The 57,671-nt window shown below is 53.8% G+C and carries 50 protein-coding genes, 2 tRNA genes, 1 other RNA gene, 2 pseudogenes and 1 riboswitch (2 of these 56 cut by a window edge); of the genes and pseudogenes, 25 read left to right on the forward strand and 30 right to left on the reverse strand.

Annotation, left to right across the window (positions count from 1 at the left end; translation table 11 throughout):
* Positions 1-249: the 5' portion of a two-component system response regulator RssB gene (gene rssB / locus LH23_RS18100; RefSeq protein ID WP_039294161.1), read on the reverse strand. It extends 765 nt beyond the left edge of the window; the window shows 249 of its 1,014 coding nt (coding positions 1-249); the start codon lies at positions 247-249; the stop codon falls past the left edge of the window.
* Positions 250-330: 81 nt separating this feature from the next.
* Positions 331-1,239 (reverse strand): patatin-like phospholipase RssA, encoded by a 909-nt coding sequence (rssA, locus tag LH23_RS18105; RefSeq protein WP_039294162.1) that lies wholly within the window; start codon positions 1,237-1,239, stop codon positions 331-333.
* 114 nt (positions 1,240-1,353) lie between these two features.
* Here rssA and LH23_RS18110 point away from each other — a divergent pair, with 114 nt between their 5' ends.
* From LH23_RS18110 to arsA, 8 genes are all read left to right on the forward strand, one after another.
* Positions 1,354-1,809 (forward strand): YchJ family protein, encoded by a 456-nt coding sequence (locus tag LH23_RS18110; RefSeq protein ID WP_052050335.1) that lies wholly within the window; start codon positions 1,354-1,356, stop codon positions 1,807-1,809.
* Positions 1,810-1,872: 63 nt separating this feature from the next.
* Positions 1,873-2,715: a formyltetrahydrofolate deformylase gene (gene purU / locus LH23_RS18115; protein WP_039294166.1), complete on the forward strand. Its 843-nt coding sequence runs from the start codon at positions 1,873-1,875 to the stop codon at positions 2,713-2,715.
* Between the two features lie 157 nt (positions 2,716-2,872).
* Positions 2,873-2,957 (forward strand) — tRNA-Tyr (locus LH23_RS18120).
* A 43-nt stretch (positions 2,958-3,000) separates the two neighbouring features.
* Positions 3,001-3,131: non-coding RNA, RtT sRNA (locus LH23_RS23615), on the forward strand.
* A 25-nt stretch (positions 3,132-3,156) separates the two neighbouring features.
* Positions 3,157-3,241: transfer RNA gene (locus LH23_RS18125), tRNA-Tyr, on the forward strand.
* A 477-nt stretch (positions 3,242-3,718) separates the two neighbouring features.
* On the forward strand, positions 3,719-4,264 hold the full coding sequence (locus LH23_RS18130; RefSeq protein ID WP_039294167.1) for a sigma-70 family RNA polymerase sigma factor: 546 nt from the start codon (positions 3,719-3,721) through the stop codon (positions 4,262-4,264).
* Between the two features lie 74 nt (positions 4,265-4,338).
* Positions 4,339-4,701: an arsenic metallochaperone ArsD family protein gene (locus LH23_RS18135; RefSeq protein ID WP_039294171.1), complete on the forward strand. Its 363-nt coding sequence runs from the start codon at positions 4,339-4,341 to the stop codon at positions 4,699-4,701.
* Between the two features lie 19 nt (positions 4,702-4,720).
* Positions 4,721-6,490, forward strand: a complete 1,770-nt coding sequence (arsA, locus tag LH23_RS18140) for an arsenical pump-driving ATPase (RefSeq protein WP_039294174.1) — start codon at positions 4,721-4,723, stop codon at positions 6,488-6,490.
* A 41-nt stretch (positions 6,491-6,531) separates the two neighbouring features.
* Here the strand turns inward: arsA and crcB are convergent, their stop codons facing one another.
* From crcB to LH23_RS18200, 12 genes are all read right to left on the reverse strand, one after another.
* Entirely contained in the window at positions 6,532-6,909 is a 378-nt protein-coding gene (crcB, locus tag LH23_RS18145; protein ID WP_039294176.1) for a fluoride efflux transporter CrcB, read from the reverse strand.
* Positions 6,910-6,963: 54 nt separating this feature from the next.
* On the reverse strand, positions 6,964-8,253 hold the full coding sequence (eno, locus tag LH23_RS18150; RefSeq protein WP_039294179.1) for a phosphopyruvate hydratase: 1,290 nt from the start codon (positions 8,251-8,253) through the stop codon (positions 6,964-6,966).
* A 10-nt stretch (positions 8,254-8,263) separates the two neighbouring features.
* Positions 8,264-8,695, reverse strand: a complete 432-nt coding sequence (locus LH23_RS18155; RefSeq protein ID WP_039294180.1) for a universal stress protein — start codon at positions 8,693-8,695, stop codon at positions 8,264-8,266.
* The gene (locus tag LH23_RS18160) at positions 8,692-9,603 is read right to left on the reverse strand and encodes a DHHA2 domain-containing protein (RefSeq protein WP_039294182.1); all 912 of its coding nucleotides are present in this window, start codon (positions 9,601-9,603) and stop codon (positions 8,692-8,694) included. Before LH23_RS18160 ends, LH23_RS18155 begins: the two co-directional genes overlap by 4 nt.
* An 81-nt stretch (positions 9,604-9,684) precedes the next feature.
* Positions 9,685-9,754: riboswitch (Fluoride riboswitch) on the reverse strand.
* 36 nt (positions 9,755-9,790) lie between these two features.
* Entirely contained in the window at positions 9,791-10,219 is a 429-nt protein-coding gene (gene arsC, locus LH23_RS18165) for a glutaredoxin-dependent arsenate reductase (protein ID WP_039294185.1), read from the reverse strand.
* 10 nt (positions 10,220-10,229) lie between these two features.
* Positions 10,230-11,519 carry an arsenic transporter gene (locus tag LH23_RS18170; protein ID WP_039294187.1) on the reverse strand — a complete coding sequence of 430 codons (1,290 nt, stop codon included), beginning with the start codon at positions 11,517-11,519 and terminating at the stop codon, positions 10,230-10,232.
* Positions 11,520-11,585: 66 nt separating this feature from the next.
* Complete coding sequence (locus tag LH23_RS18175) at positions 11,586-11,927, reverse strand: metalloregulator ArsR/SmtB family transcription factor (protein WP_039294190.1); 342 nt, start codon at positions 11,925-11,927, stop codon at positions 11,586-11,588.
* A 133-nt stretch (positions 11,928-12,060) separates the two neighbouring features.
* Positions 12,061-12,738 carry a respiratory nitrate reductase subunit gamma gene (gene narI, locus LH23_RS18180; RefSeq protein ID WP_039294193.1) on the reverse strand — a complete coding sequence of 226 codons (678 nt, stop codon included), beginning with the start codon at positions 12,736-12,738 and terminating at the stop codon, positions 12,061-12,063.
* Positions 12,738-13,442, reverse strand: coding sequence for a nitrate reductase molybdenum cofactor assembly chaperone (gene narJ, locus LH23_RS18185; protein WP_039294195.1), 705 nt, complete (start codon positions 13,440-13,442; stop codon positions 12,738-12,740). The genes narI and narJ overlap by 1 nt, the downstream gene beginning before the upstream one ends.
* Entirely contained in the window at positions 13,439-14,977 is a 1,539-nt protein-coding gene (narH, locus tag LH23_RS18190; RefSeq protein ID WP_039294198.1) for a nitrate reductase subunit beta, read from the reverse strand. Before narH ends, narJ begins: the two co-directional genes overlap by 4 nt.
* Positions 14,974-18,720, reverse strand: a complete 3,747-nt coding sequence (locus tag LH23_RS18195; protein WP_039294201.1) for a nitrate reductase subunit alpha — start codon at positions 18,718-18,720, stop codon at positions 14,974-14,976. Before LH23_RS18195 ends, narH begins: the two co-directional genes overlap by 4 nt.
* A gap of 347 nt (positions 18,721-19,067) precedes the next feature.
* Positions 19,068-20,459 (reverse strand): NarK family nitrate/nitrite MFS transporter, encoded by a 1,392-nt coding sequence (locus tag LH23_RS18200; RefSeq protein WP_039294204.1) that lies wholly within the window; start codon positions 20,457-20,459, stop codon positions 19,068-19,070.
* A 308-nt stretch (positions 20,460-20,767) separates the two neighbouring features.
* Between LH23_RS18200 and narX the strand changes: the two genes are divergently transcribed.
* On the forward strand, positions 20,768-22,561 hold the full coding sequence (gene narX, locus LH23_RS18205; RefSeq protein WP_039294207.1) for a nitrate/nitrite two-component system sensor histidine kinase NarX: 1,794 nt from the start codon (positions 20,768-20,770) through the stop codon (positions 22,559-22,561).
* Positions 22,558-23,208, forward strand: a complete 651-nt coding sequence (gene narL / locus LH23_RS18210) for a two-component system response regulator NarL (RefSeq protein ID WP_008454210.1) — start codon at positions 22,558-22,560, stop codon at positions 23,206-23,208. Before narX ends, narL begins: the two co-directional genes overlap by 4 nt.
* 6 nt (positions 23,209-23,214) lie before the next feature.
* Here narL and LH23_RS18215 read toward each other — a convergent pair whose 3' ends face one another.
* On the reverse strand, positions 23,215-24,615 hold the full coding sequence (locus tag LH23_RS18215; protein WP_039294211.1) for a YchO/YchP family invasin: 1,401 nt from the start codon (positions 24,613-24,615) through the stop codon (positions 23,215-23,217).
* Between the two features lie 160 nt (positions 24,616-24,775).
* Between LH23_RS18215 and LH23_RS18220 the strand changes: the two genes are divergently transcribed.
* From LH23_RS18220 to LH23_RS18230, 3 genes are all read left to right on the forward strand, one after another.
* Positions 24,776-25,129, forward strand: coding sequence for a DsrE/DsrF/TusD sulfur relay family protein (locus tag LH23_RS18220; protein WP_039294214.1), 354 nt, complete (start codon positions 24,776-24,778; stop codon positions 25,127-25,129).
* Between the two features lie 110 nt (positions 25,130-25,239).
* Positions 25,240-27,027 carry a methyl-accepting chemotaxis protein gene (locus tag LH23_RS18225; RefSeq protein ID WP_039294217.1) on the forward strand — a complete coding sequence of 596 codons (1,788 nt, stop codon included), beginning with the start codon at positions 25,240-25,242 and terminating at the stop codon, positions 27,025-27,027.
* Between the two features lie 222 nt (positions 27,028-27,249).
* Complete coding sequence (locus LH23_RS18230; RefSeq protein ID WP_039294220.1) at positions 27,250-27,495, forward strand: DUF1883 domain-containing protein; 246 nt, start codon at positions 27,250-27,252, stop codon at positions 27,493-27,495.
* A gap of 34 nt (positions 27,496-27,529) precedes the next feature.
* Here the strand turns inward: LH23_RS18230 and LH23_RS18235 are convergent, their stop codons facing one another.
* Positions 27,530-28,225 (reverse strand): gamma-glutamylcyclotransferase, encoded by a 696-nt coding sequence (locus LH23_RS18235; RefSeq protein ID WP_039294223.1) that lies wholly within the window; start codon positions 28,223-28,225, stop codon positions 27,530-27,532.
* A 572-nt stretch (positions 28,226-28,797) separates the two neighbouring features.
* Here LH23_RS18235 and chaA point away from each other — a divergent pair.
* Positions 28,798-29,901 carry a sodium-potassium/proton antiporter ChaA gene (gene chaA / locus LH23_RS18240; RefSeq protein ID WP_039294226.1) on the forward strand — a complete coding sequence of 368 codons (1,104 nt, stop codon included), beginning with the start codon at positions 28,798-28,800 and terminating at the stop codon, positions 29,899-29,901.
* Positions 29,902-30,073: 172 nt separating this feature from the next.
* Here the strand turns inward: chaA and kdsA are convergent, their stop codons facing one another.
* The 6 genes from kdsA to hemA are packed head-to-tail and all read right to left on the reverse strand — an operon-like array spanning position 30,074 to position 35,380.
* Positions 30,074-30,928 carry a 3-deoxy-8-phosphooctulonate synthase gene (gene kdsA, locus LH23_RS18245; RefSeq protein ID WP_039294229.1) on the reverse strand — a complete coding sequence of 285 codons (855 nt, stop codon included), beginning with the start codon at positions 30,926-30,928 and terminating at the stop codon, positions 30,074-30,076.
* A 24-nt stretch (positions 30,929-30,952) separates the two neighbouring features.
* Entirely contained in the window at positions 30,953-31,762 is an 810-nt protein-coding gene (gene sirB1, locus LH23_RS18250; protein WP_039294232.1) for an invasion regulator SirB1, read from the reverse strand.
* A 2-nt stretch (positions 31,763-31,764) separates the two neighbouring features.
* Entirely contained in the window at positions 31,765-32,154 is a 390-nt protein-coding gene (locus LH23_RS18255) for a SirB2 family protein (RefSeq protein ID WP_008454190.1), read from the reverse strand.
* 20 nt (positions 32,155-32,174) lie between these two features.
* Positions 32,175-33,005 carry a peptide chain release factor N(5)-glutamine methyltransferase gene (gene prmC, locus LH23_RS18260; RefSeq protein ID WP_039294235.1) on the reverse strand — a complete coding sequence of 277 codons (831 nt, stop codon included), beginning with the start codon at positions 33,003-33,005 and terminating at the stop codon, positions 32,175-32,177.
* On the reverse strand, positions 33,005-34,087 hold the full coding sequence (gene prfA, locus LH23_RS18265) for a peptide chain release factor 1 (RefSeq protein ID WP_039294237.1): 1,083 nt from the start codon (positions 34,085-34,087) through the stop codon (positions 33,005-33,007). Before prfA ends, prmC begins: the two co-directional genes overlap by 1 nt.
* Before the next feature lie 36 nt (positions 34,088-34,123).
* Positions 34,124-35,380 carry a glutamyl-tRNA reductase gene (hemA, locus tag LH23_RS18270; RefSeq protein WP_008454185.1) on the reverse strand — a complete coding sequence of 419 codons (1,257 nt, stop codon included), beginning with the start codon at positions 35,378-35,380 and terminating at the stop codon, positions 34,124-34,126.
* Positions 35,381-35,582: 202 nt separating this feature from the next.
* On the opposite strand from hemA, the gene lolB reads away from it, so the two are divergent.
* The 4 genes from lolB to dauA all read left to right on the forward strand — a co-directional run bounded on the left by lolB (position 35,583) and on the right by dauA (position 39,948).
* A complete protein-coding gene (gene lolB / locus LH23_RS18275) occupies positions 35,583-36,206 on the forward strand; it encodes a lipoprotein insertase outer membrane protein LolB (protein ID WP_039294240.1) in 624 nt (207 codons plus the stop codon).
* Entirely contained in the window at positions 36,206-37,075 is an 870-nt protein-coding gene (gene ispE / locus LH23_RS18280; protein WP_039294243.1) for a 4-(cytidine 5'-diphospho)-2-C-methyl-D-erythritol kinase, read from the forward strand. Before lolB ends, ispE begins: the two co-directional genes overlap by 1 nt.
* Before the next feature lie 125 nt (positions 37,076-37,200).
* On the forward strand, positions 37,201-38,148 hold the full coding sequence (gene prs, locus LH23_RS18285) for a ribose-phosphate diphosphokinase (RefSeq protein WP_008454180.1): 948 nt from the start codon (positions 37,201-37,203) through the stop codon (positions 38,146-38,148).
* Between the two features lie 105 nt (positions 38,149-38,253).
* Positions 38,254-39,948 carry a C4-dicarboxylic acid transporter DauA gene (dauA, locus tag LH23_RS18290; protein WP_071842747.1) on the forward strand — a complete coding sequence of 565 codons (1,695 nt, stop codon included), beginning with the start codon at positions 38,254-38,256 and terminating at the stop codon, positions 39,946-39,948.
* A 15-nt stretch (positions 39,949-39,963) separates the two neighbouring features.
* Here the strand turns inward: dauA and LH23_RS18295 are convergent, their stop codons facing one another.
* Both LH23_RS18295 and LH23_RS18300 read right to left on the reverse strand, forming a co-directional pair.
* Entirely contained in the window at positions 39,964-40,173 is a 210-nt protein-coding gene (locus LH23_RS18295) for a tautomerase family protein (protein WP_039294250.1), read from the reverse strand.
* Between the two features lie 13 nt (positions 40,174-40,186).
* Complete coding sequence (locus LH23_RS18300; protein WP_039294254.1) at positions 40,187-40,927, reverse strand: SDR family NAD(P)-dependent oxidoreductase; 741 nt, start codon at positions 40,925-40,927, stop codon at positions 40,187-40,189.
* Positions 40,928-41,044: 117 nt separating this feature from the next.
* Between LH23_RS18300 and LH23_RS18305 the strand changes: the two genes are divergently transcribed.
* A complete protein-coding gene (locus tag LH23_RS18305) occupies positions 41,045-41,956 on the forward strand; it encodes a LysR family transcriptional regulator (protein WP_039294257.1) in 912 nt (303 codons plus the stop codon).
* On the opposite strand, the gene LH23_RS18310 is transcribed toward LH23_RS18305, so the two are convergent.
* The gene (locus tag LH23_RS18310; RefSeq protein WP_039294260.1) at positions 41,913-42,965 is read right to left on the reverse strand and encodes a MerR family transcriptional regulator; all 1,053 of its coding nucleotides are present in this window, start codon (positions 42,963-42,965) and stop codon (positions 41,913-41,915) included. The genes LH23_RS18305 and LH23_RS18310 overlap by 44 nt on opposite strands.
* A gap of 123 nt (positions 42,966-43,088) precedes the next feature.
* The gene (gene ychH, locus LH23_RS18315; protein WP_008454166.1) at positions 43,089-43,367 is read right to left on the reverse strand and encodes a stress-induced protein YchH; all 279 of its coding nucleotides are present in this window, start codon (positions 43,365-43,367) and stop codon (positions 43,089-43,091) included.
* A gap of 274 nt (positions 43,368-43,641) precedes the next feature.
* On the opposite strand from ychH, the gene pth reads away from it, so the two are divergent.
* From pth to LH23_RS18340, 4 genes are all read left to right on the forward strand, one after another.
* On the forward strand, positions 43,642-44,226 hold the full coding sequence (gene pth, locus LH23_RS18320; protein ID WP_008454164.1) for an aminoacyl-tRNA hydrolase: 585 nt from the start codon (positions 43,642-43,644) through the stop codon (positions 44,224-44,226).
* Between the two features lie 138 nt (positions 44,227-44,364).
* Complete coding sequence (ychF, locus tag LH23_RS18325; RefSeq protein WP_039294265.1) at positions 44,365-45,459, forward strand: redox-regulated ATPase YchF; 1,095 nt, start codon at positions 44,365-44,367, stop codon at positions 45,457-45,459.
* A 214-nt stretch (positions 45,460-45,673) separates the two neighbouring features.
* A complete protein-coding gene (locus LH23_RS18330; protein ID WP_039294268.1) occupies positions 45,674-46,849 on the forward strand; it encodes a tyrosine-type recombinase/integrase in 1,176 nt (391 codons plus the stop codon).
* A gap of 146 nt (positions 46,850-46,995) precedes the next feature.
* A protein-coding gene (locus LH23_RS18340) for an IS3 family transposase (RefSeq protein ID WP_374733224.1) occupies positions 46,996-48,104 on the forward strand; the annotation gives its coding sequence in 2 pieces (ribosomal slippage) (positions 46,996-47,257 and positions 47,257-48,104; 1,110 coding nt in all).
* 396 nt (positions 48,105-48,500) lie between these two features.
* Here LH23_RS18340 and LH23_RS24330 read toward each other — a convergent pair.
* Positions 48,501-48,611 (reverse strand): annotated as a pseudogene (locus LH23_RS24330) (HNH endonuclease); the annotation flags it as partial.
* Positions 48,612-49,530: 919 nt separating this feature from the next.
* On the opposite strand from LH23_RS24330, the gene LH23_RS18350 reads away from it, so the two are divergent.
* Together LH23_RS18350 and LH23_RS18355 are read left to right on the forward strand one after the other, a co-directional pair.
* Positions 49,531-52,368 (forward strand): hypothetical protein, encoded by a 2,838-nt coding sequence (locus LH23_RS18350; protein WP_052050337.1) that lies wholly within the window; start codon positions 49,531-49,533, stop codon positions 52,366-52,368.
* Positions 52,369-52,391: 23 nt separating this feature from the next.
* Positions 52,392-54,791, forward strand: coding sequence for an adenosine/AMP deaminase (locus LH23_RS18355; protein WP_039294275.1), 2,400 nt, complete (start codon positions 52,392-52,394; stop codon positions 54,789-54,791).
* A 234-nt stretch (positions 54,792-55,025) separates the two neighbouring features.
* On the opposite strand, the pseudogene LH23_RS24455 reads toward LH23_RS18355, so the two are convergent.
* The 3 genes and pseudogenes from LH23_RS24455 to LH23_RS18365 form a co-directional block, all read right to left on the reverse strand.
* Positions 55,026-55,103, reverse strand: a pseudogene (locus LH23_RS24455) (hypothetical protein); the annotation flags it as partial.
* A 387-nt stretch (positions 55,104-55,490) separates the two neighbouring features.
* Complete coding sequence (locus LH23_RS18360) at positions 55,491-56,468, reverse strand: hypothetical protein (protein WP_039294290.1); 978 nt, start codon at positions 56,466-56,468, stop codon at positions 55,491-55,493.
* 273 nt (positions 56,469-56,741) lie between these two features.
* Positions 56,742-57,671 (reverse strand): IS3 family transposase gene (locus tag LH23_RS18365; RefSeq protein WP_374733224.1). Its coding sequence is split into 2 segments (ribosomal slippage): positions 56,742-57,589 and positions 57,589-57,671, totalling 1,110 coding nucleotides (it continues 179 nt past the right edge of the window); the frame shifts between segments, so codons are not numbered across the junction.

The following is a 57,671-nucleotide window of genomic DNA, read 5'->3' on the forward strand; positions in this document are numbered from 1 at the left end:
CAAAATAGGTGTTTGATTACCTTCATTGCGGATATGCTCTACCAGCTCGAGTCCGTTCATTCTTGGCATCGCCAGATCGCAAATCAGCAGGTCCGGCGTAAATTGCCCCAGCTTCTCAAGCGCATCCATTCCGTCCCACGCAAGCAGCGTGCCTGCGCCAAGCGACGTCAAATAGCTGTCCAGCAGAGAGCGGAAAACGGGCTCGTCTTCAACAATGAGGATCTGTTTTCCTTCCAGCGGGTAACTCATGCGCATTCCTCTGCCTGGCAATATTTCAATAGTGGCACGGTATCGCAACGAGCGCCTGTCAGTAACGGGTTAAGTATTAACTTAATCATGAGTACGAACCAGCGGCAGTAGCTCATCCATTTTTTTCTCAACCGCCAGACTCCCTGCCACAATCGCCTCGGACGCACGATGGAAGTCGAGCGTGGAAATCTGTGGGCAAAAGGGCTGCAGAAGAATATCAGGGGGATCGCCCGCCATACGGTTACGCTTGAGCCGGTTTTCCAGTACCTGAATCGAGGTGGTCATGATCTCCATCGCCGTCGGCGTGACGTTCGCCCTACGATGGGTCATTTTCCCCAAACGCTCCCGTAAACGACTGCGCCAGGACGCAGGCTGCGCCAGATTTTCTTCCCCGGCTGGCGTCATATTCACCGACAGCAGATCTTGCTGCATCAGATGTGCATCGTGCTGTAAATCCACCGCGATAACGATATCCGCACCCAGCGCGCGGGTGAGCGAAATCGGCACCGGATTAACGATAGCGCCATCCACCAGCCAATAACCGTTGTGCGCAACGGGAGACAGCAGCCCCGGCATGCTGCAGGAAGCGCGAATAGCCTGATGCAGGTCACCGTCGGTAAACCACAGCTCTCGCCCGGTACTCAGGTTGGTGGCCACGGCACCAAATCTCATGCCGCAGCCCTCAATAGCGGTTTCTGGAATGATTTTACGGACATTGTTAAACACACGCTCGCCGCGAAGCAGCCCACCGCGACGCCAGGAAAGATCCATCAAGCGCAGAACATCCCAGTAGCTGAAAGAGCGCACCCACCGCTCCATCACCGGCAACCGCTGGCTGGCATAGGCGGCACCGACCAGCGCGCCGACGGAACACCCTGCCACGATATCAATCTGAATCCCTGCTTTTTTTAACGCATTGATAACGCCAATGTGCGCCCATCCTTTGGCCGCACCCGACCCTAGTGCCAGGCCGATCTTTACCTGTCTCATCACGCCTCGGTCAATCTTCCCCGGTAATCACTCCGTGACGCCAACGCCACCGCTCAGTTAACATAAGTGCTGCCGTCGTATTATTGGCGTCGTTTATTTTTTCCTGGAGATATTATGTTGCAACTTTGTCCCTGTGGCAGCGGTTTGGAGTATAGCTTATGTTGCCAGCCTTACCTAAGCGCAGCCCAGCATCCGCAACGCCCGTCACAGCTTATGCGCTCTCGTTACACCGCTTTTGTGAAGCAGGATGCGGATTATCTTGTTGCAAGCTGGCATGAGCGCTGCCGCCGCCCGTCTTTAAAATCAGAAATATCCAGCGGCTTCGGTGACACGGAATGGCTCGGCCTGACTATATATGAAGAGGCCGAGGGCAAAGATGCCAACGAAGGATTTGTGAGCTTTGTTGCCCGTTTTCAGGAAAACGGCAAGCAAAGCGCAATAATCGAACGTTCCCGTTTCGTCAGGGAAAGCGGTCAATGGTACTATATCGACGGCCTCCGTCCGCAGTTCGGTCGTAACGACCCCTGCCCTTGCGGTTCAGGAAAAAAATATAAAAAATGCTGCGGATGATAGCCTTCACCGCATAACGGCATTATTGTTTCGCAAACACCGTTCAACAGGATTTATCTCTTCATGCAGGCACTACAACGTAAAATTCTCCGCACAATCTGCCCCGATCAGAAGGGTCTCATCGCGCGAATCACTAACATTTGCTATAAACACGAACTCAATATTGTTCAGAACAACGAATTTGTCGATCATCGTACCGGCCGCTTCTTTATGCGTACCGAGCTTGAAGGCATTTTTAACGACACCACGCTGATGGCCGACCTGGACAGCGCGCTGCCGGAAGGCTCAATTCGCGAACTGACACCAGCGGGCCGTCGTCGCATTGTTATTCTGGTCACCAAAGAAGCCCACTGCCTGGGCGATTTGCTGATGAAATCTACCTATGGCGGCCTGGACGTAGAAATCGCAGCCGTCATCGGCAATCACGAAACCCTGCGTACCTTAGTGGAGCGTTTTGATATTCCGTTCCAGTTAGTCAGCCACGAAGGGATGACGCGCGAAGAGCACGACATGCAAATGGCTGATGCCATCGAAGCGCATAAACCAGACTACGTCGTGCTGGCAAAATACATGCGCGTATTGACGCCTGAGTTTGTCGCCCGCTTCCCGAACCAGATAATTAACATCCACCACTCGTTCCTGCCGGCGTTTATCGGCGCACGTCCGTATCATCAGGCGTACGAACGCGGCGTGAAGATTATCGGCGCTACCGCGCATTACGTTAATGATAATCTGGACGAAGGCCCAATCATCATGCAAGACGTGATTCACGTCGACCACACCTACACCGCCGACGACATGATGCGTGCCGGGCGTGACGTAGAGAAGAATGTGCTAAGCCGGGCCCTCTACGAAGTGCTGGCACAGCGCGTCTTCGTTTACGGTAACCGCACGATTATTCTCTAATCACCCGGAAAATGAATTGGTTAGCTTTGCGGCGCTCAGCGTAAAAAAGCGGCAAACGATTCATTTTCCTAAAGTGAATGCTTTACAGCGGCGCTTCATTTGATATGATGCGCCCCGCTTCCACAGCGAAGCAGGCCAATAATAAGCATTACCCCGTGGTGGGGTTCCCGAGCGGCCAAAGGGAGCAGACTGTAAATCTGCCGTCATCGACTTCGAAGGTTCGAATCCTTCCCCCACCACCATTATTCACCACAGCGATGTGGTAATACCGATGAGATGAGACAAAGTTTTCGCTTATCGGGAAGGGTGAGAATCTTCGACCAAGGTTCGAATCGAGCGAAAGCGAGATAACGCTGCTAAAGCAGCGGCCCGAAGGGTGAGGAGTGAAGCGACAAATAATCCTTCCCCCACCACCATCTCAAAATTCAAAGCATTACCCCTGGCGGGGTTCCCGAGCGGCCAAAGGGAGCAGACTGTAAATCTGCCGTCATCGACTTCGAAGGTTCGAATCCTTCCCCCGCCACCATCTTCCAGAACAAATCTCAACGTCAAAACTTGCACAATCTTCCAGATCCCCGTTGGGGAAGGACGAGAAGCTTCGACGAAGGTTCGACTCACGCCAGTGAGAACGCACTTGTGCGGTCATCCTTCCCCCGCCACCATCTTCCAAAAAAAATCCCAACTTTAAAACTCGCACAATCTTCCAGATCCCCGTTGGGGAAGGACGAGAAACTTCGACTAAGGTTCGACTCACGCCTGTGAGAACGCGCTTGCGCGGTCATCCTTCCCCCGCCACCATCTTCCAGAACAAATCTCAACGTCAAAACTTGCACAATCTTCCAGATCCCCGTTGGGGAAGGACGAGAAGCTTCGACTCATGCCTGTGAGAACGCGCTTGCGCGGTCATCCTCCTCCTACTTCAGATTCCCCCTTCATTCGTAGCGCTTTCGGCCCCACCCGGAACTGCGTTATGCTATTTCCGTATTCATTCAGAGGAAATAAAATGCCTGATATAAACACCTTCAATCACTGCATGGCCTCTTTCTGGCCTCAGCATCAGGCCGGGTTGTATCACTTTCTGTTAGCCAAAACTGCCGATCCGGACAAAGCGGCAGACCTGCTGCAGGAACTTTTTTTAAAGGCCCGGGCTAACGCCGGAACATTCTGCGAGATGGATTATCCCTTAGCCTGGCTCTATCGTGCCGCGAGAAACCTGCTGATTGACGAACATCGTCAGGCAAAAACATTCGTTGAAGTCCCTGAGTCACTGACTCCTGAACCCTCTCTGGCTGAGCCGGTTTCTTCCCTGGCACAATGCCTGCCGGAAACGCTCCAGTCCCTTCCCGCCGGTGAAGCCTGGCTTATTGAGCAATGCGATATTTATCGCCGCCCGCAGCAGGACGTTGCCGACGAACTCAAACTGACGCTGACCGCCCTGAAATCCAGACTGCTGCGCGCCAGATCAAGCCTGAAGCAAAAGCTGATTGATCTGTGTGAAATCGAAGCGGATGAGCACTCCCCCGTCTGCTGCCATAAAAAAATGCATTAATTTTTGCATCTTTTTCTTTCCTCGTTCGTTTACCTCAATACCACACTTTGTGGCTTACTTTTGAGGCAAACAACATGTCCAGAATTGAAATTTATGAAGCAGCCGGCTGCTGCGCGACCAGCAGCGTAAACGTCCAGCAAGCCGACCTGCAGTGGAGCGCCGATCTCGACTGGGCGAAGCAAAACGGTATCGCTATTCAGCGGTACAATCTGGCTAAAAATCCCGCCAGCTTTATCAATAACCCCACCGTGAAGAATCTCCTGAATGAGTCTGGCTCCAGCGTGCTGCCGGTTGTGCTGGTCGATGGGGTATTAGCCCTGGCAGGTAAACGTCCGAACCGCGTGGATCTGGCCCGCTGGGCAAACATCCCCTTCACCCAGGACTGGGAACAACACAGCACTGAACCCGGCTGCTGCACCATCCCCCGTCTGCCTTAACTCATCTCAGGAGCACATCATGGCAATGTCTTTCTTAACCGACATCCCTCAGTTTATTTTCTTCACCGGCAAAGGCGGCGTGGGCAAAACCTCTCTGGCCTGCGCTACGGCAGTCCGCCTGGCTGACAGCGGGAAACGTACGCTGCTGGTGAGCACCGACCCGGCGTCTAACGTAGGGCAGGTATTCAATCAGCAGATCGGACATCGAATCGTGGCCGTGGAGCAAGTATCGGGCCTGGATGCGATGGAAGTCGATCCGCTTGCTGCCGCACAGGCTTACCGTGACAGGGTTCTTAATCCGGTGCGGGATCAAATGCCGGCGGACGTCGTAAGCAGCATAGAGGAGCAGCTTTCCGGCTCCTGCACGACCGAAATAGCCGCCTTTGACGAGTTCACTGCGCTATTGACCAGCGAAGCATTACGCGAGAAATATCAGCATATTGTGTTCGACACTGCCCCCACCGGCCACACTATCCGCATGCTTGAACTACCGGGCGCATGGAGCGGTTATCTGGACGCTAACCCGGACGCCGCCGCTAATCTTGGCCCGCTGGTTGGGCTTGAAAAACAGCAGCATCAATATGCAAATGCTGTCACCGCCCTGGCAGATGAAAACCTGACGCGTCTGGTGTTGGTGGCCCGCGCGCAAACCTCCACGCTGAAAGAGGTTTCACACACCCACGACGAACTTTCTCAACTGGGTTTGAAGCATCAGCACCTCGCCATTAACGGCGTGCTGACGCCACAGCCGGATGAGCACGATCCGCTGGCGCAAAGTATTCTGACACGGGAAGAAAAAGCGCTAGCGGCCATGCCTGAAAATCTGCTGCAGCTCCCGCAAACCCGGCTACCGCTAAAATCATTCAACCTGGTGGGAGTTAATGCCCTGAGAGCGCTGCTTAACCCCAGTGATGAACAGCCCTCATACACCGATATCCCGGCACAGACAACTGCGCCAGCGCTGCCCCCGCTTTCCACTCTGGTAGAAGAATTAAGTCTCTCGGGGAAAGGCCTGGTGATGACGATGGGCAAAGGCGGCGTAGGAAAAACCACGCTTGCTGCTTCGCTGGCCGTCGCATTGGCCAGTCGTGGACATAACGTTCATCTGACAACGTCCGACCCGGCGGCGCATCTCTCTTATACGCTTGCCGATGCCATGCCCGGCCTGACGGTGAGCCGAATTGATCCCAAAGCAGAAACCGAGCGCTACCGCCGTTTTGTGATGGACAATCAGGGCAAAGATCTTGATGACGCCGGGCGAGCCGTGCTGGAAGAGGATCTGCGTTCCCCTTGCACCGAGGAAATTGCGGTGTTCCAGGCGTTCTCCCGTATCATCAAAGAGGCGGATGACCATTTTGTGATTATGGACACCGCGCCCACCGGGCACACACTTTTGCTGCTGGATGCCTCAGGTAACTACCACAAAGAGATGGTGCGTCAGATGGGCAATACTGAAGAGCGTTATCTCACACCGATGATGCAGCTGCAGGACCCGGAGCAAACCAAAGTGATTATCGTCACGCTGGCGGAAACAACCCCGATGCTGGAGGCGGTTAATCTGCAAAACGATCTGCGACGGGCCGCAATTGAGCCCTGGGCGTGGATTATCAACAACAGCCTCGCCGCCGCGCAGCCCTCGTCTCCACTGCTGAAGGCCAGAGCCAGCAGAGAAATACCAATTATTCAGGAAATTCAGAACGAACATGCCAGACGCATAGCCCTCACGCCGCTTCAGCCTGAAGAACCGGTGGGCATCGAACGACTGAAGAAACTGAGTGGGATAAACTAAACCTAAAAAAAGCGGACTCAGGTAGCCTGAGTCCGTAGGATTTACATCACGGCATTTATGACAAAGAAGCCGACCGCGGTCATTAGCAGTGAACCCAGCACATGAGCGAAAACAGACGCCATCGCCCAGGCATAATTTCCCCCCTGCAGCAGCGAAAATAACTCAACAGAAAAGGTTGAGAAGGTACTCATACCGCCGCACAGGCCAGTAGTGATCAGCAGTTTCCACATAGGGTCCAGATGCGGCTGGCGCAGAAAGAAAGCCAACGCGCCACCGATAATCAGCCCGGCCAACAGGTTGACCGCCAGCGTGCCGAGGGGCAAATGAGGGAAAAGGCCATTCAGACGTAACGCAAGGAGCCAGCGAATCACACACCCAGCTGAGCCGCCAACAATAACTGCAAACAGTGGTTTAACCATATTTCCCTCAAAAAGATCTAAACGATACGGTGTTGTTAAATAAGAACTTTGCTTTTAGCTTTTATGAATAAAAGCGCCACGCCCGGCAAAATGTGCATCGGCGCCTGGCGCCTGTTCAATTCGCATCAGCTGATTATATTTTTCTACCCTTTCGCCCCGACAAGGCGCGCCGGTTTTCAGGTGCCCCGCACGCAGGGCAACCGTCATGTCGGCAATAAAGCTGTCCGTCGTTTCACCGCTGCGGTGCGAAATAAACGTTCCCCAGCCGTGCTGCTGGCAAAGTGCCACCGCGTCAAAGGTTTCGCTCAGGGTACCTATCTGGTTCAGCTTGATCAGCGCCGCGTTAGCCAGATTTTCTTCTATGCCACGCCGGATGTATTTCACGTTAGTCACGAAGAGATCGTCGCCCACCAGCTCGACCCTGTTGCCCAATTTTTGGTTCAGGTGTTTCCAGCCTGCCCAGTCATTCTCGGCCAACCCATCTTCAAGCAGCACAATCGGAAACTGATTCAGCAGCTCGGCATAATAGCCCGTCATCTCTTCGGCGCTAAGCGTGCTTTTTTCCGTTCTTAAGTGGTATTTACCCTCTGTATAGAATTCGCTGGAGGCGGGATCGATACAGATGCTGATATCTTCCCCAGGCCGGTAGCCGGCTTTCTCAATCGCCTGCACGATAAACTGCAAAGGTTGTTTATTAGAGGACACCGCCGGGGCAAATCCGCCTTCGTCGCCCACGGCTGCAGAAAGATTGTTATCCAGCAGGATCTGGCGAAGGGCCTGGTAGACTTCGCTCCCCTGGCGCACGGCTTCGGTCAGACTGCCCGCCCCATGCGGCGCAATCATAAACTCCTGAAAATCCGCCCCCTGCCCACGGGCATGCACCCCGCCGTTAACAATATTCATGCAGGGAACCGGCAAGAGATTTGCCCTCAGCCCGCCGAGATAACGAAACAGCGGCTGGCCGGTCACCTGAGCGGCAAGTCGCGCCACGGCCAGAGACACGCCGAGAATGGCATTGGCCCCCAACCGCGCCTTATTTTCCGTGCCGTCCAGCGCCAGCAGAATGTCATCTACCTCCCGCTGTTCACGGGCATCAACGCCCACAAGTGCCTGATGAATCTCAGTGTTGATTGAATGCACGGCATTCTGCACACCTTTACCGTTATAGCGTTGTTTATCGCCATCTCGTCGCTCAATGGCTTCCCTTGAACCAGTGCTGGCACCGGACGGAACCGATGCCCGGGCCATCACGCCTCCAGCGGTATAAGCATCAACTTCAACCGTGGGGTTACCACGGGAATCCAAAATTTCACGAGCAACAATTCTATCCAGCGTAAAATTCATGGTGATTACCTCATTTTTTGCCATCGATATGTTTAATCAGCACGTCAACATTCAGATGATTGACGTATTCCATCGAATCAGAAGAGATCTGCCCCAGCCAGCGATTGCGGTGCCCGGCCAGCACCAGGTCCACTCCCAGTGACGAGATGCACTTTTCAACGTCTTCAAAGCGGTTCAACGTCACCAGCTCCCGCGTTTTTACCGGCACGTTGACGGAACGCACCAGCTCGCTAAACAACGCTTTCGCCTGAATCAGGTCGGCAGATACGTTGTCATCCATTCGCGCATCGGAGACATAATTCATCTCCCGGTAGTCTTCGCTAATGTGTACCAGCGTGATTTGGACAGGCAGCACCCCGGCAAGGCGAGCGGCATGCTGGATCAGCCCCAGTCCGTCAGTCTTGCCCTGAATAAGTACGAGAACGTGGGAATAGAGACTCATAGCGGACTCCAGGCAGGGTTGAGTTGGCTTTGCAGCCAGGGGAGAAGCTGTTTTTTGCGGCTCATCATGCCGGGCATCACGCAGGGCTGCGCCCCAGGAATCAATGAAGAGGTAGAAAAATAGAGTTCGGAAAACCCGGCATTAATGTCGGTCACCATCAACACGACAAGATCGACATCGGCGTCGGCTGCATGCCGGTTCATTTCTTCCAGTAGAGCATCCAGCAGAGGAGCAAGTTGCGTGAGAGAGCATAGCTCCAGCTGCGCAATTTTTAGCCGAACACTGTTGATGTCAAAACGCTTGAGATCTTTGTGCAACAGCTCCCTCGCGCTCAGCCCGGCAATAGATGTCTTGGCCGTCAGCAAGTCGGCGATAAACTCTTCATAATCGATGCCGATGCGCCCGGCCAGTTCATCCGCTACCAGCCGATCCTCAGGCGTGGTCGTGGGCGAACGTAGTGTGACAGTGTCACTGAGCAGCGCACCGAGGAGCAAAATAGCCTCGCTGGCGGAGATCCCGGCCCGAAGTCGGGAGTCCATAAGCTGCCAGAGTACCGTGGCCGTGCTGCCCACGGGTTTAATGCACACCTCTGGCGGCAGCCGGGTTATCAGCCCGCCCAATCGGTGATGATCGATAATTCCGACAATATTGCCGGTGATAAGCGAGTCTGGCCCTTGCCCTGGCTCGTTAAAATCCACCAGCCAGATGTCTTTATTGCTCAGAGGAGACGAGAGAACCTCGGGCAGAGGAAGCCCGGCGCGGGAGAAAATCAGTTCAGTTTCACGGTTAACCTCACCGCAGCGCCACGCCTGTGCCGTCCGGCCCCGCAGCGTTAACCAGCGAGCAACCATCACGGCGCTGCAAACGGCATCGCTGTCAGGATGAAGGTGACCAATAACATGTATCATGGCTCGAGCCCTGTTAAGGGAAGCATGCAGAGCCGGGGGGGTAAACGTTGACCAGCCTGACATGCCTCTTGGATTAAAAGAGTCATACCAGGCGTCATCAGCCTCTGAACGAGGCGGTTGGGGAAGGTGGAACGCCATCACCTTGCGAAGCATTGTGAACCCTTCCCCCCAGGGTTTCAAGCGGGTTTTACGGTTTCAGGCGCTGGCCCCGTTCATCCACAACCTGCTCGCCATCTTCTTTGCTGAATGCGCCCTGCTGTGCTTCCGGCAGAATATCCAGCACGCGTTCAGAAGGACGGCAAAGTCTCGTCCCTCGCTCAGTCACCACAATCGGGCGGTTAATTAACAGCGGATACTGCACCATAAAGTCGATGAGTTGCTCATCGCTGAACTCCCCTTTCTCCAGTCCTAATGCCTCATAAGGCTCAACGTTTTTGCGCAGCAGTTCACGGGCGCCGATCGCCATGTCGGCCAGTAACCCGGCAAGCTCTTCACGGGACGGTGGCGTCTCGAGGTAATAGATAATCGTGGGCTCAGTGCCAGTGTTGCGAATCATTGCCAGCGTATTGCGGGACGTGCCGCATTCCGGGTTGTGGTAAATCGTAATGTTGCTCATAGAAGGTCACTCAGTGAGAGAAAGAAAGTCGCAGGGCAAGCGCTGCCAGCGTGACGAGCAGCACCGGCAGCGTCATCACAATGCCGGTCCGGAAGTAATAACCCCAGCTGATAGTCAGCTTCTTCTGGGCAAGCACATGCAGCCACAGCAGCGTGGCAAGGCTGCCAATTGGCGTGATCTTAGGTCCGAGATCGCAGCCGATCACATTGGCGTAAATCATCGCTTCTTTAATAACGCCGCCCGCGCTGCTGCCTTCAATCGACAAGGCACCGACCAGCACCGTGGGCATGTTGTTCATCACGGATGACAGGAAAGCGGTAATAAATCCTGTACCAAGCGTCGCCGTCCAAAGTCCATGCTGTGCCAGCATGTTAAGCAAACTGGAAAGCTGGTCAGTCAAGCCGGCGTTGCGCAGGCCATAAACCACCAGATACATCCCGAGAGAGAAAATCACAATCTGCCAGGGCGCGCCGCGCAATACTTTGCCGGTATTGATCGTCTGCCCTTTTTTTGCCACCGCCAGCAGAATCAATGCCCCTACGGCGGCTATTGCGCTGACGGGGATCCCCAGCGGTTCCAGGGCAAAAAATCCCACCAGCAGCAGGACAAGGACAACCCAGCCAGCCTTGAACGTAGCCGGATCCCTGATGGCGCTGGCCGGGGTTTTCAACCGGTCGAGGTCGTAAACCGGGGGGATCTCTTTGCGGAAAAACAGATGCAGCATGACAAGCGTGGCAGCAATTGCAGCGAGGTTCACCGGCACCATCACCGAGGCGTATTCACTGAACCCAAGCTGGAAGAAATCAGCGGAAACGATGTTCACCAGGTTAGAGACAATCAGCGGCAGGCTTGCCGTGTCGGCGATAAAGCCTGCGGCCATCACAAAGGCCAGCGTCGCGCCGGGGCTAAAGCCCAGGGCTAACAGCATGGCGATAACAATCGGCGTCAGAATCAGCGCCGCGCCATCATTGGCAAACAGCGCCGCCACGGCCGCCCCAAGCAGCACAATCCAGGTGAAAAGCAGCCGCCCACTCCCCTTTCCCCAGCGGGCAACGTGCAGCGCCGCCCATTCAAAAAATCCCGACTCATCCAACAGCAAACTGATGATAATCACTGCAATAAAGGTCGCCGTAGCGTTCCAGACAATCGCCCACACTACGGGAATATCGGTGACCTGAACTACGCCCGTCACCAATGCCAGCCCCGCGCCCAGCATCGCACTCCAGCCAATTCCCAACCCCCGCGGCTGCCAGATAACCAGTACCAGGGTGAGAAGAAATAGGGCTCCAGCTAAAAACATGTTCACTCCTGCTTCAGTACAATTACATTCATATATGAAAATACGAATATGTTTAGTTAAATTTTTTTACTGGCAAAGCGCCATAGCCCCGCTCGCCTCGATGCGTTTCAAACGCTCCAGCACTTCATGCCCCTGGCTTTGCCAGGCCTGCTCAATGACCGCCGCCGCCCACGCGGGCATATGCGGCGACAGACGATAGTAAACCCATTTCCCCTCTCTTCTGTCCTGCAGCAAACCACCCTCACGCAGCATCGCCAAATGCCGGGAAACCTTAGGCTGAGGCTGATCCAGCACGGCGGTCAACTCACAAACGCAAAGCTCGTTTTTCGCCCTCAGCAGCAGGGTAATAGAAAGCCGGGTTTCTTCCGACAGATGTTTAAAAAGCTGTAAAGGCGTCAGGGTAGTCATATTGAAATCTCTTGGATTGACGCTGCCATAGTAAAGCTCACGGCGTTAAAGTCAATCATCATATTCGAAAAAACGAATTTGTTAATAATGTAAAAAGCCCGGCATATACCGGGCTTGGGATAATTCATACCGACTAGCGGCGAGCGCGAACAATCTGGTATTTGCGCGTCAGATACTCTACCGGAGCGCTCCAGATATGCACGAGGCGCGAGAACGGGAACAGCAGGAACAGCGTCATGCCCAGTACCAGATGGACGCGGAAGATAAACGCCACGCCGTCCAGGTATTCCGAGGCACCACCGCGGAAAGTCACCACGTGCTGCGCCCAGTTCACCAGCTTCATCATTTCACTGCCATCCATATGCTGGGCGGAGAATGGAATGGTGCTCAGCCCCAGCGCACACTGGATCACCAGCAGACTAAGAATCAGGATATCGGCCCCAGTGGTAGTGGCGCGAACGCGCGGACTAAACAGGCGACGCTTCAGCAGCAGCAGGCCGCCCACCAGCGTCATCACGCCGCTGGCCCCCCCGGCAAACATGGCCATTTTCTGTTTAATTTCCAGCGGTAAAAACGCCTCATACATCCAGTGCGGCGTCAACATGCCGAGGAAGTGCCCGGCAAAAATCCCAAGAATGCCGAAATGAAACAGGTTTGACGCCAGGTTCATGCCCTTGCGATCCAGCATCTGGCTGGATGCGGCGCGCCAGGTGTACTGCCCGTAGTCATAGCGCAGCCAGCTGCCAATCAGGAACACGGCCCCGCAAAGGTACGGGTAGATGTCAAAGAAGAAGACGTTGAGAAAATGCATTATTTCCCTCCTGCTATATTCAGGTACTGCGGAGCCACCGCCCCGGCAAAACGGCGCTGGTGCGCGGTAATTTCAGTCTCTCCGCAGCTGTCATCAGCCATGAACTTCACCTGCTCTTCTTCCCACACCGCATCCAGCGCCTGAGGCGTGTCGTCGCGCGCTTCGTTAGCAATTTGCTGGCGAACGGTTTCCACGCTGACGCTGCTTTCAGAAAGAGCGATCAGCAGGTCGAACAACAGCGCATAGTCGCTCTCACGCTGCTTGAGCCGGGCGCTGAGCAAAGCGAGGATCGGCGCAATGTCCTGCAGCCCGCCCTGCGCTTCTGTCAGCGTGCGCTGGGACAGGTATTCCAGATACAACGGCAGATGATCCGGCAGCTCGTGGCTGTCTATTTCCAGCCCGGCCTGCTGATACTGGTTCATCAGGTTAACCATCGCCTGGCCGCGATCGCGCGATTCACCATGAACGTGCTCAAACAACAGCAACGAGGTGGCTCTGCCCCGGTCGAACAATTCGCTGTAGCTGGATTGCGCGTCCAGCAGCTCCCGCTGGCAGAGTGAGTCGATAAATCCATCCAGGCTAGCGCGCTGCATTTCCGTCAATGCCTCACTCTGTGCCAGCGCCTCATGCAGCTCCTGATGATGCTGCCAGAGGGCAGCATCCGGGTACTCCAGCAGGCGGGAGATAATCAGTAAGTCAATCATGGATGCGGCTCCGTTTTGCTTGAGACGTCAATGGCATCAATCCGGCGACTGTTGAACAGATTGAATTTGGTGTCGCTGCCGTGGCAACCATCGCCGAAGCTAAAGCCGCAGCCGCTGTGCTCTGGGAAAGAGTTCTCCGCCAGTTCGCGGTGGCTGGTCGGTACCACAAAACGATCTTCGTAGTTAGCGATAGCCAGGTAGCGGTACATCTCTTGCGCCTGAGCTTCGGTTAGCCCCACCTCTTCCAGCGCGCGGGTATCGATCACGCCTTCAACGGTTTCAGCACGTTTGTAGTGACGCATCGCCATCATGCGTTTCAGCGCCCGCAGCACCGGCGCAGTGTCCCCGGCAGTCAGCAGGTTGGCCAGATACTCCACCGGAATACGCAGACTTTCGACGTCAGGCAGAATGCCGGTATGCGGCAACTGGCCCGCATCGCTCGCGGACTGAATCGGCGACAGCGGCGGCACATACCAGACCATCGGCAGCGTGCGGTATTCCGGGTGCAGCGGCAGCGCCAGCTTCCAGTCCATCGCCATTTTGTACACCGGCGACTGCTGAGCCGCCGTAATGACCCCTTGCGGGATCCCATCTTTCAGCGCTTGCTCAATAACCGCCGGATCGTTCGGATCGAGGAACACGTCCAGCTGGCGCTGATACAGATCTTTCTCGTCTTCCGTGCTGGCCGCCTGTTCAATCGCATCGGCGTCATACAGCAGCACGCCGAGGTAACGAATACGCCCAACGCAGGTTTCTGAGCAGACCGTTGGCATCCCCGCTTCAATGCGCGGATAACAGAAGATGCACTTCTCGGACTTGCCGCTTTTCCAGTTGAAGTAGATTTTTTTGTACGGGCAGCCGGTGATGCACATCCGCCAGCCGCGGCATTTATCCTGATCAATCAGCACAATGCCGTCTTCTTCACGCTTGTAGATAGCGCCACTCGGACAGGTGGCGACGCAGGCCGGGTTCAGGCAGTGCTCGCACAGGCGAGGCAGGTACATCATGAAGGTGTTTTCGAACTGGCCGTACATCGCCTTTTGCATATTGACGAAGTTCTGGTCCTGCGCGCGTTTTTCAAATTCACCGCCGAGCAGCTCTTCCCAGTTCGGGCCAGCTTCGATTTTGTTCATTCGCTGGCCGGTAATCAGCGAGCGAGGCCGGGCCACGGGCTGCGCTTTGCTGCCCTCCGGCGCGGTGTGCAGGTTCTGGTAGTCGTAATCAAACGGCTCGTAATAATCATCGATCCCCGGTAAATGCGGGTTAGCGAAGATTTTACCCAGCAGCATCGCGCGGTTGCCCATGCGTGGCTGCAGCTTGCCGTTGATTTTGCGGATCCAGCCGCCCTTCCATTTCTCCTGGTTTTCCCAGTCGTTTGGATAGCCCAGGCCAGGCTTGGTTTCCACGTTGTTAAACCACGCGTATTCCGTTCCTTCGCGGCTGGTCCAGACGTTTTTGCAGGTCACCGAGCAGGTATGGCAGCCGATGCATTTGTCCAGATTCAGCACCATGCCAATTTGTGAACGAATTTTCATTTTACGCTCTCCTGTACCTGGTCATTGCCTTCGCCGTCTAACCAGTTAATTTCTTTCATCTTGCGAACCACCACGAATTCATCGCGGTTAGAGCCTACCGTGCCGTAATAGTTAAAGCTGTAGGCCAACTGGGCATAGCCACCAATCATGTGGGTTGGCTTCAGCGTGATGCGGGTGACCGAGTTATGAATGCCGCCGCGCTGGCCGGTGATTTCAGACCCAGGCAGGTTCATGATGCGTTCCTGCGCGTGGTACATCATCGTCATCCCGGCGGGAACGCGCTGGCTCACTACCGCTCGCGCCGTCAGCGCTCCGTTTTTGTTAAACACTTCAACCCAGTCGTTATCGGCGATGCCGATTTCCTTCGCGTCAGCTTCACACAGCCAGATAATCGGGCCCCCGCGCCCCAGCGTCAGCATCAACAGGTTGTCGCTGTAGGTGGAGTGGATACCCCACTTCTGGTGCGGCGTCAGGAAGTTAAGCGCTTTTTCCGGGTTGCCGTTGGACTTGTGGCCCATCATGCCCTCGACGGAGCGGGTATCAATCGGCGGACGGTACACCACCAGGCTCTCGCCAAAGTCGCGCATCCACTGATGATCCTGATAAAGCTGCTGGCGGCCGGACAGGGTGCGCCACGGGATCAGCTCGTGCACGTTGGTATAACCCGCGTTATAGGACACATGTTCGTCTTCCAGGCCAGACCAGGTCGGGCTGGAGATGATTTTGCGCGGCTGAACCTGAATGTCGCGGAAGCGAATCTTCTCTTCTTCTTTCGGCAGTGCGAGGTGCGTGTGGTCGCGGCCGGTAAATTCACCGAGCGCGGCCCAGGCTTTCACTGCCACCTGGCCGTTGGTTTCCGGCGCCAGGCTGAGTACAACCTCGGCGGCATCAATCGCCGTGTTGATCATCGGCTGGCCTTTAGCCGGACCGTCGGTCTTCACGTAATTGAGCTTGCGCAGGAACTCGACTTCTTTCTCGGTATTCCAGCTAATCCCTTTCCCGCCGTTGCCCATTTTCTCCAACAGCGGCCCGACGGAGGTAAAGCGCTCGTACGTCGCCGGATAGTCGCGCTCAACGGCAATAATGTGTGGCGCTGTTTTGCCAGGGATCAGGTCGCATTCGCCCTTTTTCCAGTCCATGACGCCATACGGCTGAGCCAGTTCGGCGGCCGAGTCGTGCTGAATCGGCAGCGTCACAACATCGGTCTCTTTGCCGAGGTGGCCGACGCAAACTTCCGAGAATTTTTTCGCGATGCCTTTGTAGATTTCCCAGTCGCTTTTCGACTCCCAGCAAGGATCGACGGCGGCGGAGAACGGGTGAATAAACGGATGCATATCCGAAGTATTCAGATCTTCTTTCTCATACCAGGTGGCTGTAGGCAGCACTATGTCGGAATAGAGACAGGTGCTCGACAGGCGGAAGTCCAGGGTGACCACCAGATCTAGCTTGCCGTCGAGGCCGTTGTCGACCCATTCCACCTCTTCCGGCATCAACCCGCCTTCCTGGCCCAGGTCTTTCCCCTGAATACCGTGCTCGGTGCCCAGCAGGTATTTGAGCATGAATTCATGCCCTTTCCCGGAAGAGCCCAACAGGTTAGAACGCCAGATAAACATGTTGCGCGGGTGGTTATAGCCGGAGTCCGGCTGCTCCGCCGCAAAGCGGATCCCGCCGGATTTGAGCTGATCCACGGTGTAATCCACCGGTGACATCCCGGCCTCTTTCGCCCGGCCAGCAATGCGCAGCGGGTTAGTGCCAAGCTGCGGCGCAGACGGCAGCCAGCCCATGCGCTCAGCGCGCACGTTGAAGTCGATCAGGTGACCGGTGTAGCGGGACTTATCCGCCAGCGGCGACAGGAACTCATCCGCCGTCACCGTCTCGTAGCGCCACTGGCTGGAGTGGTTATAGAAGTAGGAGGTGCTGTTCATGTGGCGAGGCGGGCGCTGCCAGTCGAGGGCAAACGCCAGCGGCATCCAGCCGGTCTGCGGGCGCAGTTTTTCCTGGCCAACATAGTGGCCCCAGCCGCCGCCGCTCTGCCCGATGCTGCCGCAGAAGATCAGCATATTAATCAGCCCACGGTAGGCCATATCCATGTGGAACCAGTGGTTCACGCCCGCGCCCACTATAATCATCGAGCGGCCATGGGTTTTGTCTGCGTTATCCGCGAACTCACGGGCAATACGCACGATATCCTGGCGAGGCACGCCGGTGATCTGCTCGGCCCAGGCTGGCGTATAAGCCTTCATTTCATCGTAGCTGCTGGCGCAGTTATCATCGTTCAGGCCGCGATCCAGGCCGTAGTTAGCCAGAGTGAGATCGTAAACCGTTGCCACCAGCACGCTTGAACCGTCCGCCAGCTGCAGGCGTTTAACCGGCAGCTTATGCAGCAGCACATCTTTAAGTTTGACGTTGTCGAAATGCTCGGTGCTTTCACCGCCAAAGTACGGGAAGCCCACCTCGGCAACTTCATCGTGGCTGCCCAGCAGGCTCAGGCGCAGCGCGGTTTCTTCGCCGGTGCTGCCGTCACGTTGCTCGAGGTTCCACTTACCTTTATCTCCCCAGCGGAAGCCGATTGATCCGTTCGGTGCGATCAGTTCGCCGGACTGGTCAGCCAGCGCCACGGTTTTCCACTGCGGATTATTTTCCTGGCCTAGGCTGTCGACCAGGTCTGCCGCACGCAGCAAATTCGCCGGGGCATAGAAACCGTCACGCGCTTCCAGCGTCACCAGCATCGGCATATCGGTGTAGCGACGAACGTAGTCGGTGAAGTACTGGCTTGGTTTGTCGAGGTGGAACTCCCGCAGCATAACGTGGCCCATCGCCATCGCCATCGCCGCATCCGTTCCCTGCTTCGGTGCCAGCCACTGGTCGCATAGCTTGGAGATTTCCGCATAGTCCGGCGTGACGGCTACCGTTTTGGTGCCTTTATAGCGAACTTCGGTGAAGAAGTGGGCGTCAGGGGTACGCGTCTGCGGGACGTTAGAGCCCCAGGCGATGATGTAGCCGGCGTTGTACCAGTCTGCGGACTCAGGTACGTCAGTCTGCTCGCCCCAGGTTTGCGGAGACGCTGGCGGCAGGTCGCAGTACCAGTCATAGAAGCTCATGCAGGTGCCGCCGATAAGCGACAGATAGCGGGTGCCTGCGGCGTAAGAAACCATCGACATGGCCGGGATCGGCGAGAAGCCGGTGATGCGGTCCGGGCCGTAGGTTTTTGCGGTGTAGACGTTCGCCGCAGCGATCAGCTCGTTAACCTCTTCCCAGGACGAACGAACAAATCCCCCGCGGCCACGGGCCTGTTTATAGCTTTTTGCTTTGTCAGGATCGTTGATGATCGATGCCCAGGCTTCAACCGGATCGTTATGCTGCGTCTTCGCTTCACGCCACAGCTTGATCAGGCGTTTACGCATCTGCGGGTACTTCAGACGGTTGGCGCTGTAGAGATACCATGAGTAGCTTGCGCCACGCGGGCAGCCGCGAGGCTCATGGTTCGGCATATCCGGGCGGGTACGCGGGTAGTCAGTTTGCTGGGTTTCCCAGGTCACCAGGCCGCTTTTGACATAAATTTTCCAGCTGCAGGAGCCGGTACAGTTCACGCCATGCGTGGAGCGCACCACTTTGTCGTGCTGCCAACGCTGGCGATACCCTTCTTCCCAGTCGCGATTGGTATCGAGTAGCTGGCCGTGTCCATTGGCAAAGGTTTCGCCCTTCTGCCTGAAATAACGAAACCGGTCGAGGAACTTGCTCATCGGGATACTCCTGATGTGGAGCCTGGTGGCTCTTCTGGTGAAATCGACATTGCTTGATGCCCGAGACGGTAACGCCTCGAAAGAAGGGGATTTTTGATAACGATCAACTGCTCCTGGTGTGGTTTTTAGCCTCCCGGCGGCCACTACCACCAAAGTGTAACCCTCACAAAACCTCTAACCAGCTGAATATAAATACAAAAAACCAAAAACTTATCGATGAGGGGTTAGAGATAAGCCAGGTTCAGGTATTAAGGGGTAGACGGCGAATTAACCACCGTTGAAAACGTGACAGGCAAAAAAAAGCGCGACCGAAGCCGCGCAAAGGGATAACCAAAAAGGTCAAAACATTAACGTGAGGATTTACGGCCATAAACGGCCCAGGTAATAACCACACACACGATATAAAAGACAAGGAACAGCTTCATCGCCCCGGCAGGCGAGCCGGTTAACGCCAGCGAGGTGCCGAAAGCTTTAGGGATAAAGAACCCACCGATGGCCCCAATAGCCGAAATAAAGCCCAGCGCTGCGGCGGTATCCGTAGCGGCCTCTCGCAGGGCGACTTCGTCGCTGCCACCGGCGGCTTTTACTCTGTCCATTGTCAGCTTGCGGAAAATCACGGAAATCATCTGGAAGGTCGAGCCACTGCCCAGCCCGGCCGTCAGGAACAGCATCAGGAACACGCCGAAGAAAGCGATGAAATTCCCGCCCTGACCATTAGCTGGCAGCGTGGTGAACAGCAGCGCGCTGAAAATGGCCATCAGGATAAAGTTATACAGCGAGACGCGCGTCCCACCCCAGCGGTCGGAAATCGCCCCACCGGCAGAACGTGCCAGCGCGCCAAACAGCGGGCCAAAGAAGGCAAAATGCAGAATGTTGACGTCCGGGAACTGAGTTTTAGATAGCATCGCAAATCCGGCAGAAAAGCCGATGAACGAGCCGAATGTTGCCAGATAAAGCAGCCCCAGAATCCAGAGATGGCCGCGTTTAAGCACCGGCAGCTGTTCACGCAGGGACGCTTTGGACGCCGAAAGATCGTTCATCCCGAACCAGGCCGCTAAAGTAAATACCGCCAGAAACGGTACCCAAATCCACGCGGCATTTTCCAGGAACAGCATCGTGCCGTCGCCCTGTGCCACGCCTTTCCCGCCAAAAACGGCAAACATCGACAAGGAAATCGCCAGCGGGGCCACCAGCTGCATCACGCTCACGCCCATATTCCCCAGCCCGCCGTTAATCCCCAGCGCTCCGCCCTGTTTTGCCTTAGGGAAGAAGAAACTGATGTTTGCCATGCTGGAGGCAAAGTTCGCCCCGGCAAAGCCGCACAGCAGCGAGATACAGATGAAGGTGTTAAACGAAGTGCTGGTGTCCTGCACGGCAAAGCCCAGCCAGACGCACGGAATAATCAAAATACCCGTGCTGAATGCCGTCCAACGGCGGCCGCCAAAGACCGGCACCATGAACGAGTAAGGTACACGCAATAGCGCGCCCGAAACGGAAGGTAACGCCGTGAGCATAAACAGCTGATCGGTGGTGAACGTAAAGCCGACCTTATTCAAATTTACCGCTACCGCGCTGAACAGCATCCAGACGCAGAAGGCCAGCAGCAGGCTTGGGACGGAAATCCACAGGTTACGGCTGGCGATCCGGTGACCTTTTTGCTGCCAGAACTGCGGGTCTTCCGGCCGCCAGTCGGTAATCAGTGCACCCGACGGCTTCTCGGGAACGGGGGACTGTGACATAAACACCTCATTTCGTGTGAGTAAATGCCGCAACCTTAGGGTTCCTGCGTCGAGATTAGTTGATGTAAATCAAGGGATAATCTATCTCTCCAGCGGGCAAAAATCCCCCCTCATTCTTTGTGAGTAATCTTCTGGCAAAAAAATAACGTGATTTATCACACCCCTGCGGGACTTGCTGCCGATCGCCCCTAATGCCCTGCCACCTTTGGCAATTTAGGGGTAATCCTTTGGGGGTATGGGTATACTCCAGCTGTTGGCCGAAAATAGCGCCACTCGTCACCTTCCTCGCTTCAGGAGCCCGTTTGCCAATGCTAAAACGCCTGTTTTCTCCCCTTTCGCTGGTCAATCAGCTCGCGCTGGTTGTCATGCTGCTGGCGATTTTAAGCGTGGTGGGAATGGCGATGGCCGGGTGGCTGGCCCAGGGGATTTCGGGCAATGCCCACGCGATCAACAAAACGGGCTCCATGCGCATGCAGAGCTACCGGCTGCTGGCGGCCATTCCGCTGACGGAGCAGGACAAGGTGCTGCTGCGAGAAATGGAGCAGACCACCTGGAGCGACGATCTCCGCCTTGCCGCCGAGCGCGACGGGCAGCAGGTCAAGCTTCAACAGCTACAAGATTACTGGCGCAGCACGCTTGAACCCGCGCTGATTGCCGCTCAAACGCCGCAACAGGTAAAACCCGCCGTCGCCCATTTTGTCGCCAGCATTGATGAACTGGTCAGCTCCTTCGACCGCACCACCGAGATGCGCCTGCATCACGTGATTTTGCTGCAGCAGGGTATGGCGGTATTACTCGGGCTATTGATCGTCTTTACCCTGATTTGGTTACGCAAAAGGTTACTCCGCCCGTGGCGTCAGCTGCTGGCGATGGCCACGGCCATTGGTCAGCGAGACTTCACCCAACGGGTGAATATTCGCGGTCGCGACGAAATGGCCACCCTTGGGAGCGCGCTTAACAGCATGTCCAGCGAGCTGGCGCAAAGCTACGCCGTGCTCGAGCGGCGAGTCCGGGAGAAAACCGCCGGGCTTGAGCAAAAAAACCAGATGCTCACCTTCCTCTACGAGGCTAACCGCCGCCTGCACGCGCAGGCCCCGCTGTGCCAGCGTATTTCCCCCGTGCTGAGTGAGCTGCAGGTTTTAACGCCGCTGCTGGGCATCGTGCTGCGGGTGTACGAGTACGAAGATGAAGAGAATTATCAGGAATACACGTTCCAGCCGGACGCGCACTGCGATGCCCGGGGTTGCCAGCTGTGCCCCGATGCCGGGGCAGTGCTGCCGCAGGACACCACCACGCTGAAATGGCGCCTCACCGATAACCATCTTCATTACGGCCTGGTGCTGGCCCAGCTTCCGTTGGGCAAAACGCTGACCGAAGACCAGCTGCAGCTTATCGCCACGCTGATGGAACAGCTCACCGCCACGCTCGCCATGGAGCGTCAGTATGAGCACCAGCAGCAGTTAGTGGTGATGGAGGAACGCTCCGCCATCGCCAGGGAACTGCACGACTCCATCGCCCAGTCACTTTCCTGTATGAAAATGCAGGTCAGTTGCCTGCAAATGCAGGGCAAAACGCTGCCGGAGGAAAGCCGGACGCTGCTGGAACAAATTCGCGGCGAGTTGAATACCTCCTGGCGGCAGCTGAGAGAATTGCTGACCACCTTCCGCCTTAAGCTCACTGAGCCAGGCTTACGCCCGGCGCTTGAGGCCAGTTGCCAGGAATTCAGCGACAAACTGGGCTTTCCGGTGACGCTGGACTATCAGCTCCCGCCGCGCTTAGTGCCTTCTCACCAGGCGATTCATTTAGTACAGATTGCACGCGAAGCGCTGAACAATAGCCTGAAACACGCGGAAGCCACCGCCTGTGGCATAAGCGTCACCCGCCACGGAAATCAGGTACGCCTTGTGGTTTGGGACAACGGGCGCGGTATTTCCGGCAGCGGCGAGCGCAGCAATCATTACGGCCTTATTATCATGCGCGACCGCGCTCAAACCTTGCAGGGTGACTGCCAGGTTCGCCCCCGTCCCTGCGGCGGCACCGAAGTGGTCGTCAATTTCATCCCCGAAGCACCGCTTTCTTCCGTAACAAGGAGCGAAGAATGAGTCATCAGGAAGCAGCAACCATTTTGCTGATAGACGATCATCCCATGATGCGTACCGGCGTTAAGCAGCTCATCAGCATGGCGCCAGAGCTGGCCGTCGTCGGCGAGGCCGGCAGCGGCGAACAGGGCGTGCAGCTTGCCGAAGCGCTCGATCCAGACCTGATCCTGCTCGACCTGAACATGCCGGGCATGAACGGGCTGGAAACGCTCGACTGCCTGCGCGAAAAAGCGCTGTCAGGGCGCATTGTGGTGTTTACCGTTTCGAACCATGAAGAAGACGTGGTCACCGCCCTTAAGCGCGGTGCGGATGGCTATTTGCTGAAAGACATGGAGCCGGAAGATTTGCTCAAAGCCCTGCAGCAGGCTGCGGCGGGGGAAATGGTACTCAGTGAAGCGCTGACCCCAGTGCTGGCGGCCAGCCTGCGGGCCAACCGTGCCACCTCAGACCGTGACGTCAATCAGCTTACTCCACGGGAACGCGATATCCTGAAGCTGATAGCCCAGGGGCTGCCGAACAAGATGATCGCCCGTCGCCTGGACATCACCGAAAGCACGGTGAAGGTGCACGTCAAACACCTGCTGAAAAAAATGAAGCTTAAATCCCGGGTAGAAGCCGCCGTTTGGGTTCACCAGGATCGCATTTTTTAGCGCCGGCTACTCCCCCGGCAGCAAGGAGTAACGTGGGTCACTTTCGGGGGCAATCAGCAGCGGAGCAGCAGGTTTGAGCACAATCTCATTCGACGTGACGCGCTGGCCCTTTTCATCTTCCACGGTGACCGAAAGATGATATTCATTGTCGGCACCTGCCTGCCACGCGGGCAAAATAATGCTCCAGCCGTCGGCGCTGTGCGGCTGGGCCGGTGGCGTCAGGCTGAGTGCCTGGGTATCACCCTGCCATACCAGGTGCCGGATGCCGTGAGTCGCTTTCACCTGCAGCTTAAGCAGAACCGTTTCTCCCGGCTGCAGCTGCCACGGCGGCGTCGCCAGGAATACCGACAGAGTTTTACGCTGGCGGAACTGCATCACTGGGACGGATTCGCGCTCAACGCTATCGTAGCGGCTGCCGCGCAGGGAGCTGGTCGCGGCCACTTCATCCGCCGAGAGCTGCTTCTGCAGCGGCACGCCGAAACGATAATTCAGCTTAAGCCCCAGATTTTCCTGCGCGATCCCGCTTTCTCCCTGCTTATGCTGGGCCGTCAACGTAATCAGCGGCACGGGCGTGTAGTTGATCCCCATCGTTACCGCGACAGGATTTCGGTATCCACTATCGCTGTCGAAAAGCGTGACGTTGTCACCAAAATATTGTTCGAAGCTGAGGCTGGTAAAAATATGTCGATAAAACGGCAGCCAGGCCTGCGCGGTGACGTCATAGCCCCGGGCCAGGCGCTGCTCAAGCGTGTCGGTTTGCCCACGCCAACCGTTTAGCGGTTGGTAATAGTTGGCCGAAAGCCGCAGGTATTCGCCCCAGGCTTCAGCGCCAAATCCCGCCCGCTGGAGCTGCGTTGTCAGTTGGTTATCGTAGAACGAGTTGTAGCCCAGTAGCCAACTACCGGCGACCCAGCGCTGCCCCAGCCCGAAGTTACCGGTGGTGCCATTTTTTTGCTGGCTAAAGCCGAGCTGGCTCCAGGTCAGATAGCGGCTGTTGTCCTGCCAGGGCGTGAAAAGCGCACCATTGCTGCCCTTCCAGCTCCCGTGCTCATCCACCCGCAAATTAACGCTGGCTTTACCCCACGGCGAAAGCAATGTCTGGGTTTCATCGGTCACTTTGTCGGCCAGTAAATCTCTCAGGCTGGTAAAGGCGAACAGTCGCGCCTGCTCGCCGGTATCCAGCCCGTTGTCCACCATGCTGTCTTCGCCAAACTTCTTCGCCATCGCGGCAATTCTGCGCGCGGCGGCGTCGGTTTCAGGCGCAAGCCCCATGTTCGGCAGGTCATCAGCGGGAGAAGAGAAAGGATTTTGGGCCGAGGGAACAGCGTTGTTTGAAGTACTCATTGCCCCTCCCGGACGAGGGAGCAAACAACACAAGGTTAAAAGCGGAACGGCAAATCTACGCATTGATTAATGATAACACACTGGTTTTGCTCTTAACGGCAAGAACCACGCGCATGTACGACTCCAGGATTAATCCTGCTTTTCCGGGCACAAATCATACCCAGCGATAATTCAGGGCGATACACTACTTCTTATGCTCAGCGTTATCATCAAGGAGAAACCCATGCAGAAGGTAGTCATTATTGCCAACGGGGCGGCTTACGGCAGCGAATCCCTTTTTAACAGCCTGCGGCTGGCCATCGCCCTGCGCGACCAGGAGCCTCAGCCAGAAGTAAAACTGTTTCTGATGTCCGATGCGGTTACCGCTGGCCTGCGCGGTCAGAAGCCAGCAGAGGGATACAATATTCAGCAGATGCTCGAGATTCTTACCGCACAGGGCGTGCCGGTGAAGCTCTGTAAAACCTGTACCGACGGGCGCGGGATCACCAGCCTGCCGCTCATTGAAGGCGTTGCCATCGGCACGCTCGTTGAACTTGCCGAATGGACGTTAGCGTCGGACAAAACCCTCACCTTCTAATTATTTCAGCGCGGGAATATTATTTGCTTATACCCTCTCCCGCGCCATCAAGTTACCTGCAATTGTTGCCGATATTTTGCTTAGGACAACACAGCAGCAGGATAATAATTATGGTTAGATCTCTTCGTACACGTCTTCTTTTAGTCACGGCAATTTGCCTGGTCTCAGCTTTAAGTCTTAACACCTTTATCAATTACACCGTCACCAGCCGCGATAACCAGCGCGCCATCACCGACACATTAACCAGCACCAGCCTGAGCCATTCCGTTGCTATTGGCGACTGGGTCAGCGGTAAAATGGCCATCGTGAGTTCTCTGGAAAACGCCGCACTGAGTGAAGACCCCATCCCGGTCTTCACTCAGTTGGCCAAAGCCGGTGGCTTCACCAACATCTACGTGGGCTATGCGAATAAAACCGCAAAATTCTCTGATCCGACGGGGGTCCCGGCCGACTTCGACCCCACCGGGCGCCCGTGGTATCAGCAGGTGGTGAAGGACGATGGCCCCGTCGTCACCGCCCCTTACGTGGATGCCGGGACCGGTAAACTGGTCGTGACTTTTGCTGTGCCCATTAAGCAAAATGGCAGCCTAAAAGCCGTCGTGGCGGGGGATGTGGCGATGGACAGCGTGGTGGCGAACGTGCGCAGCATTCACCCTACGCCCGCCAGCAGCGGGCTGCTGATCAATAGCGATGGAACGTTGATTGCCGGTCAGGATCCTGCGCTAACGCTGAAAGCCTTTTCTGATGCCGTTCAACAGGCTGATTTACCTCAGTTGCTCGGCGATACACATCGCGCCGTCGGCACAATCAGCGGGCAAAGCAAGCAGCTGATGGCCACGCCGATTAGCGGCACACATTGGTATCTGGTCGTTGCCCTCGACGAACATGATGCCACTTCGGGGATGCGCGCTTTATTGAAGGCTTCCGCCATTGCACTGCTGGTGCTGGTGTTAATTTCCGGCGCGGTTGTGCATCTGCTGATCAGCAAGGTGATGAGCCGCCTCGGGACGATTCGCGACGGGATGCGCGCCATCAGCAGCGGTACAAATGATTTATCTCAGCGGTTGCCGGAAACCGGTCACGACGAAGTGACGGAAATTGCCCACGCCTTTAACGCCTTCAGCGACAAGCTGGGCGTAGTCATGACCCAGCTCAGGGATTCCAGCGCCTCGGTAAAAGTCGCCGCCAACGAAATTGCCGCAGGCAATCAGGAGCTTTCTACCCGTACCGAACAGGCTGCCTCCAGCCTGCGGGAAACAGCCAGCGCCGTGGAGCAGATTACCGCCTCTGTCGCAAACTCTACGGCTTCTGCCGCACAGGCGAATACTCAGGCCCATAGCGCCGGTGAAGCCGCCGAGCGCGGGGGCGAAGTGGTCTCGAAGGTCATTACCACCATGCAGGCCATTGAGCAGGCCTCAGGCAAGATTGGCGATATCACCGGCGTCATTGACAGCATCGCTTTCCAGACCAATATCCTGGCATTAAACGCTGCCGTGGAGGCTGCTCGCGCCGGGGAACAAGGCCGGGGATTTGCCGTAGTGGCAGGTGAAGTGCGTAACCTCGCCAGCCGCAGCGCGCAGGCGGCGAAGGAGATCAAAAGCCTGATCGACTCCACCACAGCAAGCGTTGCCGATGGCTCACTTTATGTGCGCCAGGCCGGTGAAGCGATGGACAAAATAGAACAAAGCGTCGGCAGCGTGCTGGTCATCATGCGCGAGATCACTCTCTCAACAGACGAACAGATGAAAGGCATTCAGGAGATTAACCACGCGGTGACCCATCTGGACAATATGGTGCAGCAAAACGCTGAACTGGTAGTGGAATCCGCAGCGGCGGCGGGTGCATTGCAAAGTCAGGCTGGCGAGTTGGCGGAAACCGCGGGGCATTTCCGTATTTAATGATGCGCTGGCGGACGTTTGCCAACGAAACGCCCGCCAGCTGAAAGGTTTCAGGCACAATATGATTATTGTTTAATCGTTACGGCATTTTTTGATCAGTATCAGCATTTCCCCCTCTCGGCTCTGGTGTGATGCCACGAGTGATTTGTGAACAACATCACGAACCAGGACAGCACCTTTGGGGGCCAGCAGGCCATGTTTGATGCGGAAGTGGAGTGAAAAATGCCAGTAGTAAAAGCCAGTCTAAAACTTTTTGGTGGCGATACCGTGGTGGTTCGCTGTTCGGATAACTGTCATATCCATTTGATGTGCGACTCAGACAAACGCGGCAGCGCGGAGGCCGACGTGCTAAGCGTGCAAAATCGCCAGTCGGCCTATATCGCCGTGCCCTACAGCGGGACCTGGAAAGTACTGATCGACAGCCATACGCAGTCGCTGGAGCACTCCATCAGTTATGTTCCGGCATAAAAACTAAGGCCACCTTTCGGTGGCCTTCTTCTTCCTATGCAAAACCGGGCTGCAGTCCGCTGTCATCCTCATGCCCGTTCAGCCAGGCTCGCACCTGGTTTGCCAGCTCGGACATACGATCGTCCTGCATACCGTGCTTTTTCATCTCCTGCTCGAGAGCGAAAAGATACTGCGCATTGGTGCCCAGCGGCCCGCTGGCAGAAGCGATCAGCGGCGCGATGGTTTCTGCCCGGGTATCCGCCTCATAAAGCGGGTGACGCGGGTCCATAATGAACACCAGCGCGTTAACTGTCCGCCCATCATCCAACTCGAGTTTGCACCAGGTTGGCAAATAACAGCCGGTAATCATCTCCCGCTTCCAGACCAGCGTCAGCTCGTCTTCCAGACCTGCCTCCGGCAGCCGATAAGCCAGCCCGGTTGTTCTGCCGCCCTCTTTAAGCGCGAGCATACGCCCTGGGCGACAGGCGGTTCCACGCCCTGCCGTCAACCGCAGGCAAAATGCACGATGCCAGCCCACCAGCATGCCGGGGGCTGACTCTTCAAATTCAAAAGCCGGGTTCCACATCAGTGAACCGTAACCAAAGAGCCATACCGGACTTTGGTCTGGGCGACAAGCGAGCGTGGCGGCAAGAGACGCCGAACGCTGCTCAGGGGACCACAGTAACGATTCCTCAATGGCACCAAAAGCCGTCTTACAATCCGCTTTCATTAAGAAATCACGCGTTAACACGATATACCTCCGCCACTGCTTGCTTCCGTGCGACTGCACACGCTGCGCCTTCCCGGCATTTATTGACAACTTTTGCCTACTAATAGAGCAATATATCAAGACCATAAGCAATTCACCGCGCGCTGGCAAGCATGATAACGATCACAAAACAGATAAATTGTCATTTTTTCTTGCCAGACTGACGTGTGTTACTCTGTCGCCAATAAATTAGGCATACATAATGGAGGGTTAATTTTCATAACACCTTTGTTTGTAAACAATGCACTCGCCCGTTACTGTATCTCTAACATACTGATTTCGCGCTCAGGTTGTGATTTTCATGCCAATACCCGGGACAAACACCGTCTAAAATAACGGTTATTTGATTTAATGAAATTCATATCGATATGTTTTATTTAAATTAAATAAAGAATACACGCCATTTTGGCAAACCAGACTTAAATTCAAATAAATGCCGTAAAAATAAGTAAATTTTTAACTAAAAGTAACGGTTTTTTGCTAGTTTATATGACTTCAAAAACCTGACTATAATGATCAAAACAGGTTATCGCCTGCAGAGATGGAGAAGTTGAATGACAAAAACACAACATGAGGCGGTAAAAACCCGCCACAAGGAGAGTTCTCTCATTTTCCCGGTACTGGCACTGGCGGTACTGGCGATGTGGGGGTCAAGCCAGTCCCTGCCGGTGGTTGTCGGCATCAATATTTTGGCGCTGGTCGCCATCCTGAGCAGTGCCTTTAGCGTTGTTCGTCACGCGGACGTGCTGGCGCACCGTCTGGGTGAACCCTACGGCTCGCTGATTCTGAGCCTGTCGGTCGTTATTCTTGAAGTTAGCCTGATTTCCGCGCTGATGGCCACCGGCGATGCCGCCCCAACGCTGATGCGCGACACGCTCTATTCCATCATCATGATTGTGACCGGTGGCCTTGTGGGCTTCTCCCTGCTGATGGGCGGCCGCAAATTTGCCACGCAGTACATGAACCTGTTTGGTATTAAACAGTACCTGATCGCCCTCTTCCCGCTGGCGGTGATCGTGCTGGTGTTCCCGATGGCGCTGCCGGGCGGTAATTTCTCGCTGGGTCAGTCCCTGCTTGTGGCGTTGATTTCTGCCGCCATGTACGGCGTGTTCCTGCTTATTCAAACAAAAACGCACCAGAGCCTGTTTGTTTACGAGCACGAAGATGAAGGCGACAGCGACGACCCGCACCACGGCAAGCCGTCCGCGCACAGCTCCGCATGGCACACGGCCTGGCTTATCGTCCACCTGATTGCGGTGATCGCCGTGACCAAGATGAACGCCAACCCGCTGGAGCATCTCCTGGACGCAATGGATGCCCCGGCTCAGTTCACCGGCTTCCTGGTCGCCTTGCTGATTCTGTCTCCGGAAGGTTTGGGGGCGTTAAAAGCGGTGCTGAGCAACCAGGTACAGCGCGCCATGAATCTGTTCTTCGGTTCCGTGCTCGCCACCATTTCCCTGACTGTACCGGCGGTGACGCTGATTGCCTGGTTCACCGGCAACGACCTGATTTTCTCCCTCGGCATGCCGCAGATGGTGGTGATGATGGCAGCGCTGGTGCTGTGTCAGATTTCGTTCTCCACCGGCCGCACCAACGTGCTTAACGGCACCGCGCACCTTGCGCTGTTCGCTGCCTACCTGATGACAATCTTTGCCTAGACAAACAGCAAGACTGCCCATAAGGGCAGTCTTTAGTGTTTACTCCCTCTCCCCGTGGGAGAGGGTCGGGGTGAGGGCATCAGGCCACAGCAGACTCATTTCGCTGTCTCCCTCAAGAGAGGGAAACAAATATAAAAAAACCCGCCGAAGCGGGTTTTCTTTTTTGCAGCAATTACTTGCTGGTGTCCAGCGGCTCGAAGTTTTTCACCAGATCGTCAATCGCTTTAATCTGGGTCAGGAAAGCTTCCAGCTTCGCCAGCGGCAGCGCGGATGGGCCATCGCAGCGGGCGTTGTCCGGGTCCGGGTGCGCTTCAATAAACAGACCGGCAAGGCCAGTGGCCATCCCGGCGCGAGCCAGTTCAGTAACCTGAGCACGACGGCCACTTGATGCCGCCCCAAACGGGTCACGGCATTGCAGCGCGTGGGTGACATCGAAAATCACCGGCGCGCCGTTAGAGACCTGTTTCATCACGCTGAAGCCCAGCATGTCGACAACCAGGTTGTCGTAGCCGAACTGCGTGCCGCGATCGCACAGGATGATTTTGTCGTTGCCGCCTTCGGCGAATTTATCCACGATGTTGCCCATTTGACCTGGGCTGACGAACTGTGGCTTCTTCACGTTGATGACGGCGCCGGTTTTGGCCATCGCTTCAACCAGGTCGGTCTGGCGAGCCAGGAAAGCGGGCAGCTGAATCACGTCAACCACATCTGCCACAGGCTGTGCCTGTTGAGCTTCATGCACGTCAGTGATGATTTTCACGCCGAAGGTTTGCTTCAGCTCCTGGAAAATCTTCATGCCCTCTTCCAGGCCAGGGCCGCGGTAAGAGTGAATGGATGAACGGTTAGCTTTATCAAAAGAGGCTTTGAACACGTACGGGATACCCAGTTTTTGGGTCACGGTCACGTAGTGTTCGCAGATGCGCATCGCCAGGTCGCGAGACTCCAGAACGTTCATGCCGCCAAACAGCACAAACGGCAGGTCGTTTGCGACGTTGATATCGCCAATGTTAACCACTTTTTGTTTCATATGTTCGCCTTATCAGGTGTGAACTTAATGCAGGGTAATCTGCTTGTGCGCAATCGAATTGATTTGCGCCTTAATCATTTCGCTAATCGGATCTTCCGGGCACTGCTCAACAAAATAGCTCAAGTCGTTGAGCGCCACGTGCTCACAGTCCAGCTGCGCATAAATCAGGCCGCGGTCGCGGATTTCATATGGGTCTTCAGGATTAAACTGCAGCAGCACTTCGCTGGCGCGCAGCGCCATCTCCATCTGCCGCTCCTCCATCAGCGCGGACTTGAGCGTGTCCAGCAGTTTGCGGATCACCTCCGCGTTGTCGGACTCGTCCAGATCTTCGTCGAACAGCTCCGCCGTCGGGTTAATATTGCCTTTGATCCACACTTCCAGCGTGTGTTCATCCAGCGTGTCGCCGTTAAACGGATTGATAAGCCACATTTCGCCATCCATCCAGTCGGCGCGCAGGATAAGCTGCGTTGGGAAGATAACCGGCATCAGCGGAATATCAAGCTGTTCGGCAAGCCACAGCAAGATTGCCCCAAGGGAAACTGCGCTCCCTTGACGGCTTTTTAAAACGTTGTCCAGCCACAGGGCGTCGGACAGGCGATACACGCCGCCTGAGTCCTTAAAACCCCATTCGCCGTAAAAGAGTTCCAGCAGTTTTTCCAGCTGCAGGTCGGGATGCGCCCCCTGGCAAATCTCTTCTTTTGCCAGGCTGACCAGCTCCCCAAGCTGCGCTTTCACTTCTGCGGTCGGGAAATCATCCCGAATCAGCTGCGAGACCAGAATCATGCCCTCGCAGAGCGGTGCCTGATTAAATTCGAAATCGGCTAACGACTTCATACTTACCCCAATATCGGTATTTTAGTGGTGGCGAGTTTTATGATGATGTAGAGCACCACCAGCCCCAGCAGAAAAGCAAACCAACGAACCTGCTGGCTGCGCGGGCGTTTTCCCAGCGCGATAAAACCTAAAGCGATATAGATAATAACGCCAAACAGCTTTTCAGTCAGCCACGTTCCCTGCGGCGTAAAAGGATAGAAATGCGTAACCATAACCAGCGCGAAACCACTGATCAATAACAGCGTATCATTAACGTGCGGTACGATGCGCACCCAGCGCTTGCCGGACATCACCGACCCGCGATATTGCCACCAGTAGCGTAAAACAAACAGGCTGATTGAAATAACGACGGTGAAAATATGCAGATATTTAAGTGAGAAATAAGTCGCCAAAATGTCTGTTCCTTAATAAGTCAAAGATAGCGTCCTGACGTCAGGCGATCGTTATCGCCATAATCTTTGTAGGTTGCAACCTCGGTAAAACCGGCGTCCCGCAGCAAACGCTGCACGCTTTCGCCCTGCGTCCAGCCGTGCTCGAGCACCAGCCAGCCACCGGGTTCGAGAAAACGGCGTGAATCGTTAACCAGAGTTTCTAAATCGGCCAGGCCATGATTCTCCGCCACCAGCGCGCTTTTCGGCTCAAAGCGAACGTCACCTTCACTGAGGTGCGGATCGGCTTCGTCGATATACGGTGGATTACTGACAATCAGCGCAAAACGTTGGGCATCGAGGGCGCTAAACCAGTGACTTTGCAGCACTCTGACGTTGGTTATACCCAGGTTGTCTGCGTTCATTTTTGCCAGCTCTACCGCTTCTGGCACCACATCCAACGCGGTGACATCACAGTCAGGACGTTCGCTGGCCAGCGCCAGGGCAATAGCGCCAGTCCCGGTGCCAAGATCCAAAATTGTGCACGGAGCGGTTGGCAGCTTTGTTAACGCATGTTCGACGAGGCATTCAGTATCAGGGCGAGGAATAAGCGTCACCGGAGAAACACGCAACGGGAGCGACCAAAATTCCCGCTCCCCAACAAGGTGTGCAATCGGTTCACCGCGTTCCCGGCGCGCCAGCAGATCATCAAGCTCGGTTTCCTGGGCTGGCGTCAGCGTAGTTTCACCAAACGCGAGAATAAACGTGCGCGATTTGCCGGTGACAAACCCCAGTAAAATCTCCGCATCTCGCTTCGGGCTTTCGCTTTGCGCCAGGCGTTGAACGGTCTGGCGAAGCCATGACTGAAACTCCATTAATCCTGCTCGGACAGCGCCGCGAGCTGATCGGCCTGGAATTCCTGCACAATCGGCTCGATCAGGGCGTCGATTTTCCCTTCCATCACTTCATCCAGACGGTAAAGGGTCAGGTTAATGCGGTGGTCGGTCACGCGCCCCTGCGGGAAGTTGTAGGTCCGGTTGCGGTCAGAGCGGTCACCGGAGCCCAGCAGGTTACGGCGGGTGGAAGCCTCTTCCTGCTGACGTTTGGCGACTTCGGCAGCGCGAATACGCGCCCCCAGTACAGAAAGCGCTTTGGCTTTGTTTTTGTGCTGAGAACGTTCATCCTGGCACTCCACCACAATGCCGGTCGGCAAGTGGGTAATACGGATGGCTGAGTCGGTGGTGTTAACGTGCTGGCCGCCCGCGCCGGAAGAACGGAAAGTATCGATGCGCAGATCCGCCGGGTTGATGTCTGGCAGTTCCGCTTCCGGGATTTCCGGCATCACCGCCACGGTACACGCGGAAGTATGAATACGCCCCTGGGATTCCGTGGCCGGGACACGCTGTACACGGTGGCCGCCGGATTCAAATTTCAGGCGACCATAGACGCCCTCGCCGCTGATTTTGGCAATCACTTCTTTGAAACCACCGTGCTCGCCTTCGTTGGCGCTGATGATTTCAATGCGCCAGCGGCGGGATTCCGCATAGCGGCTGTACATGCGGAACAAATCGCCGGCAAACAGCGCGGCTTCGTCCCCGCCGGTGCCGGCACGAACTTCGACAAACGCATTGCGCTCATCATCGGGATCTTTTGGCAGCAGCAGAACCTGAAGCTGCTGCTCCAACTCTTCGCTGCTGGTTTTCGCTTCGGCCAGTTCTTCCTGCGCCATTTCGCGCATTTCCGGGTCGCTGAGCATGCTTTCTGCAGTTTCAATGTCTTCCTGTACCTGACGCCATTGCAGGAAACAGCGCGATACATCGCTTAACTGGGCATATTCACGAGACAGGGCGCGGAAGCGGTCCTGATCGGCAATGGTCGAGGCATCGCCAAGCAGGGCCTGAACTTCTTCATGGCGCTCCTGCAAGGCTTCCAGTTTGGCAACAATAGAAGGCTTCATGGGCGGTGGTTCACCTTGTAATAAGAGTTGTGTGTGCTAATCCAGCCCGAGGCTGTTACGCAGGATTTGCAGGCGTTCGTCATCCCCGTCACGGGCGGCCTGCGTGAGCGATTTGGTTGGGGCATGAATCAGGCGGTTGGTTAGTTTCCAGGCCAGATCCTGCAGTACAGATTCCGCGTCGCCACCCTGTTGCAGGGCAGCCAGCGCTTTGGCAGCGAGGTCGTCTCTCACCTGCTCTGCCTGACTACGGTATTCGCGAATGGTCTCGGAGGCGCTTTGCGCGCGCAGCCAGGCCATAAATTCACTGCATTCCTGCGCCACGATAGTTTCAGCCTCAACCGCCGCCGCTTTGCGCTGCGCGAGGTTGCTCTGAATAATGGCCTGCAGGTCGTCCACGCTGTAAAGGTAGGCGTTCGCCAGCTTACCGACTTCCGGTTCAACATCACGCGGTACGGCGATGTCTACCAGTAGCATCGGCTGGTTACGGCGAGCTTTAAGCGCGCGTTCCATCATCCCCTTGCCGATAATAGGCAGCGGGCTGGCGGTAGAACTGATGATGATATCGGCATCCGCCAGACGTTCGTCAATCTCGCTCAGGCTAATCACTTCCGCGCCGACCTCATCGGCCAGCACCTGGGCGCGTTCTCGGGTACGGTTGGCGATAATCATCTTCTCAACTTTGTGCTCGCGCAGATGGCGGGCAACCAGTTCAATTGTCTCCCCGGCACCGACCAGCAGGACGGTAACCGAGGAGAGTGATTCAAAGATTTGCCGTGCCAGGGTGCAGGCAGCAAACGCGACGGAAACGGCGCTGGCGCCAATATCGGTTTCGGTGCGCACGCGCTTGGCAACGGAGAAGGACTTCTGGAACATGCGCTCCAGCTCGCTTGAAAGCGAATGACCTTTTTGGGAATCGGCAAAGGCTTTTTTCACCTGCCCGAGGATCTGAGGTTCGCCCAGCACCAGGGAATCCAGGCCGCTGGCCACGCGCATCAGATGGCTGACGGCGTCGTTATCGTGGTGCCAGTAAAGGCTTTTGCGCACTTCCTCTTCGTTGAGGTTGTGGTAGTCACACAGCCAGCGTACCAGCCCTTCGTGCAGGTTTTCCTGTTGCTCAACGCTCAGATATAACTCAGTTCTGTTACAGGTCGACAGCACCACCCCGCCCTGGACCATAGGCTGTTCCAGCAAGCTGCCCAACGCCTGGTCGAGCGTGTCTGGCGAAAACGTTACACGTTCTCGCAGCGATACTGGCGCGGTTTTGTGGTTAATTCCTAACGCTAACAGGGTCATGGAGCGGTCTGAGTAATACCGATGTTGATAAGGATTTCTGGTCGCATCATACAGGATGAGCCGAATCAATAAAAGAGAGCTTCCCCTTGCGGAGTAAGTGGATGATTTATGATTTAAGACAACATGACCGTAGACGCCCTGCCGCCCGCCCGCTAGCATGAACGGTTGACCACAAAAATGAATTTAAGGATTTGCTGCCGCCATGTTGATGCCAAAAGCCCGTCTGATGCGCCTTCTGCCCCTTGCCAGCCTCGTACTGGCTGCCTGTTCAGTCAACCAACCGAGCGGCCCGGGCAAAAGTCCTGACTCGCCGCAGTGGTTAGAACACCAGCAACAAGTGCAAAAAATCACCCAATATCAGACGCGTGGCGCTTTTGCTTATCTCTCCGATAGCCAAAAGGTATATGCCCGCTTTAATTGGCAGCAAACCGCCCCGGACCGCTACCGCCTGCTGCTGACTAACCCGCTCGGCAGCACCGAACTTGAGCTTAACGCTCAGCCGGATCGGGTTCAGTTGACCGACCGCGACGGCAAGCGCTACACCGCCACAGATGCGGAAGAGATGATCGGCAAGCTGACCGGGATGCCTATTCCGCTGAACAGCCTGCGCCAGTGGATGCTCGGCCTGCCGGGCGACTCCACAGACTACAAGCTGGACGACCAGTACCGCCTGCGCGAAGTAAATTACACCCAGGGAGGCAAAACCTGGAAAGTGGTGTACAGCGATTACGACAGCAAAACCCAGCCTTCTCTGCCGTCCAACATGGAACTGCGCGAAGGCGACCAGCGCATCAAGCTGAAAATGGACAGCTGGACGGTGAAATAATGATCTCCCACTGGCCTTCTCCTGCAAAACTGAACCTGTTTTTGTACATCACCGGCCGCCGTGCCGACGGCTATCACAACCTGCAGACACTGTTTCAGTTTCTCGATTATGGCGATACGCTGACCATCGAACCGCGTCACGACGGCATAATTCAGTTGGTGACGCCGATTGACGGCGTGCCTGACGAAGAAAACCTGATTGTGCGCGCCGCCCGTATGCTGGTGGAGTTCGCCACAGAAAAAGGCACCCTGCCAGATGGCGCAGGGGCGGATCTCGGTGTTGAAAAGCGTCTGCCGATGGGCGGCGGGCTGGGCGGTGGCTCCTCGAACGCAGCCACCGTGCTGGTGGCGCTGAACCATCTCTGGAAAACCGGCTGCAGCGAAGACGAACTGGCCGCGCTGGGCATTCGCCTTGGTGCCGACGTGCCGGTATTTGTCAGGGGCCACGCCGCCTTTGCTGAAGGCGTCGGTGAAATCCTGACGCCGGTTGAACCTGCAGAAAAATGGTACCTGGTTGCGCATCCGGGCGTGAGTATTCCAACGCCGGTCATTTTTGGCGATCCGGACCTCCCGCGCGAAACCCCGGTCAGGTCAATTACGACGTTGCTAAAATGTGAATTTGGCAACGATTGTGAGGTTATCGCAAGAAAACGTTTTCGCGAGGTTGATGCCGCGCTTTCCTGGCTGTTAGAATACGCGCCGTCGCGCCTGACCGGCACCGGCGCTTGTGTGTTTGCTGAATTTAACACCGAGCAGGCCGCCCGGCAGGTGCTTGAGCAAGCCCCGGAATGGCTGCATGGGTTTGTTGCGCGAGGCGTTAATAGATCTCCGCTGCATCAGGCCATATCCGGGCAAGCTGGGCATTGGTGACAACGTCACCTCGTTTCAGACGTTGCATCGTGCTCTTTAATACACCGCCTGGATGGGGGCTACCCCGCCCGCACATTATGCGGTAGCAACCATCCGCCACTGGACGCATGCCTGAGGTTCTTCTCGTGCCTGATATGAAGCTTTTTGCTGGTAACGCCACCCCGGAACTAGCACAACGTATTGCCAACCGCCTGTACACCTCCCTTGGTGACGCCGCCGTCGGTCGCTTTAGCGACGGTGAAGTAAGCGTACAAATCAACGAAAATGTACGCGGTGGTGATATTTTCATCATCCAGTCCACCTGTGCCCCAACGAACGACAACCTGATGGAACTGGTTGTTATGGTTGATGCCCTGCGCCGCGCTTCTGCAGGTCGTATCACCGCTGTTATCCCTTACTTTGGTTACGCTCGTCAGGACCGCCGCGTGCGCTCCGCTCGTGTGCCAATCACTGCGAAAGTCGTTGCTGACTTCCTCTCAAGCGTAGGGGTTGACCGTGTTCTCACCGTGGACCTGCACGCTGAACAAATCCAGGGCTTCTTTGACGTCCCGGTAGACAACGTCTTCGGTAGCCCAATCTTGCTGGAAGATATGCTGCAAATCGGTCTGGAAAACCCAATCGTGGTTTCCCCGGACATCGGCGGCGTGGTACGTGCCCGTGCTATCGCTAAGCTGCTGAACGACACCGATATGGCTATCATCGACAAGCGCCGTCCGCGCGCTAACGTTTCTCAGGTTATGCATATCATCGGTGATGTGTCCGGCCGTGATTGCGTGCTGGTTGACGACATGATCGATACCGGCGGCACCCTGTGCAAAGCAGCGGAAGCGCTGAAAGAACGCGGCGCTAAACGCGTATTCGCCTATGCAACTCACCCAATCTTCTCCGGAAACGCGGTGCACAACCTGCGCAATTCGGTGATCGACGAAGTGATTGTCTGCGATACCATCCCGCTGTCTGACGAAATCAAAGCCCTGCCAAACGTCCGCACCCTGACCCTGTCCGGTATGCTGGCTGAAGCTATTCGTCGTATCAGCAACGAAGAATCTATCTCTGCGATGTTCGAACACTGATAGACGTTGCTTTTAAAACCCGCTGCGGCGGGTTTTTTCGTTTTTGTACTACTCTTTTTTCAATGCCTCCTTCACCTGCCTGAACGACAGATGATGCGCTCACGGATGGAATCACAAGTGAAAACCGTATCTTCTTCTCACGTAATGCCTTTTCGCGCCCTGATAGATGCCTGCTGGCGCGAAAAGTACACCCTGTCCCGCTTTAGCCGCGACGCCATCGCCGGAGTGACCGTTGGGATCATTGCTATTCCTCTGGCTATGGCGCTGGCCATCGGCAGCGGCGTTGCGCCGCAGTACGGTTTGTACACCGCCGCCGTCGCCGGGATTGTCATCGCCCTTAGCGGCGGCTCGCGCTTCAGCGTCTCCGGCCCAACAGCGGCTTTCGTGGTGATCCTCTACCCGGTCGCACAGCAGTTTGGCCTTGCGGGGCTGCTGGTTGCCACGCTGATGTCCGGGATATTCCTGATCCTGTTTGGGCTGGCGCGATTTGGGCGGCTTATCGAGTACATTCCGCTGTCGGTGACGCTGGGCTTTACCTCGGGGATCGGGATCACTATTGCGACGATGCAGGTGAAGGACTTTTTCGGCCTGACGCTGGAGCACGTGCCGGAACACTACCTGAATAAAGTGGCCGCGCTGGCGATGGCGCTGCCCACGGTGAATATGGGTGACGCTGCCATTGGCATCGTGACGCTGGCAGTCCTGATTTTCTGGCCTCGTCTGGGGATCCGCCTGCCGGGGCATCTGCCTGCGCTACTGGCGGGCTGCGCCGTCATGGCTATCGTCACTTCACTGGGCGGCGAAGTCGCTACCATCGGCTCCCGGTTCCACTACATGCTGGCCGACGGCACCCAGGGTAACGGCATTCCTCAACTGCTTCCTCAGCTCATGCTCCCGTGGGCGATGCCCAATTCGGACTTCACGCTGAGCGGGGATTCGCTTAGCGCGCTGCTGCCTGCCGCGTTTTCTATGGCCATGCTGGGCGCCATTGAATCGCTGCTTTGTGCGGTGGTGCTGGATGGCATGACCGGCACCAAGCACAACGCCAACAGCGAGCTTGTCGGCCAGGGGTTGGGGAATATTATTGCTCCGTTCTTCGGCGGCATTACCGCCACCGCAGCCATTGCCCGTTCCGCCGCCAACGTTCGAGCTGGCGCGACATCGCCGGTGGCCGCCATTATTCATTCGCTGCTGGTGATCCTGGCCTTGCTGGCACTCGCCCCCCTGCTTTCCTGGCTGCCCCTTTCGGCGATGGCGGCCCTGCTGCTGATGGTGGCGTGGAACATGAGCGAGGCGCATAAAGTCGTCAACCTGCTGCGCCGTGCGCCGAAAGACGACATCATCGTGATGCTGATCTGCATGTCGCTGACCGTGCTGTTTGACATGGTGATTGCCATCAGCGTCGGCATTGTGCTCGCCTCGCTGCTTTTCATGCGCCGGGTGGCGCGTATGACACGCCTCGCGCCGCTTAGCAATGTGAATACGCCGGAGGATGTACTGGCGCTGCGCGTCACGGGGCCGCTGTTTTTTGCCGCTGCCGAAGGATTGTTTACCCAGTTAGCCCAGCAGGTACCGGGACATCGTGTGGTTATTCTGCAGTGGGATGCCGTGCCGGTGCTGGACGCTGGCGGCCTGGATGCCTTCCAGCGCTTTGTGGAGAAATTGCCGGAAGGCTGTGAGCTGCGGGTAACAAACCTTGAATTCCAGCCGCTGCGCACCCTTGCGCGGGCTGGTGTTAAGCCGATTGCAGGCCGTCTTGCGTTCTTCCCGGACGTACAGGCTGCACTGGCCGCCAACTAGCGGCCAGTGTCGTACCTACTGCCCGGCTTCTCGCTGACGCCGGGTCGTTACACTTTCACGGTTCACGCCCCAGTTGTCGGTTTCAACCTCATCGATAACCACAAATGTGTCGGCGGGCTTTTTGTTTAATACCTGCTCCAGCAGATCGGTGACGCCCTCAATCAGCGCCAGCTTCTGCTCTGCGCTAACCCCTTCCCGGGTGACGCGAATATTAACGTATGGCATAGCGGGTCTCCTGTTACCAAATCCCGGCGGTACTGCCGCCGTCCACGGCCATTACCGTGCCGCTGACGAACTGTGAATCCGTCAGGTACAACACGGCATTCACCACATCCTGCACGGTGCCTGTCTTCCCGCTCGGAGACAGCGAGCTTAGAAAACCTACCGAGCCTGAATAATCTGCGTGCAGCGGCGTCTCGATAATGCCGGGCGCAACGGCGTTAACCCGCACATTGTCCGCGGCCAGTTCTAAAGCCAGCGCCCTGGTCGCCTGGTTCAAACCGCCTTTCACCATCACCGGCAGCAATGCAGGCACCTTAACGTTAGGCTGCATGGCCACGCTCGCCGTGATGTTCACAATATGACCCGACTTGTTTTTGCTCATATGGCTGGCGGCTAGCTGTGACGGGAAAAGGAACCCTTTCAGGTTAGTGTTGATCAGCGCATCAATATCCTGCTCGCTATAGTCGCTCGCCGGTTTCGGGATAAAAATCCCGGCGTTATTGATCAGAATATCCACGCGACCAAAAGCGGCGATTGCCTGCCTGAACAGCGCTTCTGCGGTGGCCTTCAGCGCAATATCTCCGGCCACCGCCAGGAAGTTCGCCGGGTTCCCCAGGCTTGCCGCCGCCGTTTCTAAGCGCTTCAGCGTGCGGCCATTGCCGACAACGTTGTAGCCGCGAGCCAGATAAGCCTGGGCGATAGCCAGTCCAATACCGCTCGAGGCGCCAGTCACAATAACGGTTGGGGTTGAGTTCATGATTTGCTCCTGTGGGTGAATGTGGAGCTCACTATACTTATGACATAATGACCGATAAATTAGCCATCCGTAACATGACAAGATACCTCATGTAATAAATAAGAAGAGAACACCGGGATGAAACGCCACTTCGAAGAGATGCAGATCGGCACGCTGGAGCTGTTTTGCCAGGCCGCAGAACAGTTGAGCTTCAGCGCGGCGGCCAATTTTATGGGGATCACGCCCGCGGCGGTCAGCCGCTCCATCGCTCGCCTTGAAGAGCGTTTAGGCGTACGCCTGTTCGTGCGTACAACACGTCAAATAAGATTAACCGAGAGCGGGGAGCGCTACTTCCGCCAATGCCAGCAGGCACTGCAGCAGCTCAGAGAAGCCGAGCGAGAAGTGACTGGCGCGCAGATAGAACCCGCTGGCGTGCTGCGAATTAGCCTCCCCACGCCCTATTCTCATTACCGCGTGCTGCCGCTGCTACCGGAATTCAGGCAGCTTTACCCCCGCGTCTCAGTGCAGGTTCACATCAGCAACCGCAACATCGACTTTGCCGATGAAAGTTACGACATTGCCATTCGCGGCCGCTCGCCCCAGGACTCATCGCTTATTGCCCGCAAGCTTGAAGATGCGGAGCTTATCACCGTGGCTTCCCCGGCCTATTTAGCCCGGGCGGGAATACCCAAAACGCTGGACGACTTAAATCACCACGAGTGCATCCAGTTTGAACTGCCGAGCACAGGGCGAAAAGTCCCCTGGACGTTTAGCGTCGACGGCAAAGATACCGACATTTTTACCCAAGGCGGCTTTACCTGTGCGGAAGATGTGTTGGGGATTGTGACGCTTGCCAGAAGCGGCGCGGGCCTGATTCAGACCTACCGATTTATTCTGGAGCAGGACGTGGCCGACGGAACGCTGGTTGAGGTGCTGCCGGAGTACGGCGGCACCTCCCGACCATTTATTTTACTCTACCCTCACGCCAGGCATCTCTCTTTACGCGTCAGGAGCCTGGTTGATTTCTTAGTCCAGCGGCTTGGAACATAGCGCCAATCGCCTGCTGCAGCCAGGCCAGCACCTCCGGTGTCATCCAGGTGCCTTTGGCAAGCTCGGGTTCGTTCGCCATCGCGGTGCGAAATTTTTGCTGCGTCTGCGGCGACGGCCCGGCAAACGACTGAAACAGTTCCAGCCAGCGGCGTGCGAGCTGCTGCGCCTGGTCTGAATCAGGTTTCACGCCTTCGGCATTGGCCTTTCTCACTGCAGCCACCAGCGGCGGCCATTCCTGCATGCGATCGAAATAGTGGCGACTGGTGAAAGCAAACTCCTCATCGTTAAGATAGCGCCGGTAAATCTCCAGCTTGCTGTGACCGAATGCACGGGTCACATAATCGGTCAGCGCCGGAGAGATCCCGGTCTGGCGGGCCATGCCCGGCTCTGCCTGATGCATTTTGTTCAGGCGAACCAGAAAATCAGGCTCACCCGCCGTGTCACGCTCCAGGATTTCCATCCAGTGCGCTGCAAGCCGCTGGGCGCGCTCATCCGCCGGTGGAACACCCTGGGCATGAAGCCCGGACATCTCGTCGACCAATTGTTTCCACTCCCCGTCACGGCGGCTATCAGCCTGCGCAAAAGGCAGGCGCTCTAACTCTTCTTTTGAAAAATAGCGATCGTACATCGTCATTAACTCCAGCGTAGTCAGCCATTCCTCGAGGTCAGGTTCTGCGCCGCTGCGCAGAGTTTCACGCAGCGTAACCAGTCGCTGGCGCAGCACAGTGATTTCAGCCAGCTGGCCATCCAGCACGGAGATCTGCGACTCCAGGATCTCCTGGAGCGACAGCGCCTGACGCTCAAGACAGTCGCGCACCTCGCTCAGGCTCATTCCCATCCGGCTCAGTGCCTGAATATGATGCAGCCGGGCGATATCCAGCCGGTTATACAGTCGATAACCCGCAGCGGTGCGGGCAGAAGGCAGCAACAGGCCTATTGCTTCATAGTGGTGTAGCGTCCGTACCGTGATCCCGGCACGCTTTGCCAGTTCACCTACTTTGAACAACATGTCCTGCTCCTTTTGGCTTCTGCTGAGAGGGAGTGTGCAGCCTCACGTTACGTGAGGGTCAACCCGTTAAGCATAAAAAAAACGGCCCCTGAAAAGGAGCCGTTTCTCAAAATCTGCTAAATATTAGCTGTGGCGATGATGTTCGTCCCGGCGGCAGCGTTTATCGTAGTGGCGTACCCACCAGTAACGGTCGCAGACCTGTTCACGTCCGCCAATGCGCGCGCCTGCAAGCCAAAGTACGGCCCCAACGAAGATGCTCAGCACGGCGCCGTGGGCGAAAAACTGCGGCAGGTTTAGCTGCGGGAGCTGGTTCAGAATTGAATAGCCCACGCCGACCACCATCACAACCAGTCCCAATCCCATGAGGACATTACCGAGTAACGAAGCGTTTCTGCGTTTCATATGTCACCTCCGCACTATTACGGGTCGGTGGGGAACATCCCCTATCCTTGTGCCTAAAGTATAGACAATGCCCCTAAAGAGCGTGTGCGTGAGCGATCACAATTACGAATGAAAGACCTACAAAAGTTTACAAATAAGCGCCTGAGTTACTTGAAATTCTAATGGTTCAGATCCTCAACTATTCAAGAATGTGTCGGCGGGGGGATTGGACTTTGTCAACGTCGCCCTCGCGCAGTAAACTACGCGGCTGTGAACGGTTTTCAGGAATTTAAACGTGAGCATTAAATTAATTGTCGGCCTGGCCAACCCAGGCGCTGAATATGCAGCGACCCGCCATAATGCCGGGGCCTGGTATGTGGATTTACTGGCCGAGCGCCACAATCAGTCGCTGAAAGAAGAAGCAAAATTCTTTGGCTATACCGCCCGCATTAATCTGGGTGGAGAAGATGTTCGCCTGCTGGTTCCGACCACGTTTATGAATCTCAGCGGGAAAGCGGTTGCCGCCATGGCCACCTTCTTCCGCATTGCCCCGGACGAAATTCTGGTGGCACACGATGAACTGGATCTGCCGCCGGGCGTGGCTAAATTCAAACTGGGTGGTGGACACGGCGGACACAACGGCCTGAAAGACATCATCAGCAAACTCGGCAATAACCCGAACTTTCACCGGTTACGCGTGGGGATTGGCCATCCGGGCGATAAAAACAAAGTTGTCGGCTTTGTGCTCGGCAAACCGCCGGTCAGCGAACAGAAGCTGATCGACGACGCGGTGGACGAAGCGGCGCGCTGCACCGAAGTCTGGCTAAAAGAGGGCCTGACTAAAGCCACCAATCGTCTGCACGCCTTTAAAGCACAATAACCGGCCTTCCCCTTACCGGGAAAGGATTTCCACGCCCGCTGGCGGCGGTTTCAGTGTATAATGCGCAAAGTTATCTACATTTTTTCAATGAAAACAGTTAAATTCATTGATAATCAAGCAATTAAGGTGATTTAAACCATGGGATTCAAATGCGGTATCGTCGGCTTGCCGAACGTTGGTAAATCCACGCTGTTCAACGCCCTGACCAAAGCAGGTATCGAAGCGGCTAACTTCCCGTTCTGTACCATCGAGCCGAACACGGGCGTGGTGCCAATGCCGGACCCGCGTCTGGACAAGCTGGCCGAAATCGTTAAACCGCAGCGTATTCTGCCGACCACCATGGAATTCGTGGACATCGCCGGCCTGGTAAAAGGCGCATCTAAAGGTGAAGGCCTGGGCAACCAGTTCCTGACCAACATCCGTGAAACCGAAGCTATCGGCCACGTGGTGCGCTGCTTCGAAAACGACAACATTATCCACGTAAACAATAAAGTGGATCCGGCTGACGATATCGACGTTATCAATACCGAGCTGGCGCTGTCTGACCTGGACACCTGCGAGCGCGCAATTCACCGCGTGCAGAAGAAGGCCAAAGGCGGCGACAAAGACGCTAAAGCCGAGCTGGCCGCGCTGGAAAAATGCCTGCCGCAGTTGGAAAACGCCGGTATGCTGCGCGCGCTGAAAAATCTGACCGAAGAAGATAAGGCAGCGATCAAATACCTGAGCTTCCTGACCCTGAAGCCAACCATGTACATCGCCAACGTTAACGAAGACGGTTTTGAAAACAACCCGTACCTCGATAAAGTCCGCGAAATTGCCGCTGGTGAAGGTTCCGTTGTGGTTGCCGTCTGCGCCGCCGTTGAATCCGACATCGCCGAGCTGGACGACGCCGACCGCGAAGAGTTCATGGACGAGCTGGGTCTGGAAGAGCCGGGGCTGAACCGCGTGATCCGCGCAGGCTACGAGCTGCTGAATCTGCAAACCTATTTCACCGCCGGCGTGAAAGAAGTGCGCGCGTGGACCATCCCTGTTGGCGCTACAGCACCACAGGCGGCGGGTAAAATCCACACCGACTTCGAAAAAGGCTTCATCCGTGCGCAAACCATCGCCTATGAAGACTTTATCACCTACAAAGGCGAGCAAGGCGCGAAAGAAGCCGGCAAAATGCGCGCCGAAGGCAAAGACTACGTCGTGAAAGATGGCGACGTGATGAACTTCCTGTTCAACGTCTAAATAAAATTTGTTGTCTCATGAGGTTTCACTGAATCTCATAAGAATCACAAAAAACTATAAAATCCACGCAATTGCGTGGATTTTTCATTTCATGGAGTCTCAACTCATCTCGTAAGAGCGCTGTCAAAAATGAGTACATGGATGAGTACAACATTCTTCCATCTTCATTTTAAGTGAGTACAATAACGGTATAATAAATAAACAAGGCCCCGTTATGCTCACCGATACGCAATGCCGCACTGCCAAGCCGAAAGAAAAACTCTATCGACTTAATGATTTCAACGGTCTCTACCTCGAAGTGAAACCCAATGGCAAAAAGGCCTGGCGCTATCGGTTTAAACTCAACGGTAAATCCAGCATGTTTGCGCTAGGTGATTACCCGACGGTCAAACTTGCCGAAGCTCGCGAGAAATGCGAGCAAGCGCGAAAGCAGGTCGCGGATGGAGTTAGCCCAACACAGGCTCGTCAATTAGATAAGATTCGCAAGATCAACGACGCATCCAACACCTTTGAGCTAATGGCCAAAGAGTGGTTGCAGATGAAAGACTGGGCCGAAATCACCAAAACGCGCCGACTGGATATGCTTGAACGAGTGGTTTTTCCCACAATCGGTAAGCTCCCTGTCAGAGAGATCACCCCACACCACATTCTTAAAATTCTTCAGGAAACTGCTAAACGAGGAGCACCGACAGTTGCCGCTGAAGCCCGTCGAACCATTTCATCAGTTTTCGAGTTGGCAGTAGCGACACTTAGAGCTGATAGTGATCCTGTTTGGTCTGTGCGTAAGGCCCTTCCGGCCAATAAGACACAGCACAAACAAGCACTGAATCCTCAGCAAATCGGAAAGTTATTAAGCTGTTTTGACAATAGTCGTGGCTCGTATCAGGTTAACTATTGCATGTGGCTTATGTGGTGGACATTGGCGCGTCCTGCAGAAGCCACCGAAGCAGAATGGACAGAATTCGATCTCGATAACGCCCTGTGGACCATTCCAGCAGCGCGAATGAAAGCCCGCAGAGAACACGTTATTCCCCTGCCCTCTCAAGCTGTCAAAACTCTTAGAACGCTACAAGGATTAACCGGACATCGGCAGCACCTTTTCCCGGGCCGAGATAACCCACGTGGCCCGATGACATCGCACTCTCTGCGCCAGCTACTTAAAAGCCTCGGTTGGAGTGGCATTTATAGCCCCCATGCTACCAGAACTACAGGAAGTACGCGTTTAAACGAAATGGGCTATCGACCTGATGCTATTGAAGCTCAACTTGCTCATGCTGACATCAACAATGTTCGTCGCACATACAACCATGCAACTTATCTTGATGAGCGTAAAGTGATGATGCAGGAATGGGCTGATATGTTGGACAAATGGGTAGCAGGATTCGAGTAGAACTTACTGCACTTAGTGAACCACGAGGATAGAACTCATTCTTCAGGGTCCACTTTTGTGCCAAGAGTGACCCTGACCCGAAATCCTGCTCCATTCAGAAACAGAATTCCGGCATGATCTACACTCCCTGAACGGAGGTGGTGCCGATGAAAAAATCACGATTCACCGAAGAACAGATTGTTTTTGCCCTGAAGCAGGCTGAACTGGGGACGTCCGTGCCGGACGTCTGTCGCAAACTGGGCATCTCCGATGCCACGTTCTATACGTGGCGCAAGAAATACGGCGGGATTTCTCCTTCGGAGCTGAAGCACATGCGGCAGCTTGAGGAAGAGAATCTCAGGCTGAAGAAGCTGGTTGCCGATCTGAGCCTCGACAAGGCCATGCTGCAGGATGTACTGGCAAAAAAGACCTGACGCTGGCGCGTCTGCGTGAATGGGTCCGGGACTTGCAGGCACGCTACGGGGCCAGCGAGCGGCAGGTCTGTTTTGCGCTACGGATCAGCCGCAGCTCTTTCCGCTATCGTTCTGTGGCAGCAGACGACAGTGCGCTACGCCTGCGTATCAGGGAGATCACCGAAACCCGGGTCCACTATGGCTACCGCCGGGTTCACGTCATGCTCAGGCGGGAGGGCTGGCGGGATAATCATAAACGCATTTACCGGCTCTACAGTGAGCAGGGGTTGTCCCTGCGTCTCAAACGCCCGCGCCGGAATAAATCGGCACAGCGTCGGCAGCCCCAGCCTCAGGGGTTGTATCCGAATCATATCTGGGGCATGGACTTTGTCTCTGACGCCTTATTTGACGGGCGTCGGTTACGTCTGCTGACGGTAATTGATCTCTACACCCGCGAATGTCTGGGGATCTGCGTGGGCCAGAATCTGCGCTCAACGGAGGTCGCAGAGATGCTGAACACCATTGCGCTCAGACGGTCCTTACCACAATTACTGAAAACCGATAATGGCTCTGAATTTGCAGGGAAAATGCTGGACAAATGGGTATATGAACGAGGGATCCGTATAGACTTCTCACGCCCGGGAACACCGACGGACAATGCCACTGTGGAGTCGTTTAATGGCAGGCTGCGGCAGGAATGTCTGAACGAGAACTGGTTCATGTCCCTGGAGGATGCACGGTGCAAAATCGAGGCCTGGCGCATACACTATAACCAGAGACGTCCCCATTCTGCGCTGGGCTGGATGACGCCATCTGAATTTGCCGAGAAGTCTGTCGGTTGCAAGAATATGCAGCCAACATGAGGCCGGTTATTCCTGATTATGACTGGAGCATATTCGGGGTCAGGGTCACAAGGCCGGTTATTCCTGATTATGACTGGAGCATATTCGGGGTCAGGGTCACAAACCGACATTACTAACTGATGCTTGTATCTAATACTGGGGGCGGGTCAAATGGACCATTCATCATAAGTCTAACCAGACAGATACATGTAGAGTCAGCACAATCGCAACTGCTGTCGATACTAAACGAGATTTAACCGATGTAACGTGTAATGTACAATTGTAGTCGATAGTGTCGTCATTATTCAGGTCAGGAAGATGTCACACCATGGATGCCCCCGCAACTGTTCGAAGAAGAAGGCTTAGTGTGCCTCGTGTCAGAAGCATGGAAGACAGCATCATAATTCGCCCATCATCGCCGTTCACCGCATCGGGAACCGCCGCACGCATATTTTCATCGAAGTCAATCGAGCCACGGTCAAACACTTTATGGTGAATCGCAAAAAGCGCCAGACCGTTGGGTACTTCGATAGAGGCACGATAATGTCCTGCAGTCGCTGTTCCGCCGGGCCTTGCAACAACCCGGTAAAAAACTCATCGTTCTGCATCTCTAAGGCTGTAATGAAAATGGCTGTGACAGTTGTTCGGCAAATACTGCCGTTTACAGGAGCACCATCATGAATACCTGCGCTCGTTACGGGAAAAATATGCGCAGCCAGTTCGAACTCCATCAGAAGACAAAGCGCAGAAGCCTTGATTAATCGTCAGCAGGATATCAGCATCATTGCCGACAGAATTCCCGCACTGGCCGTACACCGAGGAGAATGGGAATATGCCATGATGCTGACGATTTCGTTTAGTGCCAACGTTGCCGTCATGTCACTGAAAACATCCTCGTCCGCCAGAGGCTGGAGTTGTCCGGAAATGAATAACTGATGTTTACTGACAGCACTACACACTGACAGATTACGTCAGTCGCAGTTGGTATGTTACCTAAATTCAGATTCATACTGAGGGATCGCTCAATGGCGAAAGGTTCCTAGAATGCCGCACCGCTTGCAATCATCATAGCGATTCACACTTCGTCGTTTTTTCTCGTTCTCTCTTTTGGGTATTATTATGATACCATCATAAAAACAGGTAGTTATACCAGAAGTCAGCATTCTTTAGAATGCATGAAAGATCCCCAAATAAGGTGTTTAATTGCCCCATTTAGGAATCTAACAAATTGTTATACGTAATTCCAGTGCATGCTAATGCCAGCTCTATATAACGAACCATCAATCACACGGATGGATTGAATGAAGTGGTCAGTTTTACCTTCGCTTCACGACCCCGTGAACTGATTTAGGGGGAGAATATTGAGAATTCAATGTAGTGGAAACTCAAAGCGCCAGTTCTAGTGTACAGACTGGCAAAAAAACAAAATGACTGGATCAATACGGATATGACTGATAACACACAGAAAAAAAACAAAGAGACGAACGAAATCATCATCGACTTGTTCGCCCCCAATCTTCCGGGCAGCACCAAAGAAGGCGATTTAATCCAGAAAGCATTACGTGATCAGCTGGTTGAAAGTATTCGAAGATCAATTTCGCTCCCCAAATCCAACGACACGTCAGGGGTTTCCCGATTTATTGATGAATCAGGCCGCAATGTGTTCTTTGTGGATGGTACTCGCGGTGCCGGTAAAACCACTTTTATCAATAGCGTGGTAAAATCCCTGAACAGTGACGAAAATGATGCCATTATCACCATTAAGTGCCTTCCGACTATTGACCCCACTAAACTGCCGCGTCATGAACCCATTCTGGTTACGGTGACAGCCCGTCTGAACAAAATGGTGTCCGACGAGTTAAAAGGATGCTGGTCGTCGAATGACCATAAAAAACAAAAGGAACATTGGCAGAGTCACCTTGGACAGCTCCAGCGTGGTTTACATCTGCTCACCGACAAGGAATACAAGCCGGAATATTTCAGTGACGCTTTGAAACTGGACACCCAACTTGATTACTCCATCGGTGGTCAGGATTTATCAGAGATATTTGACCGGCTAGTTGAACGTGCGTGTGAAATTCTAGGCTGCAAGGCCATTTTGATCTCGTTTGATGATATCGATACTCAGTTTGATACGGGTTGGGACGTACTTGAATCTATTCGCAAATTCTTTAATAGCCAGAAATTGGTGGTGGTGGCTACAGGTGACTTGCGCCTTTATTCCCAGTTGATTCGCGGCAAGCAATATGAAAACTACGGCAAGACTTTGCTCGACCAGGAAAAAGAGAGTGCCCGCTTAGACGAACGAAGCTATATGGTGGAGCACCTTGAACAACAGTATTTGTTGAAACTATTCCCTGTTCAGAAACGTATGCAGTTGAAAACAATGCTACAACTAGTCGGCGAAAAGGAAGGGGGCGGTGAAGAAAATATTAAGGTTAAGACTGAACTTAATATGAGCGATAAAGATGCTATAGAAGTTCGTAATGCTATTGGAAGTGCTGTTATGGAAGGACTGAATCTGCGAGAAGGCTCGGATGCAGATATGTACGTGAATGAACTACTGAAACAGCCAGTTCGTTTATTAATGCAGGTACTACAAGATTTCTATACCAAAAAATATTATGTCAAATATAATAAAAATGAAGGTGAACCATCAATTCCGCATTTACTAAGAAATTCTTTGTATGGAGCGATGCTTAGTAGCATTTATCGTGTGGGCTTAAATTATGAACAACATCGTTTTGGCATGGATTCACTATGCAAGGATATATTTACCTATGTAAAACGGGATCGTGATTTTAATACTGGATTTTACTTGCGGCCTCAGTCTGAGAGTGAAGCGTTAAGAAACTGTTCTGTTTACTTAGCTTCTCAGGTAAGTGAAAACTCTCAAGGAAGTCTGTCTAAATTCCTACAAATTCTTTTGATTGGTTGTGGCTCCGTCAGCATATTCAACCAATTTGTGGCCGGGCTGGAGCATGCTGGCAATGATAGTGACAAATATGAACAGCTTGTTAGTGAATATCTAGCCTATATGTCTGTGGGTAGAAATGAAAGTGCGTCCCATTGGGCTAACCGATGTTGCGCTGTGGTTGCAAACAACCCCAATGATGAAAAGGTTGGCATTTTTCTTGGCATGGTACAGTTAAACCGTAAATCACGCCGAAACATGCCTAAGGGATACAAAACATTTAACATTGATACTGAGAACGGCTTAGCAAAAGCTGCAATGGCAGCTTCATTGAGTTCAGTTGCTTCAAGTAATCTCATGGATTTCAGTAGTATTTTTAATCTGATTGGTGCTATTGCTGATATCTCTGCATGCCATAGTGGAAATACTGCCTTTGCTAATGCGTTTAATAAAGCTATAGCACAGCCAACATGTATCGTTCCTCCATGGAGTGATGCTGCTGCTCGTGCAGAAATGAAAGGATCGAATAAAAGCACTGATAATGTTATTCCATCTTCAGATTTTGAAACTGATACTAATGATGACCTAAAAGGAAATGCAGATAGTCAAGAAGTCCAGGCGCAATTTCCTGGTGCTATAAAAAGCCTTGAGAATTGGCTTGGAAAAGTGGAACTAATTGAGCCATCAATCCGCCCATCAGGGCTATTGATTGGTAAAGTATGGACTCGGTTCTATTTCAATCTGAATAATGTGGTGGACCAACATAAAATCAGAATCGATAACAACTCACATACTGGACGAAAAGCCAGCCAATCAAATGCTGCAAAGATTATGCGTTTTAATGTATTAGCTTTTCTACATGCAGTTTTAGTTGAAGAAAGTTTATATCACTCTGTAAATCAGGAAGAATATCTTGGTGAAGGTTTAAGATTAAATCCAGTTACTTCGGTTGATGAATTTGAGAAAAAGCTAAAATCGATAAAAAATTATCTGCAACAAAACAATGAATCATGGAGTGAGAATCATCCTTTATTTTACTTGTTGATTAACTGCCCTATTCTCCACCCATTCATCTTTCCTTTGGGTGGGGTTAATGGGTCGAAAAAACCCTATGCAAAAGAGGAAAGTTTTCGCAAACTTATTTCAGAAATAATCGATTCTGATATAACCAATAGTGATTTGTTATCTGAAAATGAATTTAGCGATTTATTTAAAAATGATGAACCAAATGAAAATATTGATCTGAAAAATTTCGGTAAAACAATAATATCACTTAATGCAGCCACAATCGCAGGAGCAAATTACGCTAACTCTAGATCAGACGATGGAAGTAGTACCGCTTCTTCGAATGATAATGCTGGCGAAAAATGATGACCTCCGTATAAGGATTAGAAATGGAAAGATTTCTTCTTAATTCAACAGCATTGTTGCATCGTCTGAGTGTAACTGCATTAAATGAGGAATCACTTGATGACAGGGTGGAGACATCCGTGTTCCTTGCTCAATACGAACAAACGCGTAGTTTGCCTGATCATGTAGCTAAATCGGCTTGGTCATCGTTGATACAGAAACTTAAACAGCGAAACATGAAACTCGGCCCAATTGCTGCTTTACGCTTGATCGCTGAAAAATTTGTTAAAAACGAGAAAGATGGCCCCAAAACCGATCTTACTTTGTTCTCGGAATGGCAAACTCTCATGAGCCGAGTCTCGTGCCTGCCGGTTATGGCATGTCATCAGGTATATAACCCTGAGCCTGCCAGCCGGGAATATCGTTTTCGCTGGCCTTTGTACCCTTATCACCCGGCAGTTGAGGACTACATTACCCGTGAACGCCTGCACGAAACTCACCAACATCTGAATGGCAGTACCAGTGCGGAAGAGTGTTGGCTTGATGCACTCAAGCACCCTGAAGTAACCGTCAGAGATTTCGAGAAGGGATGGGGTTCTCAAGAGACGAAACAACTCTGTGCCCAGATTGATCCCTCCCTGACGCCGGCCGTATTCAGGGACCGTTTGCAGATAGCCTGCAATATTCGAGAAATTCTTTGTCGGGTAGCTCAGGGCATGGAATTGCCTGAGTGGATGACGTCATTGCAACACCCTCTGCAGTTGGCGGATAACACAGTTCTGCATCAGGACAAGGAGTATGGGTTTGCGACGGTTTGGCCAACAGACGACAAATACAGTCAGGAGTCTGAATTTTGCTGGCTAACTGGGTTGTTGGAAAAATGGCGGTATGGTGCGCCAGAAGGATTGGAACGACTGCTTTGGATTTACCTGCTGATTCAGAATCAGTATTTAACCCTGCTGGTTCAGCGAGACGATTTTTTCGGTTTTGATCAATTCCAGAAATACACCATGACGGAGTTGAGAGAAGAAACCGAGAAATCTTATTTGTCTCGTTTCAAACATGCACATGGTACCGGCATGTATTCTCAGGTGCGCTATCTGGAAGGACGTTTTGCCCCGAAGAGCGATCTCAGCAAAATGCAAAAACTGCTCTTTAGCGTTTTGCGTGGGTACTGGGAGTACCTTAAAGGTCAAATGACCGTTGACTGGGAGCATTCCCAGCCACTAAATATCACTCAGGTGCTCGATAATCTTGAGCAGGTTAAGCCTGACAGTAAATGTGCCGAGCTGGCGCTGGTGCCGCACTTCATCAAGAAAAAGTCCAAAAAGGATGAAGTCTATCCCTACGCGTTGCTATTCAAGGATTTGAAGAATCAAGCAGCTATCCTGATGGACATGCTAAAGTATGAACCGCGTCTGACACGCTGGATTCGAGGAGTTGATGCCGCTGCTAATGAGATGCACGCGCCACCAGAGTTGTTTGGCCCCTTGTTCCGAGTGCTAGCCAAATCCGGAATTGCTCATTTTACCTATCATGTTGGCGAGGACTTTCCGCATCTGATCAGTGGTATTCGATCAATTGATGATGCCTTGAGGTTTTTGCCGCTGCGTAATGGCGACCGTCTTGGTCACTGCACGGCTATTGGTATCACGCCTGACATCTGGAAACGCTCTTTACCATCGTTTTTGTCCATGACTAAAGAGACGCGATTGCTCGATTTGGTGTTTATCTGGCGGGAACTTCGAAGTCATCCGGAACTGCTTTGTTGCGCCAGTGATGCTGAGATTAAAGCGGTTCGTTTGGCCCAAGAGGTGTTTGAACTGGAAGAAGAAATCTCGATTACCACCCTTGACCAGGTGTTTGAGTTGCGGGGGGTGTTGGCTGAATCCGAAGGTCTGCTGGATGAATTGGATGGGCCGTTAAAACCCCAATCCCTCTGGTTGGAAGAGTTCGAACATGCTAGAGAGTTGGCTAAAAATGCAGGAATGAAAAGGCCACTAAAGTTGTATAAGCAATGGCTTACATCTGACAATGTGCGAAAGCAGCGTGCAGAATATGTTGAAGTTGCTCTAGAATATTTGCCAAATGAGGCGGTTGTTGCATTACAACAAGCTGTGATGGCAAAAATGGCAGGCCGAAACATTGCGATTGAGTGCCCTCCGACCAGCAACACCCGTATCAGTCAGTATCGAGATGTCAGCGAACATCATATCTTTCGCTGGATGGGCTTGCCGAATGAGGTGATTAACGGTGATGTCCCTATGTCTATTTGTCTAGGATCTGATGATCCGGGGATCTTCGCAGCGGATTTGAAATCCGAGTGCTATCATCTGTTCGTTGTGTTAACTAGAAAGTTCGGTTTGTCTCCAGCGGAGGCTTTGGGAAAGGTTGCGGAGGTGAACGAGAATGGACGAATTTATCGCTTTCACGATATCAGGTAGCGCTCATACATCGAGGGTTTGGAGATATAGCACTTTGTCAAAACTATTTCTGTCTATCAAGCAAGACAATACTTATTAGTAGTAGATAAATGATCAATATACATACAAAACAATGGTCAGGCTAATAATAAAACTTTAAAAACAAAAAATATCCAAAACTATAAATACTGGATCAGAAGATCCAGCATTTATACCGTTACCCTTCTTTTACTATCGGCAACACATCAGCACCAACCGCCGCGCTTTACGCATTTTCTCCAACGCACCAAGTTTCTCAATTTTACATAGAACGTTCATGAGTTCTAGATGTTTTGTAAATAGACCTATTTTAGTTCCACGAACCTTTTGAGATTTCCGTGAATTCGTGGGGGCGGATTCCAGCAGTTGTTTCGCTTCATCTTGGCTTTGTGCGCAGTCAACTTATCTTGACTGGTATGAATCCATTCAATCACCTGTGAGGTAGACAGGACAAGCTAGCCATTGCCCCCAGAACGGTCGTTGCCATGTTGCATTTGTTTAGTAGCTTCAACGTCAATCTTGCTACTGGAGATCACTGCCTCCCCCTTCACCACCCAGTCATAGACGGTCTGGCGGCTTACACCAAAGTGATGGGCATAAGCTGCATTAGTTAACAACAGATACATGCTATAGAAATTAGTATGCCCAACTACATTATAAGTTTCCTTAAGAAGCGTATTTCTACTCTTTATTAATAAATTCATCTGGAAGTGATAAATGGAGACTGTAGCGCACCGGGTTCTCTTTCACTGGATTTTTATTAAAAACTATTTCATATTTTGGGAATGTAGGGAAAGCCAACGTCACACATGACAAAAATACTTCTTCGAAGAATGTAATCAGAAACCAAAGTATTTCATTTGCTTCTTCATAAACACACTTAAATCCCTGTCCTTTTAACCCCCATTTGGGAGGATTTAATTCGTTTCCATTTTCAAATTTAAAGTTATTAACTATCAATGGAGTATCAGTTGTGGCGGCGTGTTCCTGAGCATTTCTAAGGCTATATATATGCTCACACATCGGTAAGTGCTCGTTTAGAACATTAATTAGCATTGTCGCATCCTGGTGATTTGTCTTTACATCCTGTAACAACCTATCAATTCGCCCATGCTTGCTCTTTAATGGTAAGAAAAAATTCACCATCACAGAAACTTCCTGAATGCATCGCTTAGCTGAAATTAAAAAATCCGTTGCATATCCATCAAGACCTTTTAGCTGAGGGAAGTAAGCATGAGCCTTGCCGTTCATGACATTTTCATTATCAATAAATTTATTGATTTCAATATTTGAATTATCTATTAAAGACTGCAAAGACAGCAAATAATTCAACAGAACATTTTTAATGTCTCTGGCCTTACCAATGATTTGGATGCGGTTACTATCTTCATTGGAGTAAAGTTGCCGTAAAAATTCATCAGTTAGAATTACTGTATTAGCAACCAAGGGGTTAGATGCTCCAAAATCAGAAACTTTAGTGTATATCCAAGGCACATTTTGATGTTCTCTCTCAGGATCAATACTATCTGGAGTCATGAGTTTATATGTAGATTCTTCTGTGTAAACCTCCATAAACTCACCAAAATTTATCATGGAAATTATTTCGCCCTTCTCTCCTTCAGGCAAACCAAACGAACCAGGTTCATCGCGTGAATTCATAACCCCTCCATAAACACAATACTTTTAATTATAGCATCAGTAAAAGCGCCAGTTCATGAGGCTTTTCGCACAATTAGTTACAAGGAGCTCTTTTTCACTCCCTCAATCTCCGCCTGACACACATCATCATTTGCAAATGAGTATTGGAGGTAGGCATATCCTTTTGAAGTGCTATTGTAAGCACCCCCCTTTTAGTTCCACGCAATTTTGAGATCCCAACATAAGTGACCCTGACCCCGAATATGCTCCAGTCATAATCAGGAATAACCGGCCTCATGTTGGCTGCATATTCTTGCAACCGACAGACTTCTCGGCAAATTCAGATGGCGTCATCCAGCCCAGCGCAGAATGGGGACGTCTCTGGTTATAGTGTATGCGCCAGGCCTCGATTTTGCACCGTGCATCCTCCAGGGACATGAACCAGTTCTCGTTCAGACATTCCTGCCGCAGCCTGCCATTAAACGACTCCACAGTGGCATTGTCCGTCGGTGTTCCCGGGCGTGAGAAGTCTATACGGATCCCTCGTTCATATACCCATTTGTCCAGCATTTTCCCTGCAAATTCAGAGCCATTATCGGTTTTCAGTAATTGTGGTAAGGACCGTCTGAGCGCAATGGTGTTCAGCATCTCTGCGACCTCCGTTGAGCGCAGATTCTGGCCCACGCAGATCCCCAGACATTCGCGGGTGTAGAGATCAATTACCGTCAGCAGACGTAACCGACGCCCGTCAAATAAGGCGTCAGAGACAAAGTCCATGCCCCAGATATGATTCGGATACAACCCCTGAGGCTGGGGCTGCCGACGCTGTGCCGATTTATTCCGGCGCGGGCGTTTGAGACGCAGGGACAACCCCTGCTCACTGTAGAGCCGGTAAATGCGTTTATGATTATCCCGCCAGCCCTCCCGCCTGAGCATGACGTGAACCCGGCGGTAGCCATAGTGGACCCGGGTTTCGGTGATCTCCCTGATACGCAGGCGTAGCGCACTGTCGTCTGCTGCCACAGAACGATAGCGGAAAGAGCTGCGGCTGATCCGTAGCGCAAAACAGACCTGCCGCTCGCTGGCCCCGTAGCGTGCCTGCAAGTCCCGGACCCATTCACGCAGACGCGCCAGCGTCAGGTCTTTTTTGCCAGTACATCCTGCAGCATGGCCTTGTCGAGGCTCAGATCGGCAACCAGCTTCTTCAGCCTGAGATTCTCTTCC

Source organism: Cedecea neteri, from assembly GCF_000758305.1.
Taxonomy (GTDB): Bacteria; Pseudomonadota; Gammaproteobacteria; order Enterobacterales; family Enterobacteriaceae; genus Cedecea; species Cedecea neteri_C.

Coding starts and splice junctions, on each gene's coding strand:
- rssA (WP_039294162.1), bottom strand. CDS start 1,239: ATGAGACAGGTAAAGATCGGCCTGGCACTAGGGTCGGGTGCGGCCAAA.
- LH23_RS18110 (WP_052050335.1), top strand. CDS start 1,354: ATGTTGCAACTTTGTCCCTGTGGCAGCGGTTTGGAGTATAGCTTATGT.
- purU (WP_039294166.1), top strand. CDS start 1,873: ATGCAGGCACTACAACGTAAAATTCTCCGCACAATCTGCCCCGATCAG.
- LH23_RS18130 (WP_039294167.1), top strand. CDS start 3,719: ATGCCTGATATAAACACCTTCAATCACTGCATGGCCTCTTTCTGGCCT.
- LH23_RS18135 (WP_039294171.1), top strand. CDS start 4,339: ATGTCCAGAATTGAAATTTATGAAGCAGCCGGCTGCTGCGCGACCAGC.
- arsA (WP_039294174.1), top strand. CDS start 4,721: ATGGCAATGTCTTTCTTAACCGACATCCCTCAGTTTATTTTCTTCACC.
- crcB (WP_039294176.1), bottom strand. CDS start 6,909: ATGGTTAAACCACTGTTTGCAGTTATTGTTGGCGGCTCAGCTGGGTGT.
- eno (WP_039294179.1), bottom strand. CDS start 8,253: ATGAATTTTACGCTGGATAGAATTGTTGCTCGTGAAATTTTGGATTCC.
- LH23_RS18155 (WP_039294180.1), bottom strand. CDS start 8,695: ATGAGTCTCTATTCCCACGTTCTCGTACTTATTCAGGGCAAGACTGAC.
- LH23_RS18160 (WP_039294182.1), bottom strand. CDS start 9,603: ATGATACATGTTATTGGTCACCTTCATCCTGACAGCGATGCCGTTTGC.
- arsC (WP_039294185.1), bottom strand. CDS start 10,219: ATGAGCAACATTACGATTTACCACAACCCGGAATGCGGCACGTCCCGC.
- LH23_RS18170 (WP_039294187.1), bottom strand. CDS start 11,519: ATGTTTTTAGCTGGAGCCCTATTTCTTCTCACCCTGGTACTGGTTATC.
- LH23_RS18175 (WP_039294190.1), bottom strand. CDS start 11,927: ATGACTACCCTGACGCCTTTACAGCTTTTTAAACATCTGTCGGAAGAA.
- narI (WP_039294193.1), bottom strand. CDS start 12,738: ATGCATTTTCTCAACGTCTTCTTCTTTGACATCTACCCGTACCTTTGC.
- narJ (WP_039294195.1), bottom strand. CDS start 13,442: ATGATTGACTTACTGATTATCTCCCGCCTGCTGGAGTACCCGGATGCT.
- narH (WP_039294198.1), bottom strand. CDS start 14,977: ATGAAAATTCGTTCACAAATTGGCATGGTGCTGAATCTGGACAAATGC.
- LH23_RS18195 (WP_039294201.1), bottom strand. CDS start 18,720: ATGAGCAAGTTCCTCGACCGGTTTCGTTATTTCAGGCAGAAGGGCGAA.
- LH23_RS18200 (WP_039294204.1), bottom strand. CDS start 20,459: ATGTCACAGTCCCCCGTTCCCGAGAAGCCGTCGGGTGCACTGATTACC.
- narX (WP_039294207.1), top strand. CDS start 20,768: ATGCTAAAACGCCTGTTTTCTCCCCTTTCGCTGGTCAATCAGCTCGCG.
- narL (WP_008454210.1), top strand. CDS start 22,558: ATGAGTCATCAGGAAGCAGCAACCATTTTGCTGATAGACGATCATCCC.
- LH23_RS18215 (WP_039294211.1), bottom strand. CDS start 24,615: ATGCGTAGATTTGCCGTTCCGCTTTTAACCTTGTGTTGTTTGCTCCCT.
- LH23_RS18220 (WP_039294214.1), top strand. CDS start 24,776: ATGCAGAAGGTAGTCATTATTGCCAACGGGGCGGCTTACGGCAGCGAA.
- LH23_RS18225 (WP_039294217.1), top strand. CDS start 25,240: ATGGTTAGATCTCTTCGTACACGTCTTCTTTTAGTCACGGCAATTTGC.
- LH23_RS18230 (WP_039294220.1), top strand. CDS start 27,250: ATGCCAGTAGTAAAAGCCAGTCTAAAACTTTTTGGTGGCGATACCGTG.
- chaA (WP_039294226.1), top strand. CDS start 28,798: ATGACAAAAACACAACATGAGGCGGTAAAAACCCGCCACAAGGAGAGT.
- kdsA (WP_039294229.1), bottom strand. CDS start 30,928: ATGAAACAAAAAGTGGTTAACATTGGCGATATCAACGTCGCAAACGAC.
- sirB1 (WP_039294232.1), bottom strand. CDS start 31,762: ATGAAGTCGTTAGCCGATTTCGAATTTAATCAGGCACCGCTCTGCGAG.
- prmC (WP_039294235.1), bottom strand. CDS start 33,005: ATGGAGTTTCAGTCATGGCTTCGCCAGACCGTTCAACGCCTGGCGCAA.
- prfA (WP_039294237.1), bottom strand. CDS start 34,087: ATGAAGCCTTCTATTGTTGCCAAACTGGAAGCCTTGCAGGAGCGCCAT.
- hemA (WP_008454185.1), bottom strand. CDS start 35,380: ATGACCCTGTTAGCGTTAGGAATTAACCACAAAACCGCGCCAGTATCG.
- lolB (WP_039294240.1), top strand. CDS start 35,583: ATGTTGATGCCAAAAGCCCGTCTGATGCGCCTTCTGCCCCTTGCCAGC.
- ispE (WP_039294243.1), top strand. CDS start 36,206: ATGATCTCCCACTGGCCTTCTCCTGCAAAACTGAACCTGTTTTTGTAC.
- dauA (WP_071842747.1), top strand. CDS start 38,254: ATGGAATCACAAGTGAAAACCGTATCTTCTTCTCACGTAATGCCTTTT.
- LH23_RS18295 (WP_039294250.1), bottom strand. CDS start 40,173: ATGCCATACGTTAATATTCGCGTCACCCGGGAAGGGGTTAGCGCAGAG.
- LH23_RS18300 (WP_039294254.1), bottom strand. CDS start 40,927: ATGAACTCAACCCCAACCGTTATTGTGACTGGCGCCTCGAGCGGTATT.
- LH23_RS18305 (WP_039294257.1), top strand. CDS start 41,045: ATGAAACGCCACTTCGAAGAGATGCAGATCGGCACGCTGGAGCTGTTT.
- LH23_RS18310 (WP_039294260.1), bottom strand. CDS start 42,965: ATGTTGTTCAAAGTAGGTGAACTGGCAAAGCGTGCCGGGATCACGGTA.
- ychH (WP_008454166.1), bottom strand. CDS start 43,367: ATGAAACGCAGAAACGCTTCGTTACTCGGTAATGTCCTCATGGGATTG.
- ychF (WP_039294265.1), top strand. CDS start 44,365: ATGGGATTCAAATGCGGTATCGTCGGCTTGCCGAACGTTGGTAAATCC.
- LH23_RS18330 (WP_039294268.1), top strand. CDS start 45,674: ATGCTCACCGATACGCAATGCCGCACTGCCAAGCCGAAAGAAAAACTC.
- LH23_RS18350 (WP_052050337.1), top strand. CDS start 49,531: ATGACTGATAACACACAGAAAAAAAACAAAGAGACGAACGAAATCATC.
- LH23_RS18355 (WP_039294275.1), top strand. CDS start 52,392: ATGGAAAGATTTCTTCTTAATTCAACAGCATTGTTGCATCGTCTGAGT.
- LH23_RS18360 (WP_039294290.1), bottom strand. CDS start 56,468: ATGAATTCACGCGATGAACCTGGTTCGTTTGGTTTGCCTGAAGGAGAG.